Origin of the sequence: Nodosilinea sp. P-1105 (assembly GCF_012911975.1) — a bacterium.
Taxonomy (GTDB): Bacteria; Cyanobacteriota; Cyanobacteriia; order Phormidesmidales; family Phormidesmidaceae; genus Nodosilinea.
In genome coordinates this window covers 1-57,671 of record NZ_SMDQ01000024.1, presented here as the reverse complement: position 1 = coordinate 57,671, position 57,671 = coordinate 1, and the positions used below count along the sequence as shown (strand labels likewise).

At 52.8% G+C, this 57,671-nt stretch carries 15 protein-coding genes and 2 CRISPR repeat arrays (1 of these 17 running past the window's edge); of the genes, 6 read left to right on the top strand and 9 right to left on the bottom strand.

Annotated features, from left to right (window positions below; genetic code table 11):
* Positions 1–2,140: direct repeats of the CRISPR family, unit length 35 nt; unit sequence GTTCAAATCTCATTACCCCGCAAGGGGACGGAAAC; it reaches 256 nt to the left of the window's first position.
* A gap of 297 nt (positions 2,141–2,437) precedes the next feature.
* The 3 genes from E1H13_RS12260 to cas2 all read left to right on the top strand — a co-directional run bounded on the left by E1H13_RS12260 (position 2,438) and on the right by cas2 (position 5,419).
* Positions 2,438–3,697 (top strand): TIR domain-containing protein, encoded by a 1,260-nt coding sequence (locus E1H13_RS12260; protein WP_169613707.1) that lies wholly within the window; start codon positions 2,438–2,440, stop codon positions 3,695–3,697.
* Positions 3,698–4,001: 304 nt separating this feature from the next.
* On the top strand, positions 4,002–5,018 hold the full coding sequence (gene cas1, locus E1H13_RS12255) for a CRISPR-associated endonuclease Cas1 (protein ID WP_169613706.1): 1,017 nt from the start codon (positions 4,002–4,004) through the stop codon (positions 5,016–5,018).
* Between the two features lie 125 nt (positions 5,019–5,143).
* A complete protein-coding gene (cas2, locus tag E1H13_RS12250; RefSeq protein WP_169613705.1) occupies positions 5,144–5,419 on the top strand; it encodes a CRISPR-associated endonuclease Cas2 in 276 nt (91 codons plus the stop codon).
* Positions 5,420–5,660: 241 nt separating this feature from the next.
* Positions 5,661–9,429: a CRISPR direct-repeat array (repeat unit 34 nt; unit sequence CTTTCAAACCACTTCCCCGTAAGGGGACGGAAAC).
* Between the two features lie 94 nt (positions 9,430–9,523).
* On the opposite strand, the gene cas6 is transcribed toward cas2, so the two are convergent.
* The 5 genes from cas6 to E1H13_RS12225 form a co-directional block, all read right to left on the bottom strand.
* Positions 9,524–10,669, bottom strand: a complete 1,146-nt coding sequence (cas6, locus tag E1H13_RS12245) for a CRISPR-associated endoribonuclease Cas6 (RefSeq protein ID WP_169613704.1) — start codon at positions 10,667–10,669, stop codon at positions 9,524–9,526.
* Between the two features lie 99 nt (positions 10,670–10,768).
* Positions 10,769–14,119 (bottom strand): MobF family relaxase, encoded by a 3,351-nt coding sequence (mobF, locus tag E1H13_RS12240; protein WP_169613703.1) that lies wholly within the window; start codon positions 14,117–14,119, stop codon positions 10,769–10,771.
* A gap of 723 nt (positions 14,120–14,842) precedes the next feature.
* Positions 14,843–18,064 carry a toxin gene (locus E1H13_RS12235; RefSeq protein WP_169613702.1) on the bottom strand — a complete coding sequence of 1,074 codons (3,222 nt, stop codon included), beginning with the start codon at positions 18,062–18,064 and terminating at the stop codon, positions 14,843–14,845.
* Between the two features lie 3 nt (positions 18,065–18,067).
* Positions 18,068–25,540 carry a neuraminidase-like domain-containing protein gene (locus E1H13_RS12230; protein WP_169613701.1) on the bottom strand — a complete coding sequence of 2,491 codons (7,473 nt, stop codon included), beginning with the start codon at positions 25,538–25,540 and terminating at the stop codon, positions 18,068–18,070.
* Positions 25,541–25,964: 424 nt separating this feature from the next.
* Positions 25,965–33,647, bottom strand: coding sequence for a SpvB/TcaC N-terminal domain-containing protein (locus E1H13_RS12225; RefSeq protein WP_206070408.1), 7,683 nt, complete (start codon positions 33,645–33,647; stop codon positions 25,965–25,967).
* A gap of 790 nt (positions 33,648–34,437) precedes the next feature.
* Here E1H13_RS12225 and E1H13_RS12220 point away from each other — a divergent pair.
* Positions 34,438–36,312: an AAA-like domain-containing protein gene (locus tag E1H13_RS12220; protein ID WP_169613699.1), complete on the top strand. Its 1,875-nt coding sequence runs from the start codon at positions 34,438–34,440 to the stop codon at positions 36,310–36,312.
* The gene (locus E1H13_RS12215) at positions 36,305–39,550 is read left to right on the top strand and encodes an AAA-like domain-containing protein (protein WP_169613698.1); all 3,246 of its coding nucleotides are present in this window, start codon (positions 36,305–36,307) and stop codon (positions 39,548–39,550) included. The genes E1H13_RS12220 and E1H13_RS12215 overlap by 8 nt, the downstream gene beginning before the upstream one ends.
* Positions 39,551–39,604: 54 nt before the next feature.
* Here the strand turns inward: E1H13_RS12215 and E1H13_RS12210 are convergent, their stop codons facing one another.
* The 3 genes from E1H13_RS12210 to E1H13_RS12200 all read right to left on the bottom strand — a co-directional run bounded on the left by E1H13_RS12210 (position 39,605) and on the right by E1H13_RS12200 (position 52,233).
* A complete protein-coding gene (locus E1H13_RS12210) occupies positions 39,605–47,446 on the bottom strand; it encodes a neuraminidase-like domain-containing protein (protein WP_169613697.1) in 7,842 nt (2,613 codons plus the stop codon).
* A gap of 93 nt (positions 47,447–47,539) precedes the next feature.
* On the bottom strand, positions 47,540–48,226 hold the full coding sequence (locus E1H13_RS12205; RefSeq protein WP_169613696.1) for a DUF5818 domain-containing protein: 687 nt from the start codon (positions 48,224–48,226) through the stop codon (positions 47,540–47,542).
* A gap of 254 nt (positions 48,227–48,480) precedes the next feature.
* Positions 48,481–52,233, bottom strand: coding sequence for an RHS repeat-associated core domain-containing protein (locus tag E1H13_RS12200; RefSeq protein WP_169613695.1), 3,753 nt, complete (start codon positions 52,231–52,233; stop codon positions 48,481–48,483).
* A 43-nt stretch (positions 52,234–52,276) separates the two neighbouring features.
* Here E1H13_RS12200 and E1H13_RS12195 point away from each other — a divergent pair, with 43 nt between their 5' ends.
* Complete coding sequence (locus E1H13_RS12195) at positions 52,277–53,323, top strand: IS5 family transposase (protein WP_169613694.1); 1,047 nt, start codon at positions 52,277–52,279, stop codon at positions 53,321–53,323.
* Between the two features lie 137 nt (positions 53,324–53,460).
* Here E1H13_RS12195 and E1H13_RS12190 read toward each other — a convergent pair whose 3' ends face one another.
* Positions 53,461–56,928: a SpvB/TcaC N-terminal domain-containing protein gene (locus E1H13_RS12190; protein ID WP_169613693.1), complete on the bottom strand. Its 3,468-nt coding sequence runs from the start codon at positions 56,926–56,928 to the stop codon at positions 53,461–53,463.
* Positions 56,929–57,671: the final 743 nt, after the last annotated feature.

Genomic DNA, 57,671 nt, shown 5'->3' with positions numbered 1-57,671 from the left:
TGGATGACATCAACTGGAGCTGAGGGTGGATCTCCTAGTTCAAATCTCATTACCCCGCAAGGGGACGGAAACGGGTAATATCGAACGTTAATACTCCTACGATGTCTACTCGTTCAAATCTCATTACCCCGCAAGGGGACGGAAACCTTTTCTGTAAACACGCTGTGAGATTTGATCCCATTGTTCAAATCTCATTACCCCGCAAGGGGACGGAAACGAAGTAGTTGTTAACCACTCCGCATGTGAAGTAACTAGAGGTTCAAATCTCATTACCCCGCAAGGGGACGGAAACTTCGAGACGAGCGCTTTGGGCGCTGTATTCAAAGAAGGGTTCAAATCTCATTACCCCGCAAGGGGACGGAAACCGGGAGCTGACTAGTTGACTAATCTCGGTTTCATCGGGTTCAAATCTCATTACCCCGCAAGGGGACGGAAACCAGAAGCGTCAGGGGACAGACCAGCGACCGCAAAGTTCAAATCTCATTACCCCGCAAGGGGACGGAAACTATCTTGGGTCGTCCAAGGGGACGAGAAAGCTTCGGGTTCAAATCTCATTACCCCGCAAGGGGACGGAAACTTAGGAGAACTCGCGAGGTGTTACCCCGTAGTTGCCCGTTCAAATCTCATTACCCCGCAAGGGGACGGAAACGCGACGGGGATAGTCTTATAAAAAACTACCCATAGAAGTTCAAATCTCATTACCCCGCAAGGGGACGGAAACGATGATGTCGAACTTAGAGTAACGCTTTTTGTTCAGAGGGTTCAAATCTCATTACCCCGCAAGGGGACGGAAACCTACTATCTACCGCATAGCTAAGAACTAGCCCCCAACTCGTTCAAATCTCATTACCCCGCAAGGGGACGGAAACACTTGTAGACCAGATTGATCTACTTTGAGGTAAGGTTCAAATCTCATTACCCCGCAAGGGGACGGAAACTTCGGCATGGACCCGAGAAACTCTATCGGCCAAGTTCAAATCTCATTACCCCGCAAGGGGACGGAAACTGTAAGTAGATAAAACTCTTCCCTTTCACTGAAATGTTCAAATCTCATTACCCCGCAAGGGGACGGAAACGTTTTAAGTAATACGCTCCCTCCCCGCAAGGAGTGAGTTCAAATCTCATTACCCCGCAAGGGGACGGAAACAAAAACTAACCTTTCTTGCTGGGAGTGGTGCTATTGTTCAAATCTCATTACCCCGCAAGGGGACGGAAACGATTGAGACCCCACAAACGTGCTATTGAAAGCACCGTTCAAATCTCATTACCCCGCAAGGGGACGGAAACTAGGTCTATGTGGGCTCAGCTGAGCAGCATCAATGGTTCAAATCTCATTACCCCGCAAGGGGACGGAAACTTGGACCACCATACCAATCATTAGCAGAATACAAGTGGTTCAAATCTCATTACCCCGCAAGGGGACGGAAACACTGCGAGAGCAGCTTCTTCGTGCTCCAATTCCAGGTTCAAATCTCATTACCCCGCAAGGGGACGGAAACTCTATCTTTATTACCTCTCTCGGGATTGGGGGGGCTCGTTCAAATCTCATTACCCCGCAAGGGGACGGAAACAATGTTTGCACCGCGCACAGTAAACATGATCCCTGTTCAAATCTCATTACCCCGCAAGGGGACGGAAACATAATGGGGGTAGACTAAGGGTGGGATGGAGCTTTCCACCGTTCAAATCTCATTACCCCGCAAGGGGACGGAAACTCTTGCACCATTTCAATTACCCCATGGAATTCGCTCGTTCAAATCTCATTACCCCGCAAGGGGACGGAAACACTAACTACTCCGCAATCCAGCGGAAGTTATGCGGAAGCGTTCAAATCTCATTACCCCGCAAGGGGACGGAAACGTGTGCCTGCTGGTACTCAGTGACACCTTGCGCGTGTTCAAATCTCATTACCCCGCAAGGGGACGGAAACCTGAGTCGACCGTAACTAGAGAGCCAGAAATGCGTTCAAATCTCATTACCCCGCAAGGGGACGGAAACCTACACCTACGTGAAAGGCGATGTATCCAGGCAAGTTCAAATCTCATTACCCCGCAAGGGGACGGAAACTATTCCCAAGATTGCTGTCTCTCTTTAGGTGTGCGGGGGTTCAAATCTCATTACCCCGCAAGGGGACGGAAACGTAATTAAAAAACGAAGAGAGAAAAACGAAAATAGAAAATTCGTCGTCTACCTTAATTGCGTTGGCAGAACCCTTTCGTTCGTCGTTCTTCCTTTTTCTCTCTTTCTCCCCTGGGGGACGGAAACGTAATAAAAAAACGAAGAGAGAAAAACGAAAATAGAAAACTCTCTGCCCACTTCGAGCATGTAGGCCAATTCTTTTCGTTCTTCCTTTTTCGTTCTTACCCAAAAACGCCCGGTTTGTCGTGTTAGTTGGCGAAATGGGTGACAAGGTAGATTAAACAATTGAGCCTGTGTGATGGAAACATTTTTCGTTAGCTACACCTCCCACGATCGCACCTGGGCCGAGTGGATCGCCTGGACGCTAGAAGAAGCGGGCCATTCCGTCATCATTCAAGACTGGGATTTCCGCCCTGGTGGTAACTTTGTGCTCAATATGCAGCGGGCCATGCAAAAGAGTGATCGCACCATTGCCGTCCTGTCTCCCCACTTTTTGCAGGCAGAATACACCCAATCAGAATGGGCCTCGGCCTTTGCTCAAGATCCACAGTCTATCAAGCGCAAGCTGATCCCTGTCCGAGTGGCGGACTGCAAACCAGATGGACTGCTCAAGAGCATCGCCTATGTTGACCTGGTTGGTTGCTCACAGGTAGAGGCAACAGAGAAACTGCGGCAAATGCTGCACGATCGGGCAAAGCCCTCCCAGGCTCCAGCCTTTCCAGGAATAGGTAACGTACACCACGACGCTTCTATCGCCCCTGATTTTCCTGGCGATCGCAACCTAGACACCCCTGCCCCCGCCACCAGTGTCAGCCTGGGGATCTATGGTTGGGATGGCCCCCAGACCGATCCACCCCCGATGGTTGAGCGAGACTGGCGGCGCTACTGCGATCGCGATAGCCGCACCGTACCGACCCCAGAGCTGTGGGAGACTGAGCTATTTGCAGATCTCAAGCAGGCCAAACAAGACCTGGCAGAACGCTCTACCTGTCGAGCCATCGAGCTATCGGGCAACCGCCCTCTGACCATGACCCTGGCGATCGGGGCCACCTTCCCGGCGGTAGCGGGCTATCAACTGCGGCTTCAGCAATTTACCGACAATCAACCCGCCTTGTGGCACCTCGCTCAACCCTCTGAAGCCCGTCTGCGGGTTCGCCAACAGCAGGGAGCCCCAGGGGATGACCTGCTCTTTGCCATCAATATCAGCATCCCTACGGGTGAAAATTTCATCAACCCAGCTTGGGAAGAGATCCAGGAGTTTTACACCGACCATCCAGACCAGTTCACTGGCCTAGTTTACGTCGAACCGGAGGCAGGGGCAGGGCAAAATGCGCTTCAGTCGGGGGGTGATGCCTTGGCCTTGGCGCTCCACGCCAAAGAGTTGATCCGGCAATATCGTCGCAAGTACAAGGCTCAACTTCTCCACCTGATTTTGGCTTGCCCGGCTGGTTTTGCGCTTAGTCTGGGCCAGCAGCTCAATGCGGTCGGCAAAATTATGGCCTACGAGCGTACAGAAAACGGTAGCTACCAAGCCTCGGTATGCTTACGAACTGGCTAGTATTGCAAGGCAGAAGGATGTAGGGCTTTGCCCGCGCGTAGCAGACAGAAAGGGGTTACTTGGATTGTAAGGCCTTCCAACCGCATAAATGGTAGCTCTATTTCCGCCCAACCGCATAAATGGTAGCTCTATTTCCGCCTCAGTGGACTAGGCGCTTCGAGCTTTCGCATCGTTCTCTTTACCCGCATTCTCGCTGGGTTCAACCGTACCATTACGGTAAAGACCGGTAATTCCTCTGACTCATTCCCCTCTGCACAAGTGGGCACAGTTAGGGAAGCCAATGCGCTTTCCTGGAATTTTAACTATGTCATTATTGTATCTCACCCAGCAGGGGACTCGGCTGCAAAAAGAGCACGGTCGCTTTCTGCTGTCGCTGCCCGATCGCACCAATGTCGCCATTCCCATGACCGAAGTCGAACAGGTGATGGTGTTTGGCAATATCTCTCTTACCACCCCCACCATTGCCGCCTGCCTCAGTCGCCACATTCCGGTGGTGTTTTTGTCCCAGAGCGGCACCTATCGCGGCCACCTGTGGAGCGCTGACTACGACGACCACCGGGCGGAAGCAGCCCAGTATGCCTGCCGCGACGACCTTGCCTTTCAGTGGGCCGTGGCCCAGGCGATCGTGCGGGGCAAAGCCTGGAATTCAAAGCAGCTCTTGCTCAAGCTCAACCGCCGCCGCCAGCTCGACACCGTTGCCCTGGCCATTCGCCGCATCGATCGCGACCTGGCCGCCATTGACCAGCTCAGCGCCACAGAAACGGGCCTCGACCAGTTGCGCGGCCACGAAGGGGCGATCGCCGCTCACTACTTCCCGGCCTTGGGTGAGCTGATTGCCAACCTCAACTTTAGCTTCACCACCCGCGCGCGCCGCCCCCCCACCGACCCAGTCAACGCCCTGCTGAGCTTTGGCTACATGCTGCTGTTCAACAACGTGCTCAGCCTGCTGCACTTGGAGGGGCTCAACCCTTACCTGGGCAACTTACATCGGTCTGACCGCCACGAGGCTCACCTGGCCTTCGACCTGATGGAAGAATTTCGCTCACCCATTGTCGATACCCTGGTGCTGACCCTGCTCAACCAGCAGGTCTTCAAACCCGAGGACTTTTTGCCCCCCAAGGCCAACGGAGCCGTCTACCTCGACGACACCTCCCGCCGCCGATACCTGCAAGCCTTTGAAGACCGCATCATGACCACCCTCCACCATCCAGATGCCCCCGACCCCGTCCCCTACCGCCGCATTATCCAACTCCAGATTCGCCGCTATAAAGCCTGCCTGCTCGACAATGCGCCCTACGAACCCTTTCGCCGCGAAACATAGCAAGAAAGGCAGAAGGCAAAAAGCAGAAGGCAGAAAAGCCCCCTCTCTCCCCCTCTCTCCCTCTCCCCCTCCCCCTCTCCCCCTCCCCCTCCCCCTCCCCCTTTCATCCTTCATCCTTCCCCCCCATGCTTGCCCTCGTTGTCTACGACATCCCCGACAATCGCCGTCGCTATCGGCTCTCTAAGCTGCTAGAGGGCCACGGGCGACGGGTGCAGGAGAGTGTCTTTGAGTGCTTTTTAACCCAATCTGAGATGGAGCGGCTCTATCAGCAGATCGCCGGGCGGCTCAACCATGAGGAGGATAATGTGCGGATTTACTGGATCCCGCCAAAGGCAATGGCCAAGACAAAAACGATTGGCAGCCCTAAACCCGAGCCACCGCCGTCGTCATATATTTATTAAGGGACGCTCGACAGAATCTGAGCTTGTGAGTAAAGTAGGGTAATAAACCCACGCAGGTGGTGTGTACCTCGAAAACCTAATAGTTTCATTAACCTCCGTGGATAGACTAGCCTGTAGGGGTTTTAGGCTGTTCGTCAGATACTTTTTTGTGGTTTATGGGGTAAAACTATGGCAGGAAATGTACCTCCGTGGTTTCACCCCTCTAGAGTCCTCCCTGCATAAGGTTTTCAGAGCAGGGGGCCTTTCAAACCACTTCCCCGTAAGGGGACGGAAACGTACTTATAAGCTGGCCCTATCAAACCCTCAGCTACACACTTTCAAACCACTTCCCCGTAAGGGGACGGAAACGTAAGACTAGAGCCGAAGAATCCGCTTACTACGCCTTTCAAACCACTTCCCCGTAAGGGGACGGAAACTGCTGAACGGTACCCTACGTCGGGCGTTCGACTTCGACCTATTCACGCTTTCAAACCACTTCCCCGTAAGGGGACGGAAACAATTCTCCAGCGATCCGGTTTATCTCTATTTCGTTCTTTCAAACCACTTCCCCGTAAGGGGACGGAAACTGGAGGACTATGTTGCTTGCACCATGTTCTGTGAGACTTTCAAACCACTTCCCCGTAAGGGGACGGAAACCGCTAGTAGCTCGATACTTGCCGCGATTCCAAGGCCCTCTTTCAAACCACTTCCCCGTAAGGGGACGGAAACAACAAAGACTCTGTAGGTTGAGTGTGGTGTATCTGCAAAGTAGCTTTCAAACCACTTCCCCGTAAGGGGACGGAAACAATGGAGTTCCCTAAGCGGGTCGCCACCCTCAAATACTCTTTCAAACCACTTCCCCGTAAGGGGACGGAAACTTGAGCAAGCTGGCCTAGCCTAATGCCGAAACCTAGCTTTCAAACCACTTCCCCGTAAGGGGACGGAAACGTTGGTGGTGGAGGATTGTGATTGTTAGGGATGTTGCCGTCTTTCAAACCACTTCCCCGTAAGGGGACGGAAACACTTGGCGCTCGCCGTGGGTGTCGCAGTTGGGGACCACGATTTGGGCTTTCAAACCACTTCCCCGTAAGGGGACGGAAACAGTCACCATCTGGGACGGTAACACCTCGCTTGACCGCACTTTCAAACCACTTCCCCGTAAGGGGACGGAAACTCACGTCTGTCTTCACCGCCAACACCCCCGGCGCATTCGGCGTCTTTCAAACCACTTCCCCGTAAGGGGACGGAAACATGGAGGTCAGCACCTCTAGCAATGGCAGCGACTGGGCTACGTCTTTCAAACCACTTCCCCGTAAGGGGACGGAAACCTTTGAGCTTAGGGTTTTCATTACTTCGTAGCCTTCCCCTTTCAAACCACTTCCCCGTAAGGGGACGGAAACATCGCCTGGGCTAGGGCGGTGGGGAGGTTAGGCATTAGTAACTTTCAAACCACTTCCCCGTAAGGGGACGGAAACTATCGTAAGGCGGGTCAAGCCGGTCTATCCCTAGCACTTTCAAACCACTTCCCCGTAAGGGGACGGAAACTCGCCCCGCTACTCTCCCTGATGCCGTCCTTGCCCCTTTCAAACCACTTCCCCGTAAGGGGACGGAAACTTTCCGCCCCTACAAAGAAACCTATCCCCAGCGCTATCCCCTGATGCAGGCTTTCAAACCACTTCCCCGTAAGGGGACGGAAACGAAGTCGGTTTCAATAGTAATGCAGTACTATAGGGTAACTTTCAAACCACTTCCCCGTAAGGGGACGGAAACAGCCAGCGTAGGGGGGTGGTCATGGGTCACTCGCCTGTCAAATTCTTTCAAACCACTTCCCCGTAAGGGGACGGAAACTAAAGCGCTGGGTCAAGACCAGGCTGGGGTCAGGGTCAACTTTCAAACCACTTCCCCGTAAGGGGACGGAAACATTTGGGGTCAGTCGAGTCGATGAACACTTAGGGCATTGCATCTTTCAAACCACTTCCCCGTAAGGGGACGGAAACTTCAATGGCGCTCCACACCCCAGAGAACTCGCCCTCTATCTTTCAAACCACTTCCCCGTAAGGGGACGGAAACTACCACCCGGCCGCCGGATTATCAGAGTCATCCTCTAAGCTTTCAAACCACTTCCCCGTAAGGGGACGGAAACCATCGGTGTTAGGCATATTGAATTCATCAGCCGCACTTTCAAACCACTTCCCCGTAAGGGGACGGAAACGTGATGTCGGGCTGTAATGGTTCACGTCGGATTGATTCTTTCAAACCACTTCCCCGTAAGGGGACGGAAACAGGCGATTAAGTGTAGGTTTAGTGTCGTCCTTGTCCGACTCTTTCAAACCACTTCCCCGTAAGGGGACGGAAACTCGCTCCGGGTCCGATTCGCGTCGGGCACGGCCAAGAACACTTTCAAACCACTTCCCCGTAAGGGGACGGAAACTCTAGGCTTCGACTTGGGACCCGTCGGGTCTATGTCAGGCTTTCAAACCACTTCCCCGTAAGGGGACGGAAACATGGCTGAGTCGATTTTAACAGATAAAATGCCTTCTACTTTCAAACCACTTCCCCGTAAGGGGACGGAAACAATAGTTCATTTTCGATATCAATACCTGGTGGTAAAACTTTCAAACCACTTCCCCGTAAGGGGACGGAAACCAAGGTAAAGGGACAACCTATTGTGCCTGATACGTCAGCTTTCAAACCACTTCCCCGTAAGGGGACGGAAACTATCATGGTGCCAGATTCTTCTAATTGAGTCGCTGAGAGTCTTTCAAACCACTTCCCCGTAAGGGGACGGAAACCTATTTCTCGGGTAACTCGACCAAACCAGTTCACCCTTTCAAACCACTTCCCCGTAAGGGGACGGAAACGTGGTAGACGTGGTCCTCGACTTGTAAGTCGCCCCAGAATCTTTCAAACCACTTCCCCGTAAGGGGACGGAAACTCAGCGAGAATGGCGAAGAAGCCTACGCAAAAGACGTCTTTCAAACCACTTCCCCGTAAGGGGACGGAAACCGCCGAGACGACCTACGGTGGGAATGATGATTTCCTCTTTCAAACCACTTCCCCGTAAGGGGACGGAAACGGACTAACGCGGGAGGAGTGCCACCTCATACAACTCTTTCAAACCACTTCCCCGTAAGGGGACGGAAACCATCAGCGCGTCGTTGAGCGATTTGGATGTCTCGTTCTTTCAAACCACTTCCCCGTAAGGGGACGGAAACATAAACACGTTCGATTTCATCTACGCTGCCCGTTGAAGAACTTTCAAACCACTTCCCCGTAAGGGGACGGAAACAATATCGGCAGCTGTAAACAAAGGTGGTGGGAATTCGCACACTTTCAAACCACTTCCCCGTAAGGGGACGGAAACTTCAGCTCTGCCTTCGCTAGCATCCGAGCTAGCGTACTTTCAAACCACTTCCCCGTAAGGGGACGGAAACATAATACTTACCAGTTTTTCCGTGAGACTTTCCTCGGAGGATTCATCTTTCAAACCACTTCCCCGTAAGGGGACGGAAACCCAATCAGGGTGTGTTATAATGGAGTTAGTTTAGTCTTTCAAACCACTTCCCCGTAAGGGGACGGAAACCTCTGAGTCACAATGTAGGGTTGCGTGAATAAACGCGACTGCTCTTTCAAACCACTTCCCCTTAAGGGGACGGAAACGTTTTTTAGCCCGTTGCCATACTTGCCAGAAGGCATTGCTTTCAAACCACTTCCCCGTAAGGGGACGGAAACTATAATAGGCATATAGCATTTTGCCAGTGTCATATTTGACGAAACTTTCAAACCACTTCCCCGTAAGGGGACGGAAACGAACTGGTTCTTAAACCATATCTTGGCTTCAGTGTGTAACTTTCAAACCACTTCCCCTTAAGGGGACGGAAACCCGGTGCAGGGGGATGGCATTGCGGATCAGTTGGCGCTCTTTCAAACCACTTCCCCGTAAGGGGACGGAAACTTTTCTATCTCTACCCAGTGACACAAAGCACCCCGCGCCGCTCTTTCAAACCACTTCCCCGTAAGGGGACGGAAACACATACAACGAAAAGATCCCAGGGTTCTTAAAGAACCCTGGGATCTGGTTACAGAGAGCTTTACCCCATCCCTCACAAGGGGGCGCTGCTAAGATTATTCGCTACGATCATCCTTCTCCCTCACCGCTCGCCGCGCCAGCTTGCTGTAGGTCTTTGCCGTCTCATAGGGAATGTCCAGATCCACCGCGATCGCCTGCAATGAGTCCCCCAGCTCCCGCCGCGCTAAAATCGTCGCCCAGGTTTCCGCCGAGTCTTGGGCACGGTGGCCGCCGGTACGCTTCTTCTGGGCTACAAAAAAGGTCGTGAGTTCATCAATGCGATCGGCCAGCAGTTTTTGGGCCGCTGGTTTTTCCTGGGGGGCTACCTGGCTCAGGTGCCAGCCCAGGCGGGTTTGGCCCAGGCCAAAGGTGGTCTTGTGCCCCGTACCGCAATAGGGGGCATAGTGGCCCAGGGTATAGAACAACTGCACATACTCCGGCCTATCGTCAGCCTTGGCACCTAACCCATAGGTCACCGCCCCGGTAAACCCCGTCACCGAGCCCCGTTTACCCGCTGCAATTTTCTCGCTGGCCAACTCGTGGCGCTTAAACACCACATGGTCATCCACCCAGTCCAGAAAGTCGTCTTGGTCCACCGGGCGGCGGGAAAACTGATTCCAGCGCCGCAGGTAGCTGTGGAACACGTTCCTGGGCCAGGGCAGGGGCAGGTGGTGCCCCTTGCGCCGAAAGCTGGTGGGGCTGACAAAGGTGAGGCTGAGGCTACGCCCTGGCTCCACCGCCGCCAGTTTGGCATAGGTGGTCGGCGGTTGGGCCAGGAGGACCCGGCGAACGGTCAGCGGCGCATTTTTCAGGGCCACCACCTCCGGCAATTGCTTTAACCACGTCGACAGTCCCGCCACCACTGGCTTGGTCAATCCATTTACCTGCCACTGATAGGTCTTGCCCTTTTGCAGGTACAGACTGCGGCTCTGGGTCGAAAACCGACCGCTCAGCCCCGAGATGTTGAAGGCTTTGTCCGTTTCGCCATCGTGCAACTGCGCCGACAAGGCCGGGTCAAATGCTTGAAGCTGTTGCAAAAACCAGGCGTGCAGACCAATGGTGTATTGCGGGTAGAGCTCGTAGGCGCTGTCGGCCCACAGGTCAAATCGCAGGCTAATTAGCTCAGTTTGGGCAGGCCACAGGGTTTTGGCATTCAAGTCTAGCTCAGTTCTGTCGGCGGCTTTAGAGGCAGCTTTGGGCATAGGGTCACCGGAATGCTTAGGCCCAGTATATTTCAATCCTCTCGGGGGGAAGCTAATGGTGCTTAAACTCAGATCAGAGTAAGTGTCAGACGCAGCACTTCAAGAGCCGTCTATTTCAAGCTCATTTTGCTGTTGCTTCCTAGACTGTTGGGCCTCATCGGAGTGCTGCTGCCCCGCGATTTTCACCATGTGCTGGGAAAAAGCGAGCGCCTCTTTCCTTCCCTGCTTATCATGAATTAACCTCACCGTCTCGCTCCCTGCCACCAGCATCAGCGTTACCTCCTTAGCCGAGCACCCATCCCGCAACGCCCGCTGCGCCACCCGTAACTCCAAACTCGCCGACGGCAACCCTGCCGAATACTGCTCCCACCGCGCCAAAAGCTGCTCCCTTGAATTCACCTTTGGCGGTTCTGGAGCATCTACCCGTTGCTGCTCTCGTCCAACCGACCTTCCAACCGCTCCAGCGAGGCGATCAACTGCTGCTGCAAGGCCAACTCGGTCTTGAGTTGCCCGTTCCAACTGCTCAAAGCTGCTATCAACAGCCGCAACTGCTCCTGCAAGGTCACCTGCGCATCGGCGGAGGTCTCGTCGCTGACGATACGCTGCAATTGCTCGACCAAGCGCTCCAAGCTCTGGTTCCAGTGCTGCGGCCACATCGCTAAATCCTGCCCCAAGGTCTGGACGTAGTCTTCCAGGTGCAGCACCCGCTGGGTGTTGACGCAAATCTCGGCCCGCAGCGGCTCTAAGCTGCTCTGCAACACGCTGGCCAATACGCTCTCCCACTGCTCTGGGGTCAAATCTGGGGATGGGTTCTGGTTGCCGTTGTTCCCGTTCGAGTAATTGTCCATGGTTCATCACCTGTTGAGTTAAAGGCACGTAGTCACTCACGTTCTCCTTGGCCCGCGACACCTGGGCCAGTCGCACCAGGTCGGCCTGGCTGGTGGTGTACAAGGTCACTGCCCGCTTGGCTCTAGAAATCGCCACATAAAACGCCTCTCGATTTGTCGTTTCCCCCAGCAGGGCCAGCACCCGCTCCGCCGTCTTGCCCTGGCTGCTGTAGGTGGTGCTCACCCAGGCGTAATCGATGTACTGATTCCCACCGAGGTTGATGGTGGAGGTTTGCCCCGCCCCGTCCCAAACCGTCGCTGTCCCATTGGCCTCCAGACCCGTCACCACAAACCCCTGCCCATTGCGGATTCCGGCTTTGGGGTTATTGCGTGTCCACTTGAGGCGATCGCCCACTGCGATCGGAATCGCTTGCGTCGTGTACACCGTCTTGCGCGGACACTCTGCCGGATCGACTGACAGCACCGATCCACCTGGTGTCTCCAACACCACCTGCTGAGCCTCGGCATTCACCGCCACCACCCGGTACTGCTCCCCCCGGATCAACCCCTGCTTCCGATAATCCTGAATCGGCACCAGCACATCGCCCACGTCATAAGCTTTGAGATAACTGGCCTGGGCTGTAGTCAAATCCTTGCGACGCAAGCTCTGCATCACAAACCCGTCTGCGCCCAAAGCTTCTTCATCCTGTAAGCCAGCCCGTATCGCCTGAGTCAGCGCCAATCGCTCCGCATTAGTTCCCGCCAGCACCAGCGTGAACTCCCGCTCCTCCGACGTCAGCTCCAGATAATCGGCGGCTACCTGCTGAATCCGCTCCTGGTTCTGCGTCCCTTCCTTGACATAGCCCGCTTGGGCCAACAGTTCAATCCCCTCCCTGACCTGACCCTGGGCCACCAACTCCACAGCAGATCGCAGCACTCCAGTCTGCTGTCGCCGATGGGTTTCCAGGTAAGCGGTCGCCATCCCCGCCGCCTGCAAACTTTTAAAGGGATTACCGGCTTCTACCGCTGAGAGCTGACGGGTATCCCCGACCAAAAGCACCCTGGCCTGCTCCAACGTCGCTCGTCGCAAGAGGGCATGAGCATCCTTCATGCTCAACAGCCCCGCCTCATCCACAATCCAGAGCGTTGGATTTGGGGGGGCATCCAACGGTTGGGACACCAAAAGACCAGCGACCGTGGTAGTTTCAATCCCCAGCGACTCTCCCAGTACATGGGCGGCTTCAGCACTGGGGGCCAACCCTCGGATCATGTAGCCTTGCCTCTGAGCCAACTCTTTCAGCACACTCAAGGCATAGGTCTTGCCTGCCCCCGCTACTCCCTGCCACGCCATCACTTCATCCGGCGTGGTCACTGCGACATCCACCGCATGTTGCTGCTCCGGGTTCAGGGAGTGGCTCATCAGACCATCCAACTGGGTATCGCTGGGGACAATCGGTACCACCTGCCCCTGTCCCTCTTGCATTAAACGGATCGTGTTGAGTTCAAGATTCAGTGCTGTCTGGGTGGTGAACTTGCTGTCGGCGACTCGAATGAGTTCGGGGCTGTGGGCAATGGCTCCCTCAATCGCCTCAAACCCTTGCACCCCCAGCTCGTGCTCAAACACAAACCGCTCCAGCGTCGTCCGCCGAAACACCGACTCCCGTTCCCCACAGTGCTGGATCGCCGCGTCAATTACCAATTTGGCTGATGGCTGATCACCAACTATCTGAGTAATGCCCTCCGGCAACTCCGGTAGCTCCAACCCCTTCAACTGAATCAGGGCATTCCACCCTCGTTGTAGCAATCCCTCATCCACCTCCTTGGGCTTCCGCTTCCGCGATACCAGCGTCGCCGTCTCCCGCATCGCCCGGTTATTCTCAGATCCCGTCGCTTCCCATTCCTCGATCAGCTTCAGAATTTGCTGCCGCCGGGTCGAGAATGCCTTCAGCAGTTCTGGCGAGTACCCAGTCAGTTCAAACTGCCCGTGGGCTTTAGGCTCAATCTTGTATCCCTGCTGCTTCAGCGCTACGGCCAACTCATTCTGGTAAATCTGACCCAGGAGCTTTTGGTTGGCGATCGCCGCCTCATTGCTCAAGCTAAACCATCGCCCATCGGCCAACTGCGTCGCATTCATCACCACACAATGGCTGTGCAACTGCGGCTCCGCCTCCCGACTGGTGGCATGGGTAAACACCGCTGCCGCGATATTGCCCGTCGTCACTTTCGTCCGACCCGCTTCCGTCGAGATCCGGGTCTGGGCATAGCGCTCTTCCAAAACCGCCAAGGCCTTGGCCACCGCCTGATGATGGGCCGCTAACACCCGCTCGTCTTGCTGTACCAGGGCTGCAATGCTGACGCTCTTAGGGGCACTAAAGGTAAAGTCTGTTGCCGCCCGCCGTTTTTCAGGGTCAATTGCTTTCCCAGTTAGGGATTGTCCCCCTGGAGCCTGTCCTGAGAGCATCTGGCTGAATTTCTGCTGATTGACAACCCCAGCCAGCCCCAACGACGCAGCCCCTTTGCCCATCCACTTGGTTGGATGAGCCGCTTCTTCCGCCGAGTAATAATCTTCTTTCGTGTAATAGGTCTCCGCTTGAGCGGCAGACAGGTTACTCGTGGAAAGCATGGAGAAACTGGGTTAAAAACACGACGCTACCCTGGAGCGATAGCGATAGCGTCTTGGAAAACGGTAGAAACCCTGGGGGGAGGGCCGTTGCCCGGTTTTTGCCAAAACCCTGGCGTACTGTGTGGCCTCTCCGCGAAGCCCCCGATAGGGGCGCAGCATCCTGATACACTTCAGCATAGCGCATGTGTTCAGCATTGGTTCAGCTGCAAATCAAAAAGTCACGTTATGATTGTGATTAGTCAGCATAACAATCAGGGCGTCACGTTTTGGCACGTTTTGGCTCGGGGCTCTTAAGCCCTACCCCCTACATTTTTTGGAGAAAACAGTATGATTTCCCATCCTCCTACCGTCTTGGTAGCCTGCGATTTAGGTGAATCCGGAGGAGACCGACTATCGCATTGATCTCAAACTCAGCTTTCGCCTCGAAGGCCATGGCATCTATGTCCAGCGCAAGAGGGAATAGTCATCTTTAGCTTTCCAGTTCACCTGTTCTTTACGCAAGGGAGCTGGCTGCTATCAACTGCCAAGTACTTTTGATTATCGAGTTCGTTTGATCGTGGCGATCTCAGACAAACAGCGTCATGTTACTGTGTGCCAGCAGAACCCATTTCATCCTAGCTTTTGACCTCAACCTTGGCCTGAATACTGGCGGGTCGCAGTATTAACGGACAGTGCCAGAGCCTGGCAAGTAATGTTATGGGCCGGGTAGATTAACGGCCAGGTCTAAACTAACGAGTACCTCAGTAGCATGAAAACGTAAGCTGTCGTCTCACGAATCAGAATGGTTTCATCGGGAGGAAGAGATAGTTCAAATTCTCCGTCATCTTTCAACTGGGTAGTGTAGTTAGCCAAATCAAGATTTGTGGGTGTTGTGGGCTCTACCTTATCAGATGAGTACAGTTGAATTGAATCAATCCTAATATCCCGACCTTGAGTAATGTAGGGAAAATGCTCTCGCTTCACTTTTGTAACGAAGTTTGAGTTGTCTGTTGCAGATACAAACCGAGACCACTCGCTAGGGAAATCATGCTTTAGGTTAAACAGAAGTGCCAGACCGGAGGCATTGGCTGTACCAACCATATCTTCAATAAATCCGACAGCTTTACTGCCCAATCGATCACCTCCCTGGCGAGCTGTGTAACGAACGTGGAGAATGACATCTGAAATACTGTTGTAGTCAAATTGCCGAAAAGCTGATGGCAATTCAAGCTTCCAAGTGCTTTCTGCCCCAGCACCTTCAAAGGGTAGGAAGCGTTCGTCACGCAGGTTTGGCTCAAACATGCCGCTATCGTCGTTGCCACTACTTGTAACCACGGATTGAATCGTACCAAAGTAGTCGATAAATCGAGCATCTTCGCTTTGCCGAGCATATGTTTCATTCGACAGGAGTGGAGATTTGCGCAGAGAACTTCTGAGCAGGGATAGTGTACAGTTAACACTGGTATAAGGACCTGTAACGGATGGAATCGATAGACTAACGGCTTTGATTCGGCGCATATAGTGCCCAGGACAGTCCAGATCAAACAGCCATTCCGGTAGCGTGACTTCGCAGGTGCCTGTGGCTCTCAGGGCAAGCAATGCGATTGGATCGAGTTGCCGCAGCGAGATGTGTTTGGTTAACTCGTACTCTCGCTTGTTGTGGTCGTGATAGGCCATCTCCATGCGCTTCAGGTCGAGGTGCAGCGCTTCACCGGAGAGCAATCCTTTACGGCCGCCATCCCAATAATTGAATTTGATGAAGGTCTGATCGTCCAACTCCGGCCGCATCAGCTCGTGCTTCATCGTCTGTTCGGCTTTGCGGGCGATATCGAAGGCAAATTTGTAATACTCGTAGTAAAGCTTGGATAATTCGCCCTGCATCCAGCCATAAAGTTCTTCGTTGGTAAATTTAGCCCGCAGGAACTGATCGATCTCCTGGGACTGTTGAATTTGTTTTTTCACGCTCTCATATTCATGATGCGTGGTTTCCTCACGGATTAGAGAGGAGATGATCTGTCGACCGATCTGCATCAATTCTCGTGCCGCCAGGTTACTCTGCAGCATCCAGTCGTCGGCACGACGTTCGTAGGAGGCTGTGCGCGAGGTCATTCCCGCCTGATCTTGGCAATACGCTGAAGTTGTCCTGGCAACTTCACCCAACATTTTGGCAGCTACGGCCAGTTTTTGTCCTCCCGTCACCTCTGCTGACACACCTATGCCCCAATAATGCCCATGTACCTTGGCATTGGGAACAAATACCACTGTCGCAGCCAATGCATCGAGTGCAGAAGCCGTCAGGCGTGTCCACTTTGCTCGTGGCAAGAGGGTGTTTAGTTCTTCGTCCTCATTCTGATTCAGAAACAATATTCCCTCATCAAGCACCTCAAGGTTCGAATACTCTTCACGCGCTACGTCTTGCGCATACTGGCCCACCAACTCGGTGTACACCTCGTCAAAGTTTTCCTCAGTCAAGCTTCTCCGCTCCAGGGTAAAGTCCATTACTTCCTGAAGATCTTCTTCATTGCTACCCAGCAGTCGTTGATAGAAGCGGTAGCGCTCCAATACGATCTCTCGACTTGTTACAAGCGACTCCGTTGCCGCTTCGGCTTCTTTCCACTGTAGATAACGCACATCCTGGACTAGCTGCTGAATATTGATCTCGTGTTTCTGCCGCAGCAGTCCTAGTGCCTCAGTGTCCTTCTTCTCTAATGCGGACAGCAGGGCATTGCCCATGCCACGCACCTCATTGCAGATCTCCAGCGCCTTCTGGATCAATAATGTCGAACGAATCGGTGCCAGAGGCTGATTTAAGCCGCTGACCAGGCTGCTGATGTCGATTCCTGCTGCGGCTGCTTTGACCAGCATGCCGGGATCGATAGGCGGGTCGAACAGCGGCAGTTGGCGCACTACCCCCTCGATGTTCATGCAGTGGCGGATCTTAAACAGTCTATCGGCGACTGTATCCCAGTAGCTCAGCAACTTATCATTGTGGGGAATGCAAAAATAAAGTGTGCGGCCAACCCCAAATAGAGAATTAGTTTGGTTAATGTCACTGCCTTCATCGGTGGTGGGGAAGGATAGATTAAATGGGAACTGAGCTTCTAACTCTACCAGAGCATTACCCAATTCATCCAGTCCTTTGGCACGCAGTTGAGCAAACGTCTTAGGCTGAGTTGCTCCACGTTGAGGAATACGCTGTGGCTTTGGTCCTAGCAGATTAGCTGCCAGCACATAGATTTGGGTCGCCTCATTGACGGTCTCGATCGTGTCCTGCCGAAAGAGACTGTCTCCCCAGGCAATCAGGTTGTCCAGATACTTCATCACCACGCAGTACTGATAAGCCAAAAAACGATTACGCGCTACAACGTGAGGTTGGAATGGATGTTTTCTCAGATCCTCGTAGCTGCTCAAAATCAGTTTTCTTTGCTTACGTTCATCTTCCTCCAGTTCATCCTCGGGCCTGCTCAGGAGGTGCAATAGCTTATCAATTTGCTTGTTGTCTTCCGGTTTTCTAAAAGCTATAAAGCGCCAGAATTGACCATCATTGGTCGTGGGGTCGAAAATGTAGTGAAACCAGCGCTGGGCTTCGGCAAATCGTTGATTTACACTCAGATGTACCGCTATGACGAGGGGAACGTGAAAAAATAACTCCCAGTTGTAGATGCTATAGGCATCGTCTTCGCTAACACCGATTTGCTTTGAAAAGTATTTTACTGTCTGGTCACTCTCGTTTGGCTGATAGAGTTCTTTGAAGAAATCTTGGTTAAGTTTCGGACTCTCAAGAAAACGAGGATCGAGCAAGCCGTTGATGGACTCCTTATTTAGCTTTGTTAGTAGCTCGCCGACAAAGGGATGGAAATGATTGTAAAAGGTATAGGTATACCTATTAGATGTGTTTGACCCCGACCCTAATTTATTTATTAGGTTGCTGTTGTGGTTGTGAAATTGGCTATTACTGTTAGACATGATTTAGCCCTCCATCCATAGGTTTACATCTACGTCAAAATCTCGTTCAATGGATCTGGAACGCGTTACTCCTATGGCTCGATCGCCAAAGCTTAGGGCTTTGGTCTCGGACAGTACATGGATAATTGGACTATGCGGATCAAGACCACGAGCCACCGGATACTTAGTCCCCGCTCCCTGGATAATATCGTCGGCTCCGGGACCAATAAGGTCTAGTACGGGGTCCATTTGAACATGTGGGTCGTATCGGAACCAATCGCGCAGGTCATGCAGATCGGGAATCACAAGAATTGGTGGAATCTCTGGCGAAACCACAACACTGGGGGGTATCCAGACATCAATGAACCCACCTACAGGGATTGACTCTTGCTGTGTAGTAACGTAGAAAACGTGACGGTGATTTTGGAAGAAGAAGGGTGTCTGGTAGATATTCTGGATTTCTCCATTTCCTTGCACGGGTTGGATAACTGAAGAATTATGTCCGATCCATGAAGACTGCACAACTGTTGATTCAAAAAATTTCTCGAGTGATATGTCGACCGTGTTCGCTTGGTTATATTTTTCTTTAAAGGACCAGTGGTAATATTTTATTATTAGTGACTCAGGGGTTAGTGACTCAGAGGACGATTCTGAGATTTCAAGACTCCTTCTTCTTTCGCGAAGGTTTTCATACATACTAATCATGAATTTGTCCTGTAACCTTTTGACAAGGTATTTGTTTTCGATAACGTCAATTGTCAAACCCCCTAGATTTTCCTTCCTCAAAATTGTAGGAATAAGAGGGAGGTCGATTCCCATATTAGTAAAGGCTTTTCTTAATGCTTGGTGCATCCCTCTTGTATTTAGCCGATCACCTATTTGAGCAATATCTTGCGTTACGGTGAATGAGCTTTTGTTACTATATAAGGGAAGGCTGTGAGTGTTGTATAACAAAAATGAATCACACCTTTTTCCCGAATGCCACACATCGATTAACAAAAGATTTTCATATACTATCGGGTGTAGTGCTGTTTTCGCTCTAACAAAAGCGTTGCTGCCTGATGGGGTAAAATCATCTCCTAGCCTGATGGGATCATTCAGATCCGATGTTTTGACTGGCTGCCATTTACCATGGTAGTATTCGCTCCAGTTAAGCATGGCAGTCACTTTTATTTTGATATCCCCGATATCCTCTTCCGAGCTTGGCGGGTTTTCCATCAGCTCATCGGCAGCCTTCTCTATCACTGTGAGCCAGAAGAGAAACAGTCGTCCCTTCCAGACCACCGGCAGCACAGGATTATCTTCGATGTTGAGGTCTACCTTTTCCCAAGGTGTCCAGGTGATGTTGCGCTCTTGGCGGCGATAGTAGTAAGTGCGCCGCGCACCCGCCGTCCGGGCGATTACGTGAACAACATCATTGTCCGGGTTACCGGACTCATCCTCTTCATAGTACATACCGCAGATTTCAAGCTTGGCCACCTCGTCCAGTTGTTCTAGGTAGTGTACAAAGGCGGTTGCGGCGGCGTCTTCAGTGATGTCTCCTTGCAGTAGTTCGCTCTCTAAATCTCTGAAGAAGGGAGACTTGTTATCCCGTAATTCTGGTTCTAGCCAGTTCTCTGGCCACAGAAATACCTTGCGGTTGGCCTCCCAGACCCGGTAGCGCTTCATCCATTCCCATTGTTTAGCGTTGATCGAAGAAGACGCAACCTGCGGTTCCAGATTCATCAGGCAACGCTGAATGAACAACTGCACACTGGAAAGGGCCTGCCGAATGCGCGAGGTCTTCATGCAGGGGTCCATCTCCACATCGATCAGAAAGTATTCAAACAGCTTGTCTGGTGTATCAATGTGTTCGGTCCCATCCTCTTGGCCCATTCGGTGCAGCACATAGGACACCAGGGCATCTCGCTGAAGGCTGCGCAACTCGTCGTTGATTGGTTGGATGAGGTTGAGCCAGTCACGGGTCGTGCCCAAGGGTTGCTTGGCGGGCAGGCTACCGCTGTCATTGCTCCGCGAGACGGGCAAACCGCTGTCGCTATACCGGGCCCGCAATGCACCTTGAAGGGTTCTTAGCAGGTCAGAGGTGGGCTCATTGGTGGTTACTTCGAGCAGGGTGGCAGCACCAATACCAAGGGTTTGGACCACGGCAAGGGCATCATGAAGCTGAGCGAAATGCTGTAGATGAGCTAATTCCGGCAGCCCTAGACCAAAGTGTTCCAACAGAGCCATGGGATCGGCTTCCTGCCAGCCGGTGACCCGTTCCAGTAGGGGCATGCCGTCCTCACCCGTGGCCGCTGGGTCCTGCAGCACCTCTAATAGCCGCTCGTCGCGGATTTTCAGGGTTTCCTTGAGGGCTCGATACTGTAGCAGGGCGACCAGATTGGCGAGAAGCGCCTGCCCCGTTGCTTCAACTGGCGATGGGTCCACAGGCAGGGCGTTCAGCCACCCTTTTCCATCGATTTCATAGTCGCTATGGGCCGCAAAGTGTTCCAGTTCGGCGCTGGACAGGTTCACTGCATCCGCTATGGCCAGTACCTTCAGGAGGCGAAGGTACATCGCCCTAAAGCGTTGGAGTGGCATGGCCGGGTAAAGCTGTTCTGCCGGGATGGGCACTCGTCCCATACCTTTGCGCTCCCATTGCAGTACCAGTCGGTCTTTTACCTGCTTGGCCGTCAACTCCAGGGCATACAGGCGTCCGACTTTCAATTCAATAGCGCCCTGGTTCCGCCAGGTACCGTCAGTTAACACCAGGGTCACCGCCTGCCCATCCAACTTCAGGGCAATATCTGAGCCAGCATCTGCTTTGACGTAGAAGTTATAAAAGCCATTGTCGGGTACTTCCAGGAACCCGCGCCACACACCACTGATGGAGGCATTTTCGTCTGCCGGATTGAGCGGTAGCGTAGTTCCGCCTTGCCGATAATTGATTGCGGCTACCAGAAGATTAGACCGATCGGGGTCGCCGATCACGTCATCGGCAAAGAAGATATCGGCGGACAGACCCTGCGTCTCCAGCGCCAGGAAGTCGTCAATGGCTGGGTCGGTCGGCTGATCCACAGCGTGTAGGAGCGCAGCGTTTTCCAGCAACGGTGTCACCTGGGTTAAGTCAGCGCTCACCTGCGCGCTGACCGTCTGGCGCACCTGCTGGCGCTTGAGCCTGGCTCGCAGATCGGGCAGGAAATCAGCCAGCAGGGCTGACATCCTGTCTTCCAGAGGGTCGTTGGAATCGGCAAAGTTTTCGTAGAGATCCTTCAAGTCGGGATAGCGTTCGAAGAATGCCGCGAACGCTGTCTGTCCAGCATCGAACAGTGCCTGTACTGCCGTGCGGAAATCGTTGGTAGCGCTGGACGCTTCGTCGAGGGCTACTTTTTCGGCGGTCGTCATGATACCCCGGAAGGAAAGCTGTTTCTGGAAATCGTCGTAGGTTAAACGCTCCGTGACAGCGAGAAGATCGTCCTCCAGTGCCGGTTGCCCATGGTCATAGGTAACGCTGAAAGGTGAGGTGTTATTCAGTAACCCAAAGAAGACATCGGTGGCCTCAGAGCCATAAACCAATACCATCTTGGTTCTGGCGATCTCTCCGTCGGGATCGTCTTTCATCCCATGCTCCCGCTCAATGCGCAGCAGGTCATTGCGCAGCATCCGGGCAAAGGCCAGCACGCTCTTCCGGGAGGGGGATGATTTGCCGCTCCAGTCGTTATGCCGCAGGAAATAAACCAACTGGCTGACCCTGAACGGCGAGGCCTTGATTTGCTGTACCAATTCGATGAAGCGAATGGACTCCGGGCGAACCGAACCCAGCGGCTCCTCTGGCTCGGTAATGTCCAACGATAGGAAGGGATCCAAACCCGACAACGCCTTCAGCGCCAACAACTCCCGTACGCTGAGATGTAACCTGCGCGCCAGAAAGCCGTGGCGGAAGATGGCACTAACGTTAGCCAGATCCAGCACCATGTTCGGATTAAAGCCAAGTTCCTGCAGGATCAGGTCTAATTCTTCTTGAGCAAGTTCCTGCAGGATCAGGTCTAATTCTTCTTGAGTAAGTTCCTGCAAGAACAGGTCTAATTTTTCTTGGGCAAGTTCCTGCAGGATCAGGTCTAATTCTTCTTGAGTAAGATTAAAAGCAGCGCGCAGCACCTGGGCATGAGCTAAGAGCTTGGGAAGCTCGACCCCAGGTTGCTGGTATTCTGTCTTCTCTGCAAGGTAGTTGCCGTAGCCATCCTCCTGGAAAACATCGTCCAACCCGAGAATTGTCGGATTGAGGAACATTTGCCGGTACAGGGAGCGGTAGCCCTGGGTATCAATGGTTGACCAGCAAGCCAACAGCGGCAGCAGGTCGCGCTGGGGTGCGAGCTTGAGCAGTTCCATCACTATTTGGAGATGGGCCAGCCGCAGGATCAAGGTCTGGAACCCGGCATCCAGCTTTTCCCTGGCTGTATCCCAATCTTCCCCTGGATCAGGATAGTGATCGGCTGGATAAAGCGCAGCGATCGCCTTATCGGTCTGCTCGATAGTCCAGCCCAGCTTGCGCCACAGGCGAACGAAACGCAGTAACTTCAGGAATTCAATGGGTTGCAGCTTGGTGTCGTCGCTGTCGGATAAGGGTAAGGCATAGCCTAACTTAACCGTGTCGAAGCTACAGATCGTTTCACTGCTGGCAGGGGCAGAGAGAACGATCAACCCCCGTATCTGGGTCTCGTGATCCCGAATCCACTGAATGACCTGGGCCAGGTTCTCTTCATCCGACCATTCCGGATTTCCTCCATACTGAATTACATCCAGGTCACTGATTGGCAACAAGGCTCCAAAGTCAGGTTCTTCCAGAGACCCGTCAAAAAAGGCTTGAAGCGTTGCAAAACTGACAAATAGTTTCTCCAACTTGGGAAGTAAATGGGTATGGGGATTGATGAACTGCGTGCGGATAATCTCAATCAACTCGTCATAGGTGAGATTGAGCAGTCGGGCGTAGTGTTTGGCACTGGATAACTCCTCAAGGAATGGGTCTAAGGGGATGCCGACTTCTTCTCCATAGAGCGTTTCCAACGGTAGGCTGCTATCGCTGCTATCGGTGAGAATGCGGTATTCCAGGCGGGAGAGTCGTAACCGTTCCATCAAGATATCTTGCCAGTCGTAGGCCGGATCGTCGCTGTCGCGATCGCTGTCCAGATGGTCGTTTTGCCGTAATCGTTCCATAGCCTGGTGGAGCGGCATCTCGAAATGCTCAAAGTGACGCCGCAAAACCTCTAGCGGTTGATGAAAAGGCAAGGGTGGTGGGAACAGGTTGTTGCGCAACTCCACATAGGCAGCATCATTGACGAACTGTGGGTTGGCCAGCAGTTCTTCGGTGGTCATACCCGCCTCGATATTGTGGCCGGTAAAGGTTTCCAGAGAGTTATTGACCACATAGTGCTCCAGGACTTCATTCACCAGATCGATGTAGGGCAGCACTGTGTTGGTGTTCTCGCAGGTGAGTTGGAGGTGCTGGATATCCGGTCGTCGGTCAAGGAGCATATCCACCGGATTTTCCTGGTCATAGGTTGGTGGTAATTCTTCGCCTGCGCTGTTGTAACGTCGCAGATCAATAAATTGCAACAGGTCAACCAGATAGGCCGCCGGGCTGAGCCAGGAGCGGCAGTGTTCGCAGGCGCAATAGTCCATTTCCCCAAAAACTTTTTCCAGGGTGGGCATTGCGATTACACCACTCTCTTGGTTGCTACTGAAGGTGGCGATCGCGCCATTCTCTTCTACTTCATTGAGGGCCGGTAGATTGGTGATGGCATAAGGGAGAAGAGCCGACTTTTCAAGGAAATAGGATGTGGTGACGTTGAGAACCGTGTGGTGAACTTGGTGAGCCTTGGCGTAGATCAGTTTGGCCACGGCTTCACCGCCCAATTCGTCCTTAAAGGCATGAATAAAAGCCTGCTCGTCGTAGCGCACCACATCATAGGCAGAATTCAGTTTTCGTTCCAGCAACTTGCCCATGGACTCGTCTGATGGGCTGATCTGGTAGACTCGCTGAAGTTTTTTGATTTCTGCTAGAACTGGTGTCTCTAGTTGGATTTCATTTTTGTTGAGATATTGCTCGACAGGATGAAGTCCTAATTCAAACTTGCCTTGATTTTCATCCAAAAAGTGGGTCACCTGATGTTTAATCGATGGTTCCGTATTCAGAGGAATATCATCGACTTTGACCATTTCAGATACAACAGCCGTAGGGTAACTCAGCCGAAGCTGGTGAGCCATTACCGCAGCATAGTTTGTCTTTTGTTCTGCTGGCTGTTCTCCAGGAATTTCGTCAGGAATGGATACATCACTTAATAGAGGTTCCCAAGCGGATTCCTGGTAAAGTCCTTGGCGCACTAAATCAAGGGGGGTGTGGAGGGCTCCATTTTGGGCGTGCAGTTGCTGAATTAGGGGCGCATTGTTGATGGTTAGAAAGGCCAGTTTGCCATCTAGTTCTAATCGGTCACTTACCTCTGTGCCGAATTCTTCTTTGGCATCAGTCCAAAATTCTTCCAGGTTATCGCGTCGTTGATAATAGAGTTCGGTAAACTGCTGCTGTTGACTAGGCTCGGGCAGGGTATTTTCAATCAGTGCTTTGAAATTGGAAATTCCAACCGGTGTGGGTTCGTCTAATAGGCGACTGATGCTGTGCGCCTTGAAGCGCTCTAAATTTTCTGGAATCTGATGGCGCAGTTCCTCAGGCAGAATTTTCGCCTCCACGGCTCGTTCCCAGGCCTGTTGCACGGTTTCCGGTGCCATCTGACTCAAGATCGTCTCGTTGGCTGGAACCCCACTGCGGAAGAGAGCGTAATAAAATTCTGGCTCGATGCCGCTAGTCTGGCTGAACTGACTGGCCAGGGAAGTCATGGCAACCATGCGGGCATCCCAACCTGTTTTGTTGGCTAGATAGGTAATGTCTTGTTGTTCGTCGTCTTCCCTGAGCGTGGCCAGTCGTTTTTTCAGTTCTGGTTCGCTCTGGGTATTGAGGTGGGGGCCCAGTTCACCCAGCAGACGAGGATATTCTGCCGGTCGTGGCAGTTGGTCTGCCGAAATCACAATATTCAGGTCATTTTCTTCTGGGTTGGCGTTATAACGCACCGCAGAAACAGCGATTGGGGTATTGCCATCGCCAAAAACTTGAACCTGAACATCCAGTTTTTCCTTGGCTTTTGTAAGGTGAGGGGGAAGATAGCGAATCTCGTACACCCCGCGATCTTCTGTGGTACCTGTACCAAGGGGGCGATCGCCATCGATATTTTTGTCTACTGCAACTATCCGCAGACCAGGTAAGCCCCGGAGTTCATGGCTGACAATCTGGCCCCGTACTATAAATGACTGATCCTCGACGGGCTCTTCATCGATTGGTTCTTCATCGATTGGCCTACCGTCTTGGAGCCTACAATCTCTGATGAAGCGCCAGAGATAGGCGGCAGCAGCCAGTGCGATCAGTAAAACAACTGAAAGAAAGGTGATATTTTCAATGACTTGATACATTTTATGCCTCCCCATCGCTAAGGACAGATATATTTTTTGCTCTATTTTCCTGTTTTTACATGTATGGATATTGCCAATAAAAGTAGTCGATACAGCTTTTTCTCACTAGCGTTAGACATATAACAGATATTTATAAGATCTATTTGTAAGGACTCATGCCATACCCAACTCTATTAGGAGTTGCTATATAATTTATTATTAATGTCCGATTCTCGTATCACAAATTCATTATCTTTTTCTTGGTAATCGAATCCAAGTATTTGCTTGTCTTGGCCTTAATCGCTCTTTTGGTTACTCAGGCTGAACAAACATCTTTTCGATCAAGCTGAAAGTCATATAAAATAAAGCTTTGGGAGATTAAGGTCAAATTAGCTATCCAGTGGGTGACTAAAACAATGATGGAGGCTCATCGGAAGCCCATATCTTACAAAGGTATGGGCATGAGTAGTTTTTCATCCTCTTGAGAATCATTATTTACCTTGTGTGGCATTAAAAGATGGTGGAGTTGGTATCCAGCAAATGTCTGAAATTTACTTTGATCACGCGACCTGGGATAAAGTGTTTGTAAGTATCTAGGTGCTGCCAAGTAAGTTGTTCTTATCTCATCCCCCCTAAGGTTAGGATTCAGTCGGAAAATTGTATTCAGTTCACGATGTAAGTGAAGATATAGTTGCAATTCCCCTTTATTCTCTAGAATATCTAGCATATCTCGAGCCAACTCAGGGCTAGTCGAATATGCAGCTCTCCAGAAATCATTCCAGTTTCTCTCCAGTCTCCTTGAAAAATCTTCAAAGTTGCTTACTCGCATCTCAATTTGGCGTTCTATCTGATCAGCCTGACTTGTGAGTCTTCTGCGCTCAATTTTTTCTGCTTCTCTTGCCCGAGTCCTTAAGTCTTCAACCCTTGGCATGTTAAGCTCTCTAAGAGCTTCCTGGAATTGGTCAGCATACTCGTCAGACCTACTGTTTAACCACTGTTGTCGGCTTGGCACATGTGATCCTGTCTGAGGTTCAGGGACTATATACTCGTCTTTGAACTCAAGTTTGTCCTCATATACAACTCTTTCCACTGGAAATATGTATTCCTGTCCAGGATGAATAAAGTCAGGGTCAGGAAGTAGCTCACCCAGATGTGGATCAAAGACAATATCTAGATATGCTCCATAGGCTACATCTGGTCCAAACCACTCGTTATATCCAAACTCTGCTAGGGAAGCAGAGATCCAAGTTCCCTCCTTTGCCCTATATCTAGCAAAAAGTAAATCGCCAACACGTTCAAAACCTAAGAATTCACCAGCATTACCTGCCTGCTGTCCATCGAGATCGGTAAACTTAACAGGATTTCCTCGTGTGTAAGTATATCGATTTGGTCCATCCGAAATACTTATAGGATCACAACTCGTCCACCTCCCCAACCACAGCGCATAATACCGCGCCCCATGATAATTCAACCCACTCTCCTCATCCCGTTCCTTCCCTGTAAACCGATATCGCTTTGGCGTTTCTGTCTGGCTCCCCACGGCTTCATACGACGTACAGCCATAGGGATAAAACTCCTCATAGGAAATGATCTCCCCAATTCCATCCACTTCTAAAGCAGCAGACCCCAAATGATTGCCCACCTGAAACCGAATCAATTGTCCCGGTGAATTGTCACTGCCAAAAGTCCTGGTTTCCACCAACGCAATCCGCTGCTGGTCATCCATAACATGCAGCGTTTCCCGCTCCAGCGTTACACTGTTGCCGCTGCCATCATAGGCTCGAAAAATCTCAAACCCACCCAGATAAATGCGCTCATTTTTGCGCGTACCGTTTTGTCGTTCCGTGACTTTCCGAACCCGCTCACCAGCGGCATCATAGACGTAGTACGTCGTTTCCGGCGTTCCCTCATTCACCACCTGCCGCGCCGTGGCCTGGAGCTGATCGCGATAATCCCACCGCATCAGGGGTAGATGGGGCATGGTCGTCATATTGCCGTGGGCATCATAGGTATAGGGTTCAGGAATAGAGATACCATTGCCAATTTCGGTGCGGCTGAGGCGATTGCTCCTCTGATGATTGGGTTCAATTAGGCTGGGTTCGTTATAGCTATAGCTGCGATGCCAGTTTCCATTCATCGCGTCATGAATCAGATCGAGAAAATTCCCAACTGAGTCGTAGTCATAATGCTCTGTGTAGGTACGCATCGCCTGCCCGTCATTGGGATGGGGCAAGTTAACTCGAAACTGATCATCCCAGGTGGTGTGGGGTTGACCCACCTGCCCAATGTGTTCGCGGCCTGTTGCCGTAATTAACCGATAAATCGCGTCGTAGGTGTAGTCATTACTGGGGGTAACCACCTCATTATTGAAATAAAGCGTCTGCTGCGCCCGATCGTCAATATGGGTAATATTGCCAACCGGGTCGGAGGTATAGCTCAAGTCCTGTAATTGAGACAGATCGCTCCACCGCAGCGTTTTCAGACGAGTCAACCGAAACGTTAAGGGATCGTAGTGATACTCAGTTCGGGTCTGGTTGCCATACTCAATCAGCACCCGCTGCCCCTTCGCGTCATAGTCAATATTACTGACAAAGGCAGTCACCTCCTCTGCACCCCGCAGTTGAACCGCCATGCGCTCTAACAAATTAGCTTCGTTATAGGTCGGCAAAATGATACTGTTATCCGGCGTTTGCAGCCTCACCGGACGATTCAAGGCATCGTAGGTGGTACGGCTAATAAACCTGTCTGCCTCCAGGCTTGGCGCAAGGGCAGCGTCTAACCTATCAAGGTCAAATCGTTCAGCCGCATCTGTCGGCAACCCAGCATCGATCGCCCTCCATTCCACCCCCTGCTTGTAGTTCTGCGCCAGTCGCCGCAGTATCTCTAGCGGATTGCCCTTAAAGTCAACGGACTCAACCGATACCGCTCCTGCCGGGTCGAGATGTAAATACAGTTGCCCGCGCAGATTCCGTTGCACATTTTCCGGGTGTTGCTCCCCATACACCAAACGTTCCGTCAGCCATTCTTGGGTTGGATTCGCCGGGTCAGCCCCAGTTACAAACGATCGCAGGGGGCGACGGAGTCGATCATATTCTGTGCGGAAGGTGTGCCCTCGGCTATCCCAAGCGCGAATGGGATTACCGGCCACATCGGTTAACATCCAGCGCTCTCCCGCCTCCATGCTGGACTGGTAGATGCGGTTCGCCCCGGCCTCTTCTTCGCTGTCCCCTGGCCCCAGCAGGTTATAGGCATAGTGCATCACAATCCGCCCTTGTCCATCATTGGTCTGTACAAAGGCATCTCTAACCGTGCGGGGATTGCCCTCAACATCCAACTCCACCCGAGTGGGATAGAGTTCTGGCATACCCTCGGCGTCCCAGCCATTGTGAGCCAGCGTCAGAAATGGGCGACCCAGGCTGTCCAAATAAGCCGTGGTGGGTGTATCCGCATGGGCCGATGCCTTGGTGGCAGCCACTTGCTCCAGTTGCCCCAGGGCACCATCCTGCCGCTGAGCATACCAGGTCTGCCAGGAGTCGGGCTGAGTTACAAAATAAGCCCGAACATACCCCCCAATGTCACCATCGGTTCTTGGATCGGACGTAACCGTGTCACTGACATCCCAGGTCACCTGATGCCAGGGGTCAAACACCACCTTTTCATAGGTATGGTTCGGATGCAGCGTCGCCACTACCCGTTCCATCGGGTCATAGAACAGAATCGGGCTGACCCCCACCACCCGAGCAAACTCAAAACGGTGGGTGTCACTGAAAAAGGGCTCATACTGGCGAACTGGCTTTTCCTTGTTGTTGAAAATCGTCCAGCCACTGCCAACCCAACGCGGGTCAGCGATCGGGGCATCAGCATCATCCAGATCCAGCGGTCCTGGCTCCGCCTGCACCTTGACTTGTATTTCCCGTTCAAAGCCATCGGAGTAAGCAAAGCTGTGCTGGATTTTGCTCTGCTCCCCTGGATTCAGATCCGCAGCGTGGGTTTCTCGCGCCAGGGTATAGACCACCACCGGTTCAGGGTGCGCATCATCATCCTTTGTGCGCCGATAGGCAAACAGGTCATACACCAACCGGGTGGTCGCCCGTTGCAAGATCGCGTGGGGATCGCCCAGGGGATGCTCCAGATGGTCAAGCATGACAGACTCGTCGAGATCTGGCTCGAAGTCTGTAAGGGAGTCTCCCAGAGTTTCCTCCGGTTTGCCCATCACCGCCGTGCCCACAACCAACCCGAGGGCATCAAAGGCCACAGCGGCTCGATTACGGTTAGCATCCATCAGCAACCAGGGCTGCAGCACCCGGTAATCATTGCCAGTTGTGGTTAAATTCTCATCTGCATCCCGTTCCCCCACCGTGACCCGATTGTCCAAAGGATCGCGGGTTTCCCACACCAGCAAGTCGTAATCGTCATAGGTGATGAAGGATTCGGCCCCGAAGGGATCGCGGTTGCGGTGGGGCAAGAAGAAATGTTGCTGGGCGTAGGCCAGTTCCTGGGCGGGCGGATGATCGCTGTGGGGGGAGTAGAACAGTCGTCCTGAGGGCATCCACCAGCGATCGTCCCCATCTAGATCCACATAGCCCCCCTGGTCAGCCCCCGGCCCACCCAGTACCTCCGCAGGATTGGGCAGCAGGTTTTCTGAGGGTTGTCCTGGTTGAGAACGCTGAAACACCTGCGCGATTAACCCTGGTGTGAATGCCAGTTGGTAACTCTCCCCTGGCAAGGCCAAAGACTCCAACTGACCCAGGGGCAGTAGGCTGAGGGGATTATTTTGAGCGGCACCAAAATCATTGGGGCGGTAGAGGCTCCGCACCTGTGCGATTGAGCGACGCTGCCGACCGCTGGTTGGTGATTCTTCATAGTTCAGCTCACTGTCAAAGATGGGAATTAGTACCTCTGGATTGTCCGAACCGGGTTGGACAAAATCACTGAACTGGAACCGATCGGCGGCTTCGGTGGGAGAAAACCCCGTCAGTTCATAGGTACGTGTCTCGCAGGGAAGAGGGGTGCGGTAGTGCGCGGCGCTCTCAATGGCGTTGGTAAACCGATGCTCGGCATAGGTCACCCAACGTTGAGTTTGCTGGAGGCGATCGCTGTCCAACGGCAAATCTGGATCAGGCTGGCGGCGTCCGTAGCCAATGGCCACGTCCTTCAGGACATTGCCGTAGTCATCCACCTCCAGCGTCATGGCGTGCTGAATCCGTGGATCGGAGGGATTGCGCTCGTAGTGGTAGGTAATGGTTTCACGGGGATGGGCAAAGAACACCCCATGATGGTGATCGGCGCGGGGTTGCAGAGGCCGGATCGTGAAATCTTGCTCGACGACGGTGTAGGGCGTCTGGGCTCGTTGGATCATCGCGTCAGACGATCCGGGTGGAGCATCGTCCGCATAAACCTCCTGCCGTAGCATCATGCCCTTGAGGGCGCGGCAGGCTTCCCGTTCTTCCTCCAGGGTCAGCCCCGCAGGCAAGGTGGTGTCGGGCAGAAGCAAGGCTTGGAAGTCCTCGTCACTCAACCCCGGTTCACGGTAGTACTCAGCCTCAAATTGCCGCGAGATATGCGCTCGGTCTAGATAAAATCCGGTATGGAACCAGGTTTTAGTGTGTACTGGCGGCACATGGGAGGCCGCATCAATATTGGTTGCAGCCGGGGATACCCCATTCCCTACCAGCGCTGAGAACTCCTCCGTGTCCCACTGCTCCACCATGCCGAAGCCGCGAAACTCCCGTTCCTCACCATCAAAGTAGCCGTGGTGGTAGGCATAGCGGGTGACAAACCGGTTGCGGCTGATGTGGTCGTAGGTCTCCACCCGCTCCACCACATGCACCGGAAACGGTAGACGGGTAATCCAGGGGTTCCCATCACGCTTATCCTGCAGGTAAAACTTGGTCGAGGGGGCGTAATGCACCACCGTTTCAGCCCCCAGATTATTCCGGGTCTTGATCAGCAAGTGGGGCTTTTGCTCACCCATCAAACTCACATAGCGCATCTGCCGCCCGGCATCCCCCAGCAACGGCGATGACCAGACCAGACATGCCGTACCATTGCCCAGCAGATCGGTAGGGACAATGCTGACTACGTTGTCAATGTCAGGAAAAACCTGTAAAGGCTCTGCCGCGCTCCAGCTATTGCCCGACTGGTTGAAATAAAGCCGCACCCCATCCCGGTGCAAGTAGATGATATCCGTCGTGCCGGTGCCATCAATGTCGGCCAGACGCAGGCGCTGTTGGTCGAACTGGTCAGGATTGTCGAAATAGGGGGCGTTGTCCATCGTTACCTTTGCCCCAAACCGACCATAGCCCAGATTGGGCCAGTAGCAGACCTCCCCATTGCGAATCCGCACCAGGTCAGTCAGACCATCGCCGCTTAGGTCAGCCAGGTAAATTGACTGGATGCCATCGGCAAACACCAACCGAGGCCCCTGTTCCTCATCCAGGGCCTGGGCGACTCGTTGAGCGGCCCCAAACCCCGCCTCCGCCAGGGCAGGATGCCACACCAAGGTATCCTGCTCCGTAATCAAGACATCGGCATGGCCATCCCCATCCAGATCCACCAACTTTAGATTGGGATCGCTCATGTCGCGGTTCAGTCGTGAGATAAAGGGGCGAAACGGTTGCCATCCCTCCTGCCCATCGTGTTCGTATAGCCCCGGCATCGGGCCATCCATCACCACCAGATCGGGCTGCCCATCCCCCGCCAAGTCCATAAACTGCGCCCCACCGGCCAGGGCGAGGTTGGGTTTGAGGGCAACGAGTTCCAGCGGCGCGAACTTCGCCTCGGTTCGCACCGTGCCGTTCTCCCTTCTCTCGTTGATCGGACTGAGGTTGCGTTTGTAGAACCAGCCCCCTGCCTGCTCCGTGAGAATGCCAGGAATGCCCTCTCCATGCAGATCCGTCCATTGATAGATCGCGCCATCCAGTCCAACCGGCGAATTCTCCACACTGACTGGGTCAACCTCCTCAACCACATCTTGCACAACGGGTTGACTGTACTCAAACTCCACCGGCGGCAAACTACGCTTCCCATAGCCGTCGCCCTGCCGCTTGTAGCCCGACTGACTGACCGCAAGCAGCAGCGAGTAAATGGGAATACGCCCATCGTCCGGGTTTTGCTCGTAGGCATAGGTAAAATCGGTCGATCGCACCAACCCCTCATAACCCACAGTGCCATCTGGGGTGCCATCCGGCAGGTCCGGAATGTGATGAAACATCAGCACCCGCTGGCAAAGGCGAGTGGTGCGCACCTCAAACCCTGATCGGTAGGTGGAAAATGGATCTTCACGATAGTCCCAATCCCCTGAATCGCCCGGAGTTGGCGCGTCGGCAGCATGCTCGCCATAGTCAAACACCACCTCAAACATCCAGTCCCCAGTGTCGATTTCGTCCCCGTTTAGAAAATGGGGGCGCTGTCCGGTGTCATCGAGTAAAGGGGTACGGTTACCGTAGTAGATGTGCTTGAGATAGCGGTTTGCAGAGCGGCGTGGGTCGGTGCGATCGCCCCGGTTGCGCTCATGGGCAAGACTCAGATTTACGCCAACTCCGTCCTCTTTTTTGTAGTGGTAGAGAACCCCATTGCCTTTATCATCGCGAGTCTCGCAGATCAGCCAGCTAAAAATGCGTCGGCGATCTTCAGGATCGGCAATGCGGGAGTTCTCGTCTTTGCCGTAGAGCGTCAGGATGTTGTCCTGGGAGATGGAACGCCAATGGACATCACTGGCATCCGCGACGTTAGTCCAGCGTTCAATGCGGGCAAACAACCCCTCCATCCGGGGGCGATAGCGTTTGACGGCATAGGTCATGCCATTGACCGTGCGATCGGGAAGGCTTTCAGGTACCCACTTCCCCTGATTATCCCGCACCAGGACAGGCACCAGATCTTCTGCCCCTGAAAGGATAAAGACATCCGACTCGGTGGCATCGTCATAGCGTGGCAAGCCCTTATCCGTTTTGCGGGTAATCGACGGCAGCGACAGGCTCCAGCCAAAACCGAAGGGGCCATTGCCCGCCCCAGAGTCATAGGACAGGGAGAGTTGGGGGCCAAACCCAGAGCGGCCAGGGCTGGTGGCGATCGGGACTGACATTGACCCGGTGCCTGTTACTGGATTAGCAGCGAACTTCTCGCCCATTCCTTTGATTGCCCCACCCCCCTTGGGCAGATTAAGGCTGGGAAGGGAACCTTGCTGAACTGCCTGGGAATTACTTTTCCCTGAAGCATTATTTTCAACTTGATTTGAGCTTTCTAGCATGGCGTTAATCTACCTGCTAAATTGCATTCACAGGCCACTTAAAAGCCAGGTCTAGCTCATCAACCCAGAAAGTGTACTGAGCTATAAACAGATATATTTACAGAGGCTTATCTAAACTATGTTTGGACTGCCCAATTAATATGGGCGACAGAAAATTAGTAGAAAGTGACGTCAAATCATCCTGAAAACGCATTCAAAAAAGTAGGTTCAGGACAGTCCAACCTTGAGGCCTTCTACTTGTCACTGCCTGATATGAAATAATTTTTATCCAATGGGTCAAAACTTATGTCTATTTTGATGGGAATTTTGAGATTCAACGACCAAATTGGCTGATTTCAAGGAAAACGTTAGTTTACTTTACCTAGCTTAAATTCGCTGATAGCATGAAAAATTATAGTGAAGCTTATCAACTATTATTAAGTTGAGGATGGCACAGTACCAGATGTGATTGCAACGATTTGTTAACTTCGCCTGGAATCCTGGCAGTGTACCTTTGAAGTCTAAAGTCAGACCAGATCTGCCTGCTCATGCTATGCCAGCCACCCCTTAGATATATTTCGCAAAACTATAAGATTTAGGATTTCTTTGTCGAGATTTACCCATCCATCAAACACCCTCTTGCATGAGATCTTGGTATTTTCTCAGGATAAAGGCCCCTACTTATTGACCTATGAGCCTCAAGCAACCAGTAAAACAAGTTCTGATTTTGGCTGCAAACCCAATGGGAGCTCTACAACTCCAGTGGGATACAGAGGTATGTGAAATTAAAGCGGGGCTACAGCACTCGCAGCACCGAGATCGATTCAATCTGGCCTATGTGTTGTCAGGCAGACCACGAGATGGACAAAAAGCTAAGTTTACTACCAGCTTTTACGATTCTCTAAGGACTGGAGAGAGGGCTGAGTTTGCCTATCGACTCGGATGTAACGCCATGCAGATGGCAGGGGTAGCAGGGAATCAGACACCAGTACTAATCCAGCAGCGAGTGGAAGAGCCTGTAGTCAATCTGGGAGATGATTCAGCGATCGCAGAAGGAAAGCGATCGCGCATTTTCATTAGCTACAAGCGCGGCAGGAATCCGGACGAACCGGTGGCCCTGGCCGTCCATAGCGCTCTGAGCCAAGCCCACGATGTCTTCATCGACCAAACTATGACCGTCGGCACCCGCTGGGCCGAACGGATTGAAGCCGAAATTCGTCAAGCAGATTTTTTGATTACCTTTCTCTCTGAGCAGGCGGTTCGCAGTGAAATGGTTGTGGGTGAAATCGAAACTGCCCACCATTTGTTCAAGCAGCAGGGCAAGCCGATGATTTTGCCCGTGCGGCTGGCCTATGAAGTGCCCTTCACCTATCCCCTCAGTGCTTATCTGAATGGCATTAATTGGGCCACTTGGAGCACCGAACAAGATACCGCCTCGCTGATTGCCGAACTGCACCAGGCCATCAGCGGCACCCCACTGCCTCCGTCGAGTCCCCCTTCTGCCTCTGTCCCTAGCTCCCCCCCTGGCTCCTTCCCCCACCCTCACCCTGCGGCCCAGCCCCTGGAACTGCCTGAGGGCACTATGGATCTGGAATCTCAGTTTTATATTGGCCGACCAGGGGATGACCTGGCTAGTCAGGCTATCCAGCAACAGGGCGTGACTATCACCATCAAGGGGCCGCGCCAGATGGGCAAAAGTTCTCTGCTGAATCGCACCATGGCAGCGGCAGTGCAGGCCCATAAGCGAGTGGCATTTTTAGACTTTCAGCTGTTTGATCAGATGGCCCTGACAGATAGCGATCGCTTCTTTCAGCAGTTCTGTGTTTGGTTAACCGACGAGGTAGAGCTGGCTGACCGAGTCGAGGAATATTGGCAGATGCCCCTGGGCAATAGCCAACGCTGTACCCGCTACCTGCAGCGCTATCTGCTCAAAGAACTCAGCCAGCCGCTAGTGCTGGCGATGGATGAGGTTGAGCGAGTTTTTGATACGGCCTTTCGCTCTGACTTCTTTAGCATGCTGCGCAGTTGGCACAACAACCGGGCCATGAGCCCAATCTGGAAGCAGCTAGATTTAGCCCTCGTTACGTCCACAGAGCCCTACCAGCTGATTGAGAACTTGAACCAGTCTCCGTTTAATGTGGGCCAGGTGATTGAGCTAGAAGACTTTTCGCTGGAGTCGGTAAACGATCTTAACCAGCGCCATGGTATACCATTGACCCCAGATCAAGAGCAGCAACTCATAACGTTGATCGGCGGGCATCCGTACCTGGTGCGGCGGGCGTTGTATTTAGTGGCTAGTGGCCAGATGACAGCCGTAGAACTGTTCGCCGAGGCCACACAAGATCGGGGGCCATTTGGTGACCATCTGCGGTATCACCTGTTTCGGATGAACGACAAACCGACCCTAATCGCAGGGATGTTACAGGTAATTCACCATCACACCTGCCCCGACGAGCAGACATTTTTCCGCCTGCGGGGGGCAGGTTTGGTGCAGCGGCAGGATCGGATGGTCGTGCCCCGGTGCCAACTCTATGCCGACTACTTTCAGGAGCACCTCCATGGCTGACCCCAAGCTCTACACCACTGGCGGAACGGTGCAGGCTGGTGGGGGGATTTACATTCCTCGTCCGGCGGACAAGGAGCTGCTACAGCTCTGCCGAAACCGGGCGTTTGCCTACGTGCTAACGCCCCGGCAAATGGGCAAATCGAGCTTGATGATCCAAACGGCTCAGCAGTTGGAGGCGGAGGGGGTGCGCACCGCCATTGTCGATCTGCAAGATTTGGGGGCTCAGGTTACCGCAGAGCAGTGGTATTTTGGCTTTTTGGTGAAGCTGGAAGATCAGCTGGTTCTCGATACTGACGTGGTGAGCTGGTGGCAGGCTCACCACCACTTGGGGGTTTCTCAGCGGTTGACCCTGTTTTTTGAGCGGGTATTGCTGGCCGAAATTCCTGAGCCCCTGGTTATCTTTGTCGATGAGATTGACTCGACCCTCAGCCTCGACTTTACCGACGACTTTTTCACCGCAATTCGCTACCTGTACGTCTCTCGGGCACAGATCCCAGAATTTCAGCGACTGTCTTTCGTGCTGATTGGGGTCGCTACCCCAAGTGATTTAATTCGCGATCCCCGCCGTACCCCGTTTAACATTGGCCAGCGGGTAGACCTGCAAGACTTTACCCTGAGTGAGGCTTTACCGCTCGCTGTCGGGTTGGGACTCACCGGAGATATGGCCGAACAAACGATGGCCTGGGTGCTGCAGTGGACGGGAGGGCACCCCTATCTGACCCAGCGGCTGTGTCAGGAAATGGCCCAGGCTGAGGACGAAACCTGGAGTGGAGCGAAGGTGGGGCGGCTGGTAGAACACACGTTTTTGGGCGAACACAGCGAGCGAGACAACAACTTGCAGTTTGTCCGTGACATGTTGACCAAGCGGGCACCGGAACTGGGGGCGTTGCTGGAGACCTATCGCCAGGTGCGGCGGGGGAAACCACCAGTGGTGGATGAAGAGCAGTCGCTGGTGAAGTCACATCTGAAGCTGTCGGGTTTGGTGAAGCGCCAGGGTAGGGTGCTGCTGGTTCGGAATTTGATTTATCGACAGGTGTTTGACCGACGGTGGGTTCGAGAGCATTTGCCAGAAAGTTTGTGGCAGCGGTTGAAACCGGCAATGCCGATTATTGCCACGCTGTCGGGGGCGCTGCTGCTTGTGAGCAGCTTTGCGGTTTATGCTCGGCAGCAACAGGCTTTGGCTGAAAGGCAGGTGCGAATTGCCAAAATCGCCAGATTGAGAGGTCAAGCTGCTACAGCTAAGTCGTTACTTTCGATTCCATCTCGCCAAGTGGATGGCATGGTTTTAGCGATCCAAGCAACTGGAGAAAGCCGCCAGGGCAATGTTTCTGAAGTGTTTGCTGCCGTGGACGATAGCCTACTGCATGCGGTGCAAACCGTCAGAGAGCGCAATTCGTTCTTGGCCCATCGGGAAGGCGTGAGTGCAATGGCAGTCACTCCGGATGGTCAAACTATTGTTACCGGAGGCAATCATGACGGTACTGTGCGGCTGTGGAATCAGGATGGCAGACCCATTGGTCAACCCTTGCAAACGGGTTCATCGAGAGTTAACTCGGTGGCGATCACCTCAGACGGCCAAACCATTGTCGTTGGTGATAGTTCTCGTGCCAATCCAGTACGGTGGTTGAATCAGGATGGCGAAGCAATTGACCAACTTTTGCAAGCGGGTTTACTGACAGCTGAGTCGGTGGCGATCACCCCAGACGGCCAAACTACTGTCGTTGGTGGTCGTGCCGTTGGCGTTGCTGATCGTACCGTTGGTGGTCGCTCTTCTAGAAGTACAGTACGGGTATTGAATCAGGACGGTAAAGCGATCGGACAACCCTTTCAAGGCCATTCGGGCGAAGTCACCTCAATTGCGATTACTCCAGACGGTCAAACTATTGTCAGTGGAGATGGAGATGGCACTGTGCGATTGTGGAGCCAGGATGGCAGCCTCATTGGTCAACCCTTACCAGGTCATGCAGCATCGGTCAGTTCAGTGACAGTGACTGCGGATGGCCAAACCATTGTTAGTGGAGGGGCAGATGGCACTGTGCGGCTCTGGAACCGGGATGGCAGCCCTATTGGTCAACCCTTACCAGGTCATGCAGCATCGGTCAGTTCAGTGGCAGTGACTGCGGATGGCCAAACCATTGTTAGTGGAGGTGAAGATGGCACTGTGCGGCTCTGGAGCCGGGATGGCAGCAGTAGCAGCAGTATTGGTCAACCGCTACCAGGTCATTCAGAGGGGGTCAGCTCGGTGGCAGTGACTGCGGATGGCCAAACCATTATTAGTAGTGGTGGAGATGGCACTGTGCGGCTCTGGAATCGGGAAGCCCTTCCCATTGGCAAACCCTTTAGAGATCAAGTAGAAAGAGGAATCCCGGTGTGGGTGAGTGCTGATGGCCAAACCGTCAGCACATGGTGGGATGGCACTGAGCGAGTGTGGGATAGGGATGGAATCCAGATTGACCCATCTGTCGAACCTCATCCTCTTTTAGCCCACCGGGGAAGTATCAATACGATAGCGGTAACCGAAGATGGTCAGAGGATTGTCCGCATTAGCGAAGCAGTTGAGGACAGCGCAGTACAGGTCTGGAGTCGGGAAGGAGAACCCATTAGTGAGGCTTTTACTCACCTGGGAGTGCAAGCAGTAGCGATCACACCGGACGGTCAGACCATTGTCAGTGGAGGGGCGGATAAAAGCGTGCGATTATGGACTGATGATGGTACTCCCATTGGCCAACCCTTTGAAGGGCATGAGGTAGGAGTTTATTCAGTAGATATTACTCCCGATGGTCAAACCATTGTCAGCGGAGGAAATGATGGCACAGTGCGGTTATGGAATCGGGATGGGACTCCTATTGGCCAGCCTTTTCAAGGTTATTTATTTGCGCGGGGTTCGAGAAAAGTTCATTCTGTGAGAATTACTGCAGATGGTCAAACCATTGTCAGTGGCGGGGTAGATGGCACCATGCGGCTGTGGAACCGGGACGGTACTCCCATTGGCCAACCTTTTTCTAAACATCGGGTTGACTCATTAGCTGTAACCCCAGATGGCCAAACTCTGGTAAGCGTTGGCGAGGACGGCACAATATGGGTATGGGAAGGATCTTGGCAGGGTTGGTTGCGGGCGGCTTGTAATCAGTTGCGAAATCACTTTGTGTTTCGGGAGCCAGACAAAAGCTTTGACCCGGAGGCGGCCAGGGGGGCACGACGGGTTTGTGAGGAGCAGGTTTGGCAGCAGGAGGAGTAATGCATTCCTGCTGCCCTGGGCTAAATGTAAGGCAGGATACCATTGAGCTAAGATTTAGCCTGACCATGGAGAAAGTTGCCCCTGGTAAGTGATAACCAACAGAATGTCTTCAATGGCTTCATTCTCAAATAGGTCTTTGGGCTGACGACCATCGGCGAGATTGTCGAGCAGGGCTAACTCCCATTCACCAACGGGTGATTTGCCAATTATCTCTATCCAGCTTGGGGCATTGCCTCGGCGTGTGCTGATGATGCCGTCGATTGAGGTTGCGCTGCCACCAACACTTGTTGCTGCATTGGTCTCAGTGAAGTGTAGGTGAGACACTGGTATCTCAAGTGTGGCCCCTGCTTCACGCACAAAGTAAAGGACAACTTGCTGAATTCTAGGATCTTGAATATTGGCAGGGAAGTCTTCTCGACGAGTTTGGAAGCGGACGGCCATGGGGGTCGTGGTTTGGTCTGGATTGTTGAGGTCGTACCACTGGTCGGCCAGTTCGTTGCGGAAGCTGAAGGGCCGATCGCTACTGAGGTCAGCAGGTAGGTCACGAATGACTTGCTGACGGTAGGTGAAACTATTGAGGGCTGTGTACTCAATGGTGACGAGAACATCGGCGATGGTGGTGTAGTCAAAGAGGTTCGCGGCTTTTGGCATCTGAAATTCCCATTGGGTATCAACACCGATGCCCTCGAAGGGAAAGAGCAGTTCGGGTTGGGGTTCCAGGTCAAATAGACCAGTGGCGTTAGTGGGCGAACTCAAGGCAACTGATTCTGGATCGCGACGAATAACTGTTGTTTGAAAAACAGTACCCCCGACTACCACACGGGAAAGACCTGCATTTAATAAGGTGGCCCGAATGCCCTCAGTGGGGGGAATTAAAGCGATCACTGAAACACTTACCCGCCTGATTAAGCGTAAATAGTGGCCGGGGAAATCACGATCGAACAATTCCATGGGCGTTGCGAAGGGCATGATGCCAGTTTCGCGGAACTGTTGGAATTCGGCGGGTGATAAGCGAGCTAGGGATATGGTTTTAGTGATTTGTAGCTTACGTTGATTGGTGGTGAAGGCGTACTGATCTAATTCATAGAGATCCTGCTGTAGGCGAGTAGACCCTGTTAGACCCCGGCGGTCAGGTGCATTACCGTTTTGAGCAACAATTGCACTATCAGAGGGAGCCTCCCAATAGTCGGGCTGGATAAAGGGAGGAGGCGTTTGCTGCCGTTCAAAGGCGAGTTGCCCCTCAGCCAGTTTTGCCATGGCGGTCGCTTGCTGTAGGAAGAAAGCATAGGCTCGCTCCAAGATATTGCTCATCCAGTCGTAGAGTTCAACGTTAGTGAACTTATTGGCTAAAAAGTCAACTACGTCTTCCGCATTGTCTGCCTGGATCAGAGCGATGGTGCGTTCTTGCCCGACAATGCGAACTCGATCCTGCGCAATTCTGATTTGTTGGTTGCCAATGCGAATATCTTGTCGAGCTAAGTCAAGCTGGAATCTCCATTCTTGTTTGCGTCTTTCGTAGCTAGCAAGAGTTGAAAAGATATTTGATAAAGTTTGGAGTTTACCACTTGGACTGTAACTAACACTAACGCTTGGCCCCGTAAGACCTACGCTGAGGCTGACACTATCAGGTGCCAGAAGAGATCTGCCTAACAATGCAAGTGATATTATTTCATAGACGTTCAATCCCTCATTGATTAAATCGTTATAGTGGTTTTGCTGAATTTGACTCCGATCTCTTTGAAGCTCAGCCAATCTGACGCCACTCTCTGCCTCATTCACCTGCAAATCTCTCAGTCTCACACCAGCACGAGTGAGTTGGATCTCTTGCCGGGCCTTGAGCAGGTTGAAAAACTCCGCATCGCGCTTTTCAATTGCCGATAACAGAGCAGCTTCCATCTGGGCAGCAAGCTGCACCAACTGCTTAGCGCGATCGACCAGCACCGCATACCGATAGGGGGTCGGTTGGAAGGTAACAGTGCCAGGAAGCACAAGTTGCCCCCCTGCGCCAATTTGCGGTAAGCCGCTCAGATCTGTAGGGGCTGCATAGGGTTCTACTTGCCGCTCTACCCCCGCAATATTGCGGCAGGTGCGTAGTTTGTAGAGATTTAGCTCTGTCTGCAAGCGCAGGGACTCAAGGACGGGATTGGGGGCAATGCAAAAGCCGTAGGTGGGGGTGGGAAGGTAGTGGGTAAACTTTTGGGTGAGTTGAACAGCCTGGAGAGGGGCACTGCGAGCCAGCAGACTCAGGGTATTGAGATGAGTCGGTGCAGGTGGCTGGCTAGGAAGGGCGATCGTGCTGCCATCTTGGGGGGCAATGGCTAAATTTGACTGGAGCATGACCGGTTGCAGGGGTTGTCGTAACCAGGGCAGTTCAACCTTTCGCGTCTCCAGGGTGACGCGATCGATGCCAGAGATGACTGATACGGTTTGCAGGTAATCTTGACTGGCAACGGCACCCATTTGGGCAATGGCTTGTGTCACTACTGGTTGAGTCAGCAGGGTGGTATGAGCTTGGGCCAGTCTTTGGGGTTTTGCGGTCAAAATCTGACCCGTTGTGGAAGCCGCTGGTTGGAAAGCGCGAGCCTGGGCTACCCGTCTGTAGGCATTGGCAAAGCGGGTTTCAAAGGGTTCGTCGGCGTGCAAGATAGCCTGAACCTCTTGAACGGTTGCCTGTAAGAGGCTGGAATGCTCAATCGCCAGCAGCTCATGTTTAAGTTGTGCCAAAACCGGTCGCCATTGGGTCTGGGTAGTCTCTAGATCCAGGGTGAGGACGATCTGATCACAGGAGTCCAGGGCTTGATTGAGCTCTGGCAACTTTAGTAGGTCTAATGCTGATAGATAGAGCGTGCGGGCTTGGGGTAGCGACTCAGCCGTGTCTCGGGCAAACTCTGAATCGGCAAATTCCAGGAAACAGCGAATCAGCGATAGCAGTGTAAACCGGGTATAGGTGTTGGCACGGGTAGCCGCGATCGCATGGGGATTGAGAGGATCGAGCAACCAGTCCTCAATGCGTTGGTAAATGGCTGACAGGGATTCTTCCAGCGTTAATCCATAATAAATTTTGCGCTGATCGATGGGCAAGCTGTAGTCGTAAACGGTACGGAACCAATCTAGGGAAGAGGTATAGTGTCCACGGGATTGGAGTTGGAGTGCCAGGTGAATGGGCACAAAGTAATAGGCTTCTTCCAGGTAGGTTAAGTGTGATCGTGGCGCATTTGCATTATTCATAAAGATTATCTGAATTGCTCCACGTCGAAATTGACGCTTCTCGTCAGGAATTCGCTCGGGGATATCAAAAGGACCAGCGCATAGCGGAGTAATACGCTTTCGCAAAGATTCTGTTAGTCTCCCACGAGATTCTCTTGTAAAGACAGCTCGATAAAGACCAGAAGAACTAAGGTGTTCATTATAAACAAGCAGTTTACCAGAGTGGCCGGATGACTGACCGCAGTGTACTGCAATTCGAGCTAGCCTACTAAGATTTCTGAATGGAAGCCCTCTTCCGGCGAGAAAGTCGTTTGCCTCACCATATTGAATACCTGCTGCAGTTCTTAAGAAGAGGTAAACAAGTCTGCTGTAATACAGTGTTCCAACCCATGTGCCAAAGCCGACACTGAACCAAACGGTTATAGTATTATCTGGTTTCTTAATAAAGAGCCCTACTTCTATATTTCCGTCAACTCTTTCAACAAACAAATATGAACCTCCCCCCTCTTGTCCTTGGAAAATAAAGGTGACGACCCCACGTACTGTTCTGACTGGTGATCTTTGCGCTCTTCTTTCTATTGCTGGATCAACAATTAATTCAAAGTCTGAGCTTTCCCATCCATTTCCATCTCTTGTTAGCCCACGGCTGAAAACTTTTCCACCCTGAAGACCAACAACAACATAGGGAGGAACCAGTTCATCATCTCGCTGTTCAATTACAGCTGTAAACGCGGTTGCACTTTCGGGCAAATCAAGATCAGTGGGTTCACTGTCCCATATTTGTTGTTCCAGATTGTATTTGGTAAAAACGAGGTCTTCTTTGTTATCTTTTTGAGTTCGGACAAACAAGTAGATAAATCGCTCATTAGCACTTGTTTGATAGGGAACGGCACCAATAATATTCAGCACGTTCGTCAGCCCAGGGACGGCAGCCCAGAACGTTTGGGCATAGCCAGAGTCATCGGTAGAATCGTAGGCTGACCAGTAGACGGCATTAGTTTTACCGCCTCGGCCAAACATATAAAACAGCGATCGATAGTCTGTGGCATAGCGATCGCGACAGCTCTCTCCTTTATGAATGCGGGTTCGGGTCTGGCAAGAGGCTTCTACCGTGAGTGTGCAGATATCCTGGAAGTAGTCTGCATAGGTTTTAGCAGCAATACAGGCTTGGGCTGGCGTAAGACGAGTATTTAAGCGCAGGTTTTCGACCAACGCTTTAAAGGCCGGAGTCTGACGCTGACGCAGGCTCGGAAGCAGGACATTTTCAGGATAGAGAAACACCAACATGGCCGATCGCCAGGTGTTGTAGGAACCAATCCACTGCCACTCTTCATCAAAATTGTCGATGTCTGCTTTGAGATCGGGATAGATGTCTTGCATTTGGGCGGTGCGAAGGCCCATGATCAGGTTTTGTAGGGTAGCGATCGCCTGAGCCGTGCGGGTGGTCTGTTGACACCCACTGGTGTGCATATCGATTAAAAGCTGACGGGTCAGTTGTTTGGCCCTGGTATCGAGGCTTTTCCCTGCTACCGGAGTTGCCAAAACTAAGCCATCTCGCAGGGAGGGTAAGGTTTCTGCCTCAACGGTGCTGACAACGTTATGTAGAGCACTGATCACCGTTTCTTCCTGGTCAATGCGGGTTTGCAATGTGTTCAGCCAGTTGCGGCGATCGCGCTCCGTTGCCCGCCAGGTTGGTAATGCTGGCGGCGGTGGGGGTGGAAACTGGGTAGGATCGGTGGCTGGAACCCGGAAGTGATCGGGGCTCAGGCTCAGGTTCTGGGCCTGTTCTTGGTTACGCCAGAGGGAAAACTGGCGGAGCTTTTGCACCTGCACCAGAATGGCGTGAACTTCAGCCCATTCTGGATCAAGCACAGGGGCATCTTCTACCAGAAGATCATGGATTCTCAGCAGATAGGTAAACCCAGGCAAGGTTAGATTGACCGCAGTCAAATCCTCTGTAATTTCCTGTCCTGCCTGGGATTCTGTTCGCCAGTTCAGCAGAGTTTCCAGAGAAATCACAGCGTCAGGGTCAACCGTCAGCACAGATTGCACCCTTTCGTTGAGTCCATCCAGAGTCCTAGGCAGGGCCTGGAGATTGGCCAATTGCTGATCCACCCAAGTTAGTCGAGCTTGCCAGAGACTGTAGGCGGGGTTCTCCGGCACTGGCATTTGGAAATAGCCAGGGCCAATCAAGTCAGGATCAATAAGGGGATGTTCTGAATCCGTTGGATTTTCTGGAAAATCTTGCCGATGCCACAGGGCACGAAGATAATCGAGCTGCCAGGACAGGAACTGGGGCAGTACGGAAATTTCAATGTCTGAGCTGTCCCCTTGGTAATCAATTTGGAAATAACCCGATAAGCCACTATTGTTTTCTGGGATCAGGGTCACCGTTCCTCGCATGCTCTCAACCGCCCCCCTGGACAATAACTGGGTGCGATCGCGATCGCGGTAAACCTCTACCACCCATTCCGGTGCAGCAGATTGAGTCAGACTGAGGTAAATCTGACCATTGCGGTCGGTGTTACGGCTCCATTCAACGCCTGTAAATTTCCACTGGACGAGTTGGTCGAGGTCATCGCCAGTCCTGGCTCCCTGAGATAACGGGTTGCGGGTAGTGTCTACTAGGCCAAAGATGCGCTCCAGGGCGTGCTCAGTGATGCTATCGGCTTCCAAGAGCAGGGTATCTAACGCATCGGGGCGGGACGATCCCAGGGTGATTCCCAAGCGAGTGGCCAGGGCCTGGCGATCGCTATCGCTGGCGTTTTGAGCTTGGCGCAGGTCTTCGTAGGAGACCCCCAACTGGGTCAGCAGGGTTGTATAGGTTTCCAAGCTATAGGCTGCTTCCGCAAGGGCTAACGAATGCCCCGATTCGGGTGGGTTGGTCGTGAGATAACGCCGCAGCACTTCAATGGCCAGACGAACCTGGGGCACCTGGTTTTCTGCGGAAGCACAGGAGGCGGGCAATTGGCCAAAGGGTTGATGGAAGGTTTCGGTGAGAAACGGTAGTGTGATGGGCGAGTTATTGTGTTTTAGATGGGCAATGGCGTAGTCCAGCAGATCGACCAGATACGCGGCTGGGCTGACGGCAGAGCTGCAATTCTTGCAGCGGCATACATCTGCAACCAGATTTGAGACGGCGGCACTGGGTGGAATAGAAGGGGGCTGCCCGTTTGCTGTTTCAACACTCAGTCCGGTGACAACGTTGTTTAAGAACTGGGTTTGAGCCCGGCTGCTCACCTGTAGCTGAGCGGCTTTAAAGTCCCCCAGGGTTTCGGCGGAGAGGCTGACAAAATCGGTACGCAGAGCCTGGGCGATCGCGGTGGGGCTGGTATAGCCATTTTCGACCCACTGGGCGTTGAGCTGTACATCGGCAGACAGGGGTTCTAGTTTGGCGTGGGCATCCAGGGTCTGAATGGTCGGGTGATTTGGGGAAAGGGGGAGCCCTTCTAGCTGGCTGAGACCACCGACCTGGCGAATATCGGCCAGGGTATAGATGGCGTTATCTTCCAGAAAATAGTCTAGGGCTGGAGCCAGTTGCAGGTTCAGGGTATTGGCTAACTCTCGAATGTCGAGGGAAGGTGTCTCTGGTACCTCTGGAATAGGAATGCGGATTTCAGCGATGTCTTCCTGTCCAAGGGACAGAGCTACTTCTGTGACGTGGATTTCCTCAAATTGGGGGGTGAAGATCTGTAGCCGGATAATGCGTTGGGCAACATCGTCTACGGTTGGGGTGGGAGGGGGAGCCGTGTAGACGATGACAAACAATCCATTTTGATTGGTAATGTCGCTGCCCAGGCCTTTTTCGGGGGGAGTGGAGGACAGATCAAACCCCTGGACGGTATAGCCAACCAAAGGCTCGTCGTTATCCTGGTTGAGCAGTTGGCCTACCAGTTGGTAGTTTCTCAGCACATCCCGTTCGATCTGAAGTTGCTCCAGGCGCTCCATAATTTGATCGCGGGAGTCTGCCAATGCACGCGGAATTCTATTGGTATCAAGGGCGGTGTCTAATGCTTGGCGAAGGGTGTCTAGGGGCTGGGCCAGAAGTTCGTCAAGCTGCTGGGGTTGACCCACGCGATAAAACCCGTAGAACACCTCAATGGGAAGATTTGTAACCTGAGCATTTTGGGCTGCCTGCCGCAGGGCCTGGAAAAATTCTGGGGGAAATTGCTGATCGCCAAGGCGCACTTTTTCGGCCAGAAAAGCAGCATCTTCATCCGTCAAGTCTGCCAGTTGAACGTCCTGAAGAATAGGAGTAATTGCCTGTATGACCAGCTCAAACTCTGACGGTCGGGGAACCTGTTGAGGATCGATGGTTAAATCAATTGTTTCGATAGGGCCAGCATTGAAGCGAATAGGTGATGTGCCCAGCAAAACGCCCAGTTGATCGAAGACGCGAATCAATAAGTCAGCCCGCTGTTTATCAGGACGACTCAGCCGATCGACGGTGTAAGCGATCTCGTAATTCCCGCTGGTAACGGCTTCGCCCAACAGCGCTTCGTCTCGGATGCCTTTATCAAACGCTTTAACCGTCACCTGGTTCAGGGTACGACTGCGATCGGCAAAGCGAATTGTGCCTTTGACAATCAATTTTTGTTCTTCATCTTCTTCTTCAAAAGGCTTACAGAGGACCTTCAGACAATGTCTGAGGGACTGTCGCCCTACGGAGAAGCGTCGTTGGAGCCTCATGGTAATACTCCTTAAATTTAGGTTGGGCTGGCGTCATTTCATCCTCAATGCGGGCTGGAGTTAGAAAGGAAAGTGCTGTAGCTGAAAGCAGAGTTATGCTCTGCAAAGAGATGGCTGTTTGCCAATCCAGTCGATGGTGATGGTTGTGCCCTGCATGCAGAAGCTAATGGGCACAATAGTGCCTAAAACGTAAACGGTATCGCCTACTTTGAAACCTTTTTCTTGCAGGTCACCCGCCAGGGTATAAAGTTCGTCACTTTCGGTACGAAGCGCTTGACATTCGCCACCTTCATCGGTGAGGGTGCCTTTGATAAATACCCTCCCTTCACCGGGTAGTTGGCCGATAGGGATCTCTTTCATGTTGGAAGAGGCGTGTACGCGAATGCCACGCACCCAGAGCTGAGAGGGTCTCACGGGCGATGTGCCTACGCCCAGGGGTGATGTGCCAAAACCTTGAGGGGATGCACCTACATCTTGAGGCGATGTGCCCACACCCTGGGGCGATGTGCCCACGCCCTGGGGCGATAGGGGGTCGATAGTATAGGTAGCCACAACCGATGTCAGGGTGGGTGCCACGATTTCAGCAGGTGGCTCGGCAACAAAACAAAAGTCCTGGAACCCATCGGTTGGAGGCACCAGATAGATATAGGGGATTAGCTCAGGATTGCGCCAACCTGTCGTTGGTACCGTGCCATGGGCCGTGACGATGATCTGTGGGGGTTGCCTTCGTGTGAGTACAAAGGTTACCTCATCTACTCGATAGATTAATCTTTTGCTCATTGGATTTCCCTTTTGAGTTTCGTAACATCAGTGGTTTTTGGTAGGCATTAAAACTGCTTTTCTAATTGGGAACTGTTCAGATTGATGTGATCGCAAAGAGTGAATTTATTTTTGATATCCCAATCCTTAACCAAAACAAAGTCTCGTCCCGGATGCAACCATCAAAGGCTTTGTCAGTGACTTCGTAGAAGGCTGAATGCATTGGCAAGGCACTCATATCTTCACCAATCAATTTGGCGGTCGTATCAAAAAAATCATCTTACGCATGCAAATTGATCGCCGAATATACATCTAAGCAAGTTATACTCAATCTGATGGCGTAGTGAGTTGGGTGACCGTTTTTGTCTAGCACGAATTTCATTTTCGTATGCCTCAAAAGTGTTTTTGATGGTATAGCTGTATAGTGGAAATCCTGTTGCAAAGTAGAGGATTGGAAAATTGCTTATAAGAAATTTTTCATCTTCCGATAGTTCGTTCTGCCGGATGTATTCTTCAACAGCTACAGCAGCTTCACCTGCAAGGAAATTCAGCCCAAATGACAAAACAACGGAACTAAACCCAAATCGTAAAGCCCTTTTCTGAAGATTACTACTGCCAATACTTGTGCCGCCACCGCCGCCACCGCCGCCACCGCCGCTAAGACCTCGTTCTCCTCGAGAAATCTGGCTTCTAAGCAAGTAATACCAAGGAGTTGTTCTCTGATTTACCACCTCGGGAAAATTAGCTTGACTTACCTTTTGTCTTAATATTTCACCTCTTCTCAAAAAAACTTCTGCCTCATTAAGGACGCGCTGAGTTTTATTTATGCCTTTTTTTGCCTGTTCTATATCATCATTTAGCCTGTCTATTTCTCCTCTCAAAAAATTTCTTCTACTGCGACCACTTGCCTGCCCCATTTCTTTCGCAATGGCCTTCTTTTCTGTCTCTGCTATTTCTAAATCCTGTTTGTATTGAGAGTTCTGCCTTCTGACTTCCGCAATATCCTCATTTTCTCGGATAAACTTTTCTGTGTCTTTAAACCAGGCACCCACCTGATCAATTATTTGTTTTTGTGCGTTGGTCAATTCTGGTTGCTCTCCGCTATCGTCGATAAACTTCATTGGATTTTCGAGAACATATGAGAATGGGCTCCATTCAACAAATTCAGTCTGAGCTGGGTCAATATTTATCCACCTCCCCAACCACGGCGCATAATACCTCGCTCTGTGATAATTCAACCCACTTTCCTCATCCCGCTCCTTCCCCGTAAACCGATATCGCTTCTGCTTAAATCTGCCAAAACTGGTTTCCCCATAGGGCGTAAACTCCTCCCGATCGATCCAGTTTCCATCCTGGTCAACCACCACATTACTACTGCCCAAATGGTCTCCCAGGTGATACTTTACGGCTGGTGTTCTATCCTCTGGAAACGCTTCCCCTACTCGTACCAAAGCAATCCGTGACGCATCATCCATCACATGCAGCGTGTTGTTTTCTTGGGTTTCCCCAACGGTGATTTTGCGGTGGTGTTCAAACATCCCATCCACATACACCGTCACATCCACAATCCCGCCCTGACGGTGAACCCACTTCATCACCCGTTGCCCCGCCGCGTCGTAACAATATTGGGCATATACCGACGGTTCTGCCCCCTCCGTCTGGGTACGAAACGCCTTCATTTGGTCGGCATAATCCCACTCAAAATGACGCGCTTCCCCCTCTTTGACTAAATTGCCGCTGTCGTCATAGTCATACTTAATTTCTGTCTGCCCGATCGCCACCGAAGCCAACCGATTATTCACCACATCCGAAGCCTCATCCGTCACCAGGGTAAAGTTGCGGTTTCTCCCCTGCACAGTGCCATCGCTTTCAATATGCTCATGGCGCAACCGGAGTATATTGCCCATCGGGTCATACTGGTATTGCTCCTGATAGCCACGAGTGCGAGTCAGATCCACACAGCGGGGGCGATCGTCCCAGGGGGGCATTTCTGGCAGCAAGTCGCACTCCCGCCCCGTTGCTGTCAGCAGTCGGTAAATCGGGTCATAGGTAAACGTCCGATCTAGCGCATCGGCTCCCAGGGGCGTATTGAGAATGCCGCTGTCTGGAGTGCGGTCTTTGATGGTGGTGATATTCCCTACCAGGTCGTAGGCGTAGGCAAAATCTTGCAGGGGTGCGCCGGTAGGGCGGTAGGTGAGCGGATTGGGTTGGGTGTAGCGATCGCTCCTTAACCGCAGCAGCCGAAACGTCTCCGGGTCATAGCCATAGCGCGTCATCACCCCATTGCCATAGGCAATCAAAATCCGCTGCCCCTTAGCATCGTAGGCAATCCGCTCTACATAGGGCTGTTCATTCAGCGTCACCCGTTCCAACGCGCCCGCCCGGTTATAGGTCGGACGCAACGTCTGTCGATCGCCCTCCACATCTTCCGGATAGCGCATCAGCGTCACCCGGTTCAGAGCGTCGTAGGTCATGGAGGTGACGTATTCCTGGAAGTTCAGCAGCGTCTCGGCATGGCTCTCCAGACTGTCCCCATTGGGAGCCTGCCAATTCAGGCGGAATGCCTCTATTTGCCAGTTGTTGTTTGCTCCACGGCTATAGGCTTCACTCAGGCGATCATCGGCAATCACTCGCCGCACCTGCGTCAGCAGATTACCCTTAAAGTCAAATTCCTCCAGGGCCAAACGCCCTGCTTCGTCGTAGTGGCGCACCAGTTGCCCCAGGCGGTTCAGTTCCTTCGCCGCCTCCCGATCCCCTTCCGGCTGATCGGGGGTGCCGCCATCGCCATACTGCAACACCTGCCGCAGGGTCATGGCACTGGCTGCATGATCCCGTGCCCACAGATAAGTCGGACGGCTGAGGCGATCGTAGGCTTCCAGCACCAACGCCCCTTTACTGTCTCGCTGTTCCACTCCATTGCCCAGGGCATCCAACACCACCCGCTTTGTCCCAGCATCAATACTCTCGGTGCGGAGGGGGTTATTGGCCAGGTCGTAGACATAGCGAAACGCCTCTCGCTCCAGCGTATCCGTCACCGTCAGCAGGTTGTCTCGAATGTCGTAGGTGGAGCGGGTAAAGTACCAATTGGTCGGATCAGTGCCATTGCGTTCCACCGCTTCAATTGTGCGGCCCAGGGCATCGATGACCACGCTGCTGGGGGTAAACCAGTGACTCTCCGGCACCCGCTCGTTGCCTGGACTGAGGGGGGCCAGGTCATTGGCATCGTAGGTGTAGGCTTCCCAGGGGGTAGGGGTAAACTCGTCCGGGTTGCTCAATTCCATAGGTACCCCATAGATCACCCGCTGTTCTGAACCATCCGGGTTTACCGTACGAATCACCTGCCCCCGGGGGTCGTAGAACATCGTCACCTTCTGCCCCATTTCCCCCTCAGTGGGTCGCTGGTACTCCCAGCCAGCGGCATAAAACGGCTCGTACTGTTCCACCACCTGGCCCTTGTTGTCGTAGGTTTGCCAGCCACTCACCACCACCCGGGGCGGTTCGCCAGGCGCTAATTGCTGACCGACAGCATCCTCCACTGGCAACGCTTGATCGGCGGGCAGCCCCACATCTCCGCCAAAGGGCAAAGCCCCAAACACCTGATCTTCGGCCTGGGTGCGGGTTTGCAGTAGGCGACCAAAGCCGTCGGAATACTCGATGCTTTCAATCTCAGCATCCCGTTCTGGCAGGGGAACCGCCGTATCGTTAACGTGATGCTCCCGCTGTATCGTGCGCACAGAGATGGGCTGCCCTCGCTCTATGAAGGCCAGCAAGTCATAGACCAATCTTGTTCCCGGTACCGCTGCGGTATCCCCAACCGCTTCGCCCGCTTTGCCCATCACCGCCACACTGGCCAGCAACCCCAGGGGCGTAAACGTAAAGCGCTGCCGATTGTCGTTGGGGTCAGTCACCTGACGGGGTTGCAGGACACGATAGTCGTACTCGGCCTGGATCACCAGGCCCACTGGATCGGTGACCGTCAGGGGCAATAGCTCTAGGGCACCTCGAAAAATCCATAAAGACTGTCTCAATATGAGATCATGGTGCAGTAGATGTTATGACCTCGACCGAGCCATGGGACAACAAGGGTTTTGGGATGTAGATGAGCGCCTTGAGAAGTTAGCGGCGAAACAGGACCTGTTGCAACGCCTGAATACCTTAGTGCCCTGGGAGACATTCCGCCCAATTTTGGCTCGTATCCACGAGAAACCGCGCAAAAGTAATGCGGGTCGCAAGCCGATAGACGGGGTGCTGCTGTTCAAAATGCTGGTGCTGCAAAAGCTGTACAACATCAGTGATGAGGACTTGGAATACCAAGTTAACGACCGCTTGTCGTTCATGCAGTTTCTAAACCTGGGTCTAGAAGATTCAGTCCCCGATGCCACGACCGTTTGGTTATTTCGCAAGCAGCTCCAGACCCATGACCTGGTCGATGAGCTCTTCGAGCACTTTGCGGCCTATTTGACGGCCGCAGGCTATCAGGCCCAGGATGGTCAAATCGTCGACGCGACCTTGATTCCGGTGCCCAAGCAGCGCAATACTCGCACCGAGAACCAAACCATTAAACAGGGAGACGTGCCGTCTGCGTGGCAAGAGCAGCCTCACAAGGTGGCCCAAAAAGATACCGATGCCCGCTGGACAAAGAAAAATGGGGTGTCTTACTACGGCTACAAAAACCATATCAGTAGCGATGTTCGCTATAACTTCATTCGCCGCTATACCGTCACCGATGCGGCTGTCCATGACTCTCAAGTGCTCGGTGAGTTGCTGGACGCCGACAATACCGGCGATGGCGTGTGGGCCGACAGTGCCTACCTGTCTACGTTGATTGTCGAGGTCCTGACCCTGATGGGGTTTGAGCCCCAGATCAACGAACGAGCGTATCGGAATCGCCCGCTGAGCGACGAGCAGAAGTCTGCCAACCGAGAGCGTTCCAAGACCCGGGCCAAGGTGGAGCATATCTTTGGGGACTGGGTGACTGACATGGGCGGCAAACTGGTGCGCACGATTGGCTTAGCCCGGGCCAAGGTGAATCTGGGTCTGAAGAATTTGACCTACAACCTGAAGCACTTTGTCTGTTTAGAGACCCAATCAGCCGCTGTGCCAGAAACCGTAGGATAGTCAGCTCTGAAATCACCCCAGCGGAGTTAAGTCAGCCGATTGAACGCCTCGTGAAGCACGATTGGGGTAACCGCTTACAGCCTACCGGCAGGATGAATCCAACCGTCCTGCCGGGGTCGTCTCATTTGAGACCCTAACTAACCCCAAAAACAATTAATCGAGGTGCCCTCTAAGCGGTCATAGCTGATCACCGTTTCATGGCCTAAGGGATCGCGAGTAGCCAACAGCAACCCTCGCCCTGAACCATTCCCGCTTTGAACGTCATAGCGTTGGGCGGTCGTGACGAAGTAGCCCCGCTCATAGCCATCTCCACCGGCATGGAACTGGTAACCGGCCAGGGCAGGCATCTGCGCTTGAAAAGCCTCGGGGTAATCGGCTGTCCAGGGGGGAGCACCTGCGGGCACCAGGTAGGGGGGCACCTCAGCCTGATAGGCATCCTGCAAAATGTCTTCGCTCAACACCAGGGTTTCCGTACGCACCAGGGCACCAAAGTCCCCCAATTCGCCCAGGGGCAGTCCCTCAAAGGCCGCACCATCGTAAAAATTCAGGCTTTGCCCCACGAGCTGGCGCGTCGCTTCGCCAGATTGGATCGCCTCCCACAGGTCGAATAGGCTGGAACGGCCATCGTTGAGAATCTCATAGCTTTCGGTATGGGCCATGCGATCGCCCATGTAGTGGGCATCATCCACCCGGTTGGCATAGGTCGTGACTACCTGGGTAGCCAGATAGGGCTGGCTATCCTCCTCTACCGCCACTCGAAAATCTCGCCCTCTGGGCACTGCGATCGCAGCCTGCATTCGAGGCTGACCCAATTCGTCATAGTCAGTGGTAAAGCTAACCTGCGTCATCGGCTGATCGCCCCGCTCCCACTGGGTGGTGCGTTGGGCCAGGGGATGGGGAAAGAAAATCCTCCGCCGTTCAGGGTTCTCTACAGCTGGGCTTTCCTCCCGTACCCCGCTCACCGCCTCGGTCACCGTATAGGGCTGCTCCTGTCGCTCTGTCCCATCCAGGGCATAGAGTTCAGTCCGCAGCACCTGACCCCGCAGGGTGCGCAGGGCATCGCGTTTGTCCCGCCGGGGGAGTCCATTCAAAAACTCCGTCACTGAGGACGGGCGTTCCAACACCTGCGGATCGCCTGACCAGTATTCAGGGTGGTAATCGATCTCCTCCCAAGCCCCAAATTCATCGCCGATGGGGCCTTGGTGGAACCAGGTTTTGGTCAGCGTGGGGGGAGAGAAAAATTGAGTGCGATCGCCCTCAAACCTTTCAAACCGGTTGGCGTCTTCGTGTAGTCCTGGCTGGTTATAGTCGGCAAAGACCTCTGTATCCAGCTGATCCACCCGCCCAAATCCGCGAAACTCCCGTTCTGCCCCATCCCAATAACCGTGGTGGTAGCAATACGCCGTGGTCAGCTTGCCCTGGGAAATGGCATCGATCACCTCCACTCTGGCCACCACCTGCACCGGGAACGGTAAAGGGGTTTGCCATCGGGTTGCGGGACGAGCCTCATCCTCCAGATAAAACTCGACTGAGGGTGTATAGCCTACCCGGGTCAGCGCCCCCAGGTGATTGTTCATCTCGTTCAGGAGGTAGGGCTTCACACCCCCGGTAAAATCCAGAAAATAGAGATGATGGCGACCCAGTTGATTGGCATCGGCACTCCATAGCACACCGCTAATGCCAGTCCCCAGTAGGTCTACCAGGCGCACCCCATCCATATCCGACACGGGCGGGGTGCCCTTAATTTCAATTGGGTCACTCCAGCCGTTGCCGCTCTGGTTTATCCAGAGAATGACTTTGTTGAAATCAACATAGACCACATCGTCCAGACCATCCCCATCAAGATCGCCAATCAAAATCCGGCGGGGGTCATAGCCATAGGCAAAGCGGGGACTATTACGCATTGAAATTCGTTGTCCCCAGTTGCCATAGCCCAAGTTGGGCCAGTACTCAATATTGCCGTCGTGAACCAGCAGAATATCCTGTAAGCCATCCCCAGTCATGTCGCCCCACTTCACCCGGGGGTCAGAAAAATTGACATTGGGGAATGCCCTCGGGTCACGCCGCTCCACCCAGCGGGTCTCCCTCCAGCCATCCTGAGGATCGTTAAAAAAACATTCCAGGCGGCTACCAGACCGAATGGCATCGGTCACTCCATCCCCATCCAGATCCACCAACTGCACCTCAGGGTCTTCCAGGTTAAAACTCGGGGCCACCCGGTAGCGCTGGAACGACTTACGATCCCACAGTCCCCCAAATCGCAGCGGGAAATAGCCCGACAGGCCCGCCTGACTCACCAGCAAATCAATCCGGCCATCCCCATCGGCATCGATAAGCTGCACCCCTGTATCAGCCAGGGTTAAGCCTCCAGGGGCCGTGCCCATTTCCCGAGGTAAATCAAAGCGCCCATTACCTAAATTACGCCAGTAGCGCACCGTGCCGTTCATCTCCAGGATGTCGGGCAGGCCATTGCCAAATAAATCTGCCAATTCCAGGTCGGGGGAGGAGAGCGATCTCCCAGGCAAATCACGCCCCTGCACCGGGAAAAACTGGCGACCTAGGGGCTCAAAGCCAGTGTAGCCAAACTTCAGCGGCGGCAGTGATTCCTCAGGATCAGGACTATTCTCGTCATGCCCGGTAACCTGCACCTGCCACAGCAGCGACACTCCATTGAGAGGCAGTTGCAACTTTGGGTTTTCTAGCTCAGAATTCTTTGATTCAGAGTCTTCTGATTCAGGTCGCTGATCCAAATACACAAACCGATAACTGCGAACTAGCTGGTCATCATCCGCTTTTGTCGTTATCTGAATCTGCTGACAGCGCCGCTGGGTGCGAATTTCAAACCCCGATCGATACTCTGAAAACGGGTCTGGTCGCTCCTCGTCGTACTCAAATGTAACCGACACTAGAAAGTCTGGGTTATCCTGCTCCCCATAGTCGGCATAGCGAATCTCACTCAGATACAGTTGATTCCAATGTCGGGAGCCTGCCTGGGTCTGGTCTCGCTCATAGCTATATTCAATGCGATTGCCGTAGGGATCGAGCGTAAGCGATAAATTCCAGGCAAAGATTTTGGTGCGATTGGTTGGATCAGCGATTACGGCTGGATCTTGCCAATCACTGGCCGCATCCTCTGGGCGCGGAGTGCCATAGAAACTAACTAAACCATCTTTACTCCACACCTTCCAGTAGTTATTCTGGCTATCTCGATGGTGCTCAATTCGGGCAAATAGACCTTCTGTCCGTGGACGGTAGCGAGTGACACCAGGCAACGTTTCAACGGGAACTAGATCCTCTGCTCCCGACAAAATAAACGTGTCTTGCTCATCGTCATAACGGGGCAATCCCCTGGAAGTTTTGCGCATCACACCGGGAATGCTTAAGCCCCATCCCAGTCCCCATGCACTATTGCCATTGCCAGTGCTATAAACCAAGCTCAGCTCAGGCTGAAACTCATTGCGTCCGCTCGGCAGGGCGATCGGCACCGTAAAGTTACCCGTACCTGTGTGCAGATCTGGTGAAAAGGTCTCCCCAATCCCATGCAAAGCCCCACCTCCTTGGGGTAGGGAGATCACTTGGTTAGAGGTTCCAGATTTATTGCTCACGGTTAAACCTCAATAAAACCGCTAAACCAGACTACGAAACAACTAGTACTCTGAGGCATAAGTCGACCCACCATTCCTGACACCTGTGTAACCCACCCCTGCCCCTCCCAGGAGGGGATGCCGATACCTGAAACTCTCAGCAACGGTGGTCATATTTCTGCCAGACAGTACTAGTTTGCCATCCATGAATAAATCATCAACCATAATAACTCGGAAGACTTTCTAATTAATCGCAGCGGAATAAAAAACAATTTATTTTCTGGTTGAAACATATGGATGAAAGCAGGAAAATGGAGATGACTCTAAAGAGCATTTTGAAGGGTGCAAGTCTCGACTTACTGAGAATAGTGATGGAATTGAAAGGATTCTGACGTCAAAAATTCTCAATAAGCAAGTTATTTTGGCAACTCTAACATCTACAGATAATCTCCATAATCTTTTTAGCTTGGCAAAGAAATTGATGTAGCCTCCGCCCTGCATCATCTGAATTGTTGCAAAAATTTTCAATTAAAGTACGTTTTAATACTAATCAAATACTTCCTGGTGACTGAAAAAAGAGGCTGAATGTGCCAAGTCACTATGTGGCCTCTCCGCGACCCCCCGATAGGGGCGCAGCATCCTGATACACCTCAGCATAGCGCATGTGCTCAGCATCAGTTCAGCTAAAAATCAAAAAGTCACGTTATGATTGTGATTAGTCAGCATAACAATCAGGACGTCACGATTTGGCACGTTTTGGCTCG

Bases quoted from the DNA above. Each gene is read 5' to 3' on its own strand.
- E1H13_RS12260 (WP_169613707.1), top strand. From the start codon at position 2,438: ATGGAAACATTTTTCGTTAGCTACACCTCCCACGATCGCACCTGGGCC.
- cas1 (WP_169613706.1), top strand. From the start codon at position 4,002: ATGTCATTATTGTATCTCACCCAGCAGGGGACTCGGCTGCAAAAAGAG.
- cas2 (WP_169613705.1), top strand. From the start codon at position 5,144: ATGCTTGCCCTCGTTGTCTACGACATCCCCGACAATCGCCGTCGCTAT.
- cas6 (WP_169613704.1), bottom strand. From the start codon at position 10,669: ATGCCCAAAGCTGCCTCTAAAGCCGCCGACAGAACTGAGCTAGACTTG.
- mobF (WP_169613703.1), bottom strand. From the start codon at position 14,119: ATGCTTTCCACGAGTAACCTGTCTGCCGCTCAAGCGGAGACCTATTAC.
- E1H13_RS12235 (WP_169613702.1), bottom strand. From the start codon at position 18,064: ATGTCTAACAGTAATAGCCAATTTCACAACCACAACAGCAACCTAATA.
- E1H13_RS12230 (WP_169613701.1), bottom strand. From the start codon at position 25,540: ATGTATCAAGTCATTGAAAATATCACCTTTCTTTCAGTTGTTTTACTG.
- E1H13_RS12225 (WP_206070408.1), bottom strand. From the start codon at position 33,647: ATGGGCGAGAAGTTCGCTGCTAATCCAGTAACAGGCACCGGGTCAATG.
- E1H13_RS12220 (WP_169613699.1), top strand. From the start codon at position 34,438: ATGAGCCTCAAGCAACCAGTAAAACAAGTTCTGATTTTGGCTGCAAAC.
- E1H13_RS12215 (WP_169613698.1), top strand. From the start codon at position 36,305: ATGGCTGACCCCAAGCTCTACACCACTGGCGGAACGGTGCAGGCTGGT.
- E1H13_RS12210 (WP_169613697.1), bottom strand. From the start codon at position 47,446: ATGAGGCTCCAACGACGCTTCTCCGTAGGGCGACAGTCCCTCAGACAT.
- E1H13_RS12205 (WP_169613696.1), bottom strand. From the start codon at position 48,226: ATGAGCAAAAGATTAATCTATCGAGTAGATGAGGTAACCTTTGTACTC.
- E1H13_RS12195 (WP_169613694.1), top strand. From the start codon at position 52,277: ATGGGACAACAAGGGTTTTGGGATGTAGATGAGCGCCTTGAGAAGTTA.